Genomic DNA, 55,005 nt, shown 5'->3' with positions numbered 1-55,005 from the left:
GTCCGGAGACCGGGCCGCACGCCGCGAATCGACTGGATCCGTTCGGTCAGCGTCCGCCACCGCCGCCGTGGCCTCCGCCACCGCCGCCGTGGCCTCCGCCACCGCCGCCGTGGCCTCCGCCACCGCCGCCGTGGTCACCGCCACCGCCGTGGTCGCCGCCACCGCCGTGGTCGCCACCGCCGCCGTGGTCACCGCCACCGCCGTGGTCGCCACCGCCGCCGAAGTCGCCGCCGTGGTCGCCGCCACGTCCGCCGAAGTCGCCGCCGTGGTCGCCACCGCGTCCACCATGGTCGCCGTAGCCGCCGCCGTCGTTGTCCCACCAACCGTGGTCCGAGAAGTCGCGGCTGTAACCGGAGTGGTCGTGGGAGTTGTAGTTCGAGTCATGGGCCGATGCGGTCCCGGCCGCCCCGATCGCGGCGCCGCCGGCCATCATGATGCCGGCCGCGGACACGGCGAAGAGGCGCTTGACGCGCTGTGCTCGCATGGGTTGTACCTTTCCTTCCATCGTCTCGCGCATGGGGACCGCGCGAGAATGATGGCCGCGCCCGCCTGAAGAAGATGTGCGGCGCGGTCGTCGGCGTCACAGCCGGATGCGACACGTCCGACGGGCCCCGCGGTGGAGACCTCGCCGGAGGGGCGTGCCTCCGGTTGCGGCTCTCATGGGTAGACGCTAGTCGCCCGCTCGGGTGATGGCATCTTGAGCGGCGGTGGCGGGGCCGGAAGAGACGGGAAGGAGGAAGGCGGGGCGCCCGCGCGAATAACACGGCGGATGCCGGGCACGCGGAGCAGTGCCCAAGGGGGTGCATCACATGTCCACGGGAACACTTCTCGCCATCATCATTCCGATCATCGTCGTGCTGGCCCTGATCGCCGTTGCGGTCTCCCTGCTGAACCGCCGCCGCCACCTGCGCGAGCGCTTCGGCCCCGAGTACGAGCGGACCGTCGAGGGCGCCGAGAGCCGCAGGGCGGGCGAGCGCGAACTCAAGGCCCGTGAAAAGCGGCACGACTCGCTGGACATCAAGCCGCTGCCCGCCGTCTCACGCGACCGCTACACGCGCGAGTGGAGCAGCGTCCAGCAGGAGTTCGTGGACCGGCCCGAGGACGCGGTGCACGACGCGGACCGGCTGGTGACCTCGCTGATGCACGAGCGGGGCTACCCGACCGGCGGGTTCGAGCAGCAGGCCGCGGACCTCTCCGTCGAACACGGCAGGACGCTCGAGCACTACCGGGCCGCCCACGAGGTCGAAGCGCTCAGCACCAGCAGCAAGGCCACCACCGAGCAGTTGCGCGGCGCCATGGTGCACTACCGGGCGCTCTTCGACGAACTGCTCTCCGACGGCGGCCGGGCCCAACCCGCCCGGTCCTGACCCGGTCCGCCACCCCGGCCGGCGCCTGTGACGGTGCCGCCCGGCAGGGAGGAACACCATGCACAGAGACAAAGACCAGCCGAGCCGCTTCAGCGGCGGCCTGTCCACCGAGGACCTGGCACAGCAGCCCTCCGGTGCACCGGCGCCCACCGACGCCGAACAAGGGACGGCCGCCCGCAGGCCCCCCGTCTTCCCCGGTGAGAGCACCGGCGGGACGACCGGGGAGCAGGCCCCGGGCAGGCGCCCCGGCACCACCGGCACGCCGACGGCGGACCGCGGTGACACGGCGGCGGACACGGCCGGAACACCCGACACGGTCCGAGCGCCCGACACGGCCACGACACCGGACATGCCGGGGACTTCGGACCCGGTCAGGGCTTCGGACATGTCCGGGACCGCCGACACGGCGGCGCCTGCCGGTACGGGGGGAACTCCACAAGCGGCCGGGACCCGGGGAACGCCCACCACGTCCACCGACGACGCCGAGGGCGCCCCGCGGCTGCTGAGCGAGGAGGACGAGCAGGGGTTCCGCGAGCGCTGGGGCGAGACCCAGAGCCAGTTCGTCGACGACCCCCGGGAGGCCGTGCACACCGCCGACACCCTCGTCGCCGACGTCATGCAGACCCTGGCCGCGACCTTCGCCCGGCACAAGCAGGAGCTGGAAGGCCAGTGGAGCCAGGGCGAACAGGTGGACACGGAGGAACTGCGCAAGGCGCTGCGCCGCTACCGGTCCTTCTTCAACCGTCTCCTCAGCACCTGACAGCCCGCCCGTCCACAGGTGTCCTCCGCCGCCGCCGGGGTACCGGCGTGTCGTGCGGAGGACACCTGTGGCTGAGGGACGATGGGCCTGCCCGGACGGTCAGGAGGGCGGGCTGGGAACGGAGGGGCTGCGGTGGACCAGCGGGTCGCGGGGCAGCGGGAGCGGGACGGCTCCCCGGCGCGAGCGCCCGGCGACGGCGCCCCCGGCACCGATCGGAACAGGCCGGCGGGGGACGCCCGGCGGCGCATCCCGCGCACCGACGCCGTCCTGCGGGACCCACGACTGCTCCGGGCGGCGCGGCGGCTCGGCCCGGGCCCCGTCAAGGCGGCCGTGCGGCAGGCGCAGGAACAGGCACGCCACGGCAGCCTCGCGCCCGAGGACGTGGTGGACACGGCCCTCGCGCTGCTGCCGCCCACGGCCGGGGGACTGCGCCCGGTGATCAACGCCACCGGCGTCCTCCTGCACACCAACCTCGGCCGGGCGCCGCTGTCGGCGGCTGCCCGGCAGGCGGTGCGGGACGCCGCCGGCCCCACCGACGTCGAACTGGACCTCGCCACCGGCGTCCGGGCCCGCCGCGGCCGCAGCGCCCTGGCGGCCCTGCGCGCCCGGGTCCCGGTCGCGCCCGCAGCGCACGTCGTCAACAACGGCGCCGCCGCCCTGGTCCTCGCCGCGACCGCGCTCGCCGCCGGCCGGGAGATCGTCATCAGCCGCGGGGAGATGGTGGAGATCGGCGACGGATTCCGCCTGCCCGACCTGCTGGTCTCCACCGGCGCCCGGCTCCGCGAGGTCGGCACCACCAACCGTACGGACGTCACGGACTACGCCGGGGCCGTCGGCCCGCGGACCGGCTTCGTCCTGAAGGTCCACCCGTCCAACTTCCGCGTCACCGGCTTCACCCGCGCCGCCGCGACCCGCGACCTCGCGACACTGGGCGTGCCGGTCGTCGTCGACATCGGCTCCGGGCTGCTCGCCCCCCACCCGCTGCTGCCGGACGAGCCCGACGCCGAGACCGAACTGCGGGCCGGTGCCGCCCTGGTGACCGCCAGCGGGGACAAACTGCTCGGCGGGCCCCAGTGCGGACTCCTCCTCGGCGACGCCGAACTCGTCCACCGCCTCGCCAGGCACCCCCTGGCCCGCGCCCTGCGCGTCGACAAGCTCACCCTCGCCGCGCTGGAGGCGACCCTGACCGGCCCCGCGACCCCGACCGCCACCGCCCTGACCGCCGACCCCGGGGAGCTGACGCGCCGCGCCGAACGGCTCGCCGCCGCGCTCGGCGACGCCGGCATCGACGTACGGGCCGTGGGCTGCGCCGCCACGGTCGGCGGCGGAGGCGCACCCGGCGTGACGCTGCCCAGCGCGGCCCTGTCCCTCCCCGAACGGTACGCCGCGGCCCTGCGCACCGGACCGCTCCCCGTCGTCGGACGGGTCGAGGCCGGGCGGTGCCTGCTCGACCTGCGGGCGGTCCCGGCCGAGGACGACGAACGGCTGGCCGGGGCCGTGCGACGGGCCGCGGAAGGGTAGGCGGGCGCCATGCGGGTCCTGACCACCGCCGGCCACGTCGACCACGGCAAGTCCGCCCTGGTGCGGGCCCTGACCGGGATGGAGCCCGACCGCTACGAGGAGGAACGGCGCCGCGGGCTCACCCTGGACCTCGGCTTCGTGTGGACGCGGACCGAACCGGACGGCGAGTACCTCGCCTTCGTCGACGTGCCGGGGCACGAGAAGTTCGTCGCCACCATGCTGGCCGGGGCGGGCCCCGTGCCCGCGGTGCTGTTCGTGGTCGCCGCCGACCAGGGCTGGCAGCCGCAGTCGCAGGAGCACCTCGTGATCCTCGACGCGCTCGGCGTGCGCCACGCCGTGCTCGCCGTGACCCGCAGCGACCTCGCCGACCCCGAGCCGGTGCGCGCGGACGCGGTCAGGCGGCTGGCCGCCACCTCGCTGGGCACCGTGCCGTCCGTCGCGGTGAGCACCGTGACCGGCGCCGGCCTGGACGCGCTGCGCACCGAGCTGGCCCGCCTCGCCGACGCCCTGCCCGTACCGCCCGCCGACGCCGACGTACGGCTGTGGCTGGACCGCGCCTTCACGGTGCGCGGCCACGGCACCGTCGTGACCGGCACGCTCGGCGCGGGCACCCTCAGGGTCGGCGACCGGCTGGTGGCCTCCGACGGCACGACCGCGCTGCGGGTGCGGGCGCTGCAGAGCCTCCGGCGGGAGCGGACGGCCGTCAGCGGGGTGGCGCGCGTCGCGGTCAACGTGCACGGCTCCCTGGACGGAGCGCTGCGCCGCGGGGACGTGCTGCTGACCCCGGACCGCTGGCTGCTCACCGACCTGATCGACGTCCGTGTGGCCGGTGAACCGGCCGGTGAACTGCCGCGGACGGTACGCCTGCACCTCGGCACGGCCGCCGTCGCGGTGACCGTCCGACCGCTGGGCGAGGACACCGCCCGGCTCACCCTGAGCCGGGCGCTGCCGCTGCGCGTCGGGGACCGGGCGGTCCTGCGCGAACCGGGCGGCGGCCGCACGCCCTGCGCGGCGACCGTCCTCGACGTCCGTCCGCCGCGCCTGGACCGGCGGGGCGCGGGCCGGGCCCGCGCCGCGGAACTCGCCATGCTGACCGGCCGGCCCGACGGCGCCGCCGAACTGCGCCGCCGCCGGCTCGTCCGCCGTACGGAGCTGCTGGCCATGGGCGTGCCCGCGCCCGCCGAGCCGGTCACCGGCGACTGGCTCGCCGACGAGCACCACTGGGCCGGACTGCGGACGCGGCTGGCCGCCGAGGTCGAGCGGTACGCCGGGGAACACCCCATGGAGCCGGGCCTGCCCACCGAAGCCGCCCGGCGGCTGCTCGAGCTGCCCGACCGCGCTCTGGTGGACGCCCTCGCCCGCACCCCGGGCGCCACCGCGCTGCACAGCAGGGAAGGTCGGTTGTACGGCCCCGGCAGCGTCCGCCCCGCCCTGCCACCGTCCCTGCGGGCCGCCGTGGACGCCGTACGCCAGGAACTGGAGAAGACGCCCTTCCGGGCGCCCGAGGCCGACCGGCTCGCCGAACTCGGCCTGCACCGCAAGGCGTTGGCCGCCGCCGTCCGGGCGCGCGCGCTGCTGCGCGTGAGCGACACCGTCGTCCTGCTGCCGGGGGCGGACACCGAGGCCGCCGCGGTGCTGCGCCGGCTGCCGCAGCCCTTCACCCTGAGCGAGGCGCGCAGGGCCCTCGACACCACCCGCCGGGTCGCCGTGCCGCTCCTGGAGCTCCTCGACGCCCGCGGACACACCGAACGCGTCGACGACCTGCACCGGCGCTGCCGCCCGCAGGACCCTCGAAAGCCCCCGAACACGTGAAGCACGAGGGCGGCACGTGAAGCGGGCGACAGCTGAAGGGGGACGGAGGCGGACGGGAATCGAACCCGCCTGCCCGAGATCCTCGGGCACCTCGGTTTTGAAGACCGGGAGGGCCACCAGGCACCCACACGCCTCCACCGCCCGCCAGGCTACCGGAAGGACCCGGCATGACCGCCAGCCGCGAGACACCCGTACGGCTCACGCAGTTCGCCCACGGCGGGGGCTGCGCCTGCAAGATCCCGCCCGGTGAGCTGGAGGACCTGCTCGGCGGGCTGACGGCGCCGCTGCCGCCGCCGGCCGACGCCCCGATGCTGGTCGGCCCGGCCACCGGCGACGACGCGGCGGTCGTCGCCCTGCCCGCACCGCAGGGGACCGCCGCGCCGGCGCTCGTGTCCACCGCCGACTTCTTCACCCCGGTCGTCGACGACCCCTACGACTGGGGCCGCATCGCCGCGGCCAACGCCCTGTCCGACGTGTACGCCATGGGCGGCCGCCCGCTCCTCGCCGTGAACCTCCTGGCCTGGCCCCGCGAGGTACTGCCCTTCGAGCTGGCCCGCGAGGTGCTGCGCGGCGGCCTCGAGATCGCCGCCGAGGCCGGCTGCCACGTCGGCGGCGGGCACAGCGTGGACGATCCGGAACCCAAGTACGGCATGGCCGTCACCGGTGTCGCGGACCCGGCCCGGCTGCTGCGCAACGACGCCGGCCGCCCCGGCCTGCCGCTGTCCTTGACCAAACCGCTCGGCCTGGGCGTCCTGAACAACCGTCACAAGGCCACCGGGGAGCGGTTCGCGCAGGCGGTGGCCACGATGGTGGCCCTCAACCGGGACGCGGCAGCCGCCGCCCTCGCCGCGGGCGCCCGCTGCGCCACCGACGTGACGGGCTTCGGGCTCCTCGGCCACCTGCACAAACTGGCCCGAGCCTCGGGCGTCACCGCGGTGGTCGACACCGCCGCCGTGCCCTACCTGGAGGGCGCCCGCGAAGCCGTCCGCGCGGGGTACGTCAGCGGGGGCACGCGGCGCAACCTGGAGTGGGTGGCGCCGTTCACCGACTTCGGCGGCACCGACCCCGACACGCGGCTGCTGCTGGCCGACGCGCAGACCTCCGGCGGCCTGCTCGTCGCCGGGGAGGTCCCCGGGGCCCCCGTGATCGGCGAACTGGTCCCGCGCGGCCCGCACTCGCTCGTCCTCAGGTGAGACGACACGGACCGGCCGGGGGACGGGGCACCGCCCGCACGGACGCCCCTCACGGCTCCGTCCCGGTGCGGTCGTCGATGCCGGCCCGCCGCCGGTAGGAACGCACCAGCGCCGGGGCGGCCGGCCCGCGGGGGCGGCGCCCCGGGCGGATGTCGACGGCGAACGCCTTGGTCTCCTGGATGTGGGTGTTGGGGTCCAGGGACAGGTGCACCAGTTCGTTGGCCGCGTCGCCCGTGCTGCGGCCGTTCGGGCCCCAGTGGTACGGCAGCCCCACCTGGTGCAGGGTGCGGCCGTGCACCGTCAGCGGCGGCACGCGGTCGGTCACCAGGACCCGCGCCTCCACGACTCCCCGGGCGCTCACGATCGTCGCCCACCCGGTGTGCTCGAGTCCGCGCTCGGCGGCGAGATCGGGCGAGACCTCGCAGAAGAACTCCGGCTGCAACTCCGCCAGGTACGGCTGCCAGCGGGACATGCCGCCCGCGGTGTGGTGTTCGGTGAGCCGGTAGGTGGTGGCCACGTACGGGAACACCTCCGAGCCGGGCTCGTCACCGCTGGGCTGGTAGCGGTTGTCCGGGAGGGACGGCATGACCTGCCGCACCGGGTTGCGCTGCCTGCCGTAGAGCAGGTTCGGGAAGGGCGAGTCCTGCGGCTCGTAGTGGGTCGGCAGCGGGCCGTCGGTGAGCCCGGAGGGCACGTACAACCACGCCTTGCCGTCGGCCTGCATGACGAACGGGTCGATGCCCGAGAGCGCCTCGGGGCCGGTGGCGTCCGGCGGGGGCCGGTGACCGGGCGCCTTGTCCTTCTTGAAGTCGGGGATGTCGTGGCCGGTCCACTCGCCCTCCTCGGCGTCCCACCACACCAGGGCCTTGCGCTCGCTCCACGGCCTGCCCTCCGGGTCCGCCGACGCACGGTTGTACAGGATGCGGCGGTTGGCGGGCCACGCCCAGCCCCACTGGGACGCCACCCAGTCCTGTTCCGTACCGGGCTTGCGCCGCGCGGCCTGGTTCACCCCGTCGGCGTACACCCCGCAGTAGATCCAGCAGCCGCAGACGGTGGAGCCGTCGGCCGCGAGCTGCTCGTAGGAGGCCAGGGGACGGCCCTCGGCGTCGCGCCCGTTGATCTCCGCGAGGACCTCTTCCGCGTCCGGCTCGGCCCGCCCGCCCTTGGTCCCGTAGTCCCACGTCAGGTCCAGCACCGGCCGGTCCATCGGATCGGCCGACCCGGCCAGCTTCTCGCGGATGATCCGCCCGAGGTGGTAGGTGAACCACAGGTCGCTGCGCGCCTCGCCGGCCGGCTCCACGGCCTGGTGGTGCCACTGGAGCAGCCGCTGCGTGTTGGTGAAGCTGCCGTCCTTCTCGGTGTGCGCGGCGGCCGGCAGGAAGAACACCTCCGTGCCGATGTCCTCCGTACGCAGCTCGCCCGTCTCGATCTCCGGGCCGTCCTTCCACCAGGTGGCCGACTCGATCAGCGAGAAGTCCCGCACGACCAGCCAGTCCAGGTTGGCCATGCCCAGCCGCTGGAGCTTGGCGTTCGCAGAACCCACCGCCGGGTTCTCACCCATGAGGAAGTAGCCCTTGCAGACACCCTCCAGCTGGGCCGTCACCGTCTCGTACGTGGAGTGCGAGCCGGTCAGGCGCGGCAGGTAGTCGAAGCAGAAGTCGTTGTCCTCCGTGGCCGCGTCGCCCCAGTACGCCTTGAGCAGGCTGACCGTGTAGGCGCGCATGTTGCCCCAGTAGCCCTTGCGGGCGGCCTCGCCGCGCACGAAGGCGTCCAGGTCCTCGTCGCGGTGGGCGTGCGGCATCGGGATGTACCCGGGCAGCAGGTTGAACAGGGTCGGGATGTCCGTGGACCCCTGGATGGAGGCGTGTCCGCGCAGCGCCATGATGCCGCCGCCCGGACGGCCGATGTTGCCGAGCAGGCTCTGCAGCACGGCCGCGGCCCGGATGTACTGCACCCCCACCGTGTGCTGGGTCCAGCCCACCGCGTACGCGAAGGCGGTGGTCCGCTCGCGCCCGGAGTTCTCCGTGACCAGCTCGCACACCTGCCGGAACTGGTCCTGCGGCACCCCGCAGATCCGTTCCACCAGCTCGGGTGTGTAGCGGGCGTAGTGCCGCTTGAGCACCTGGAACACGCAGCGCGGGTGGCTGAGTGTCTCGTCCCGTTCGGGCTCGCCCTCGCCGACGTCGGGGCCGCCCGAGCCGTGGGACTCGCCTCCCGCCGCCTCGGTCACCGAACGGCCGCCACCGGTGCGCTTGCCGTACTCCTCGTCGCGCTGCCCGGAGGCCGCCTGCATCTCCGTCCCCTCGTACTGCCAGCTGCTGTTGTCGTAGCTGCGGCCGTCGGCGTCCAGCCCGGAGAACACCCCGTCCAGGTCCTCGGTGTCGCGGAAGTCCTCCCGCAGCACCACCGGCGCGTTGGTGTAGGCCACGACGTAGTCACGGAAGTACGCGTCCGTGCTCAGCACGTGGTTGATGATGCCGCCGAGGAAGGCGATGTCCGACCCCGCGCGCAGCGGCACGTGCAGGTCCGCGAGCGCACTGGTGCGGGTGAACCGCGGGTCCACGTGGACCACCTTCGCGCCGCGCGCCTTGGCCTCCATCACCCACTGGAACCCGACAGGATGGCACTCGGCCATGTTCGAGCCCTGGATGACGATGCAGTCGGCGTTCTGCAGGTCCTGCTGGAAGGTGGTCGCGCCGCCGCGCCCGAACGAGGTTCCCAGACCGGGAACGGTGGAGGAGTGTCAAACACGCGCCTGGTTCTCGATCTGAATCGCTCCGAGCGCCGTGAAGAGCTTCTTGATCAGGTAGTTCTCTTCGTTGTCCAGCGTCGCGCCACCCAGACTGGCCACGCCGAGCGTGCGCCGGGTGCGCGTGCCGTCGACCTCCCACTGCCAGCCCGCGCGCCGCGCCTCGATCATCCGGTCGGCGATCATGTCCATCGCCGTGTCCAGGTCCAGGCGCTCCCACTCGGCGCCGTGCGGACGCCGGTACAGGACGTAGTGCTCGCGGGCGCTCCCGGTGGTCAGCTGGAGACTCGCCGAGCCCTTCGGGCACAGCCGGCCGCGGGAGATCGGGGAGTCGGGGTCGCCCTCGATCTGCGTGACCCGCTCGTCCTCGACGTACACGTTCTGGCCGCAGCCCACGGCGCAGTAGGGGCAGATGGACTTCACCACCCGGTCGGCCGAGGCGACCCGGGGCGTGAGCCGCGCGCTCGGCCCGCTCTTGGCGGCGGCGCCGCGGCCCAGGGGGTCGGTGCCCTTGAGCTGGCGGTAGACCGGCCAGGAGTCGATCCAGGTGCGTACACCCATGACGTCGTCCTCCTTCCGGCACCGCGCTCCGCGGCGCGGTTGCTGCGGAGTACCCCGGACGCGCCCGGCGAAACCGGGCCCGGCCCGGCCGCGGGCACCCGGCCGGTCAGCCGACGCAGCCGTTCGCGCTGGGGTACGGCCGGTCAGCCGGCGCGGGCCCGCAGCCGTTCGCGCTGGGGTACGACCGTGTAGCGCGGATCCTCGGCGGAGGCCACGCCCGCGTGGAAGACGCCGAAGCGCAGCGCCGCCGACCCCGTCAGCAGCGCCGCCCCCGCCACCACCCCCAGCGCCCGGCCGCGTCCCCCGCGTCCCGCGCCCGCGCACGCCGCCAGCGCGGCACCGCCCGCGGTCAGCACCTCCGCGGCCCGCAGCAGCCGGTGCGGCCGGCCCTGCTCGAACGGCTCGGCCGCCAGCCCCATACCCCGCTTCATCAGACGGAAGGCGCCCAGCTCCAGCGCGGCGCCCAGCACCGCCGTCCGGCGTGCCGGACCCGTCTGCCGGGGCGGCGCGCAGGCCAGCGCCAGACCGGCCGCCGCGCTCGCCCCGGACCCCGCGAAGACGAACGGCAGCGCGCGGTAGCCCTCGTGCCAGGCGGGCACCGCCGTGTCGGAGAGCAGGACGGCGGTGTACGTGACGACGGCCGGCCCCAGGACGGCCGCCGCGGCGGTGGCGCCCGCGCCGACGAGCCGCCACCGGCCCGTGACGTCGGCGGCAGCGGCGGCCAGGGTCAGCGGCGCGTACCCGGCCAGCAGCCACGAGCCGGTGTTCATCGGCGAGGTGGGCTTGAACACGCGGAGCATGTTGAGGAAGCGGGCGGGCCGGCCCAGATCGTGCACCAGCGCGCCCAGCGACAGGGTGATGGCACCGGCCGCGCCCAGCTTCGCCACCCGCGTCAGCGCGGGCCGCCCGGTGACCTGCCCGCCGGCCGCCAGCACGGACGACCCGCCGGCCAGCCCGCCGAGGTAGAGGTACCCGGCGATGTCGACCGGCTTCCACGTGGGTTTGTTCAGGACCGGTTCGCCGTAGTACGAGGAGAACGAGGCGTCGGGGACCATCGGCTGCTCCCGGCGTCCGCGCCGACCGCGACCGCGACCGTGCCGGCCGGCGGGCCCGGGCGCCGGTGCGTCCCGGCCGGGCCGCGCGCCCCGCACACCCTCGCGTGTGACGTCCGATCCGCCGCCCGACGTCCCGCCCGCTCCCGGGTTCGCCGCTCCGCCCGCGCCGTCCGCTGCGCCGTCCGGTCCGTTCACCGGGGCCTCCTGAGGAAACCGGCGACACCCAGTGCGGCGAGCGACGCGGCGGCCATCGCCGCGTGTCTCCACATCGAGGGCAGGTCCCGGGTGGTGACCACCGGGTCGGGCGGCAGGCCGTAGACCTCGGGCTCGTCGAGCAGCAGGAAGAAGGCGCCGTCGCCGCCGACCCCGTCCTCCGGGTTCTCCCCGTAGAGCCGGGCCCCGGTGACGCTCGCCGCGTGCAATCCCGTCACCCGGGCGGCGGCCCGCTCCCGCAGTTCCTCCAGTGGGCCGAACTGGATGGACTCGGTCGGGCACGCCTTCGCGCACGCCGGTTCCATCCCGACGCCGAGCCGGTCGTAGCACAGCGTGCACTTCCAGACCCGGCCGTCCCCCTCGCGCTGGTCGATGACACCGTAGGGGCAGGCCGGCACGCAGTACCCGCAGCCGTTGCACACGTCCTCCTGGACCACGACGGTGCCGAACTCGGTGCGGAACAGCGCTCCGGTGGGGCAGACGTCCAGGCACGCCGCGTGCGTGCAGTGCTTGCACACGTCGGAGGACATCAGCCAGCGCAGCTCGGTGCGCCCGTCGGGCGTGGGCGGGGCGGCCGGTGCGGCCGGTGCGGTGGGGGCGGCCTTCGGGTCGGCGAGGCCGCGAGCAGCCTCGAACACGTCGAACCCGCCGGGACCGGTCCCGGGTTCCGGCCCGGCGGCCGGCCCGGTCTGTTCGATGAAGGCGACGTGCCGCCAGGTGTTCGCGCCCAGGCCGCGCGTGTTGTCGTAGGACATGCCGGTCAGCTCCAGCCCGTCCGCGGGCACGGAGTTCCACTCCTTGCACGCCACCTCGCACGCCTTGCAGCCGATGCAGACGGAGGTGTCGGTGAAGAAGCCCATGCGCGGCGGGGCGTCGGGGTAACCGGCGGCCTCGGCCACGTTCGGCTGCGGCCCGTACAGCAGGTTGCGGGAAGCGGACGGGGGCCTGCCGTCCGCCCGGCCCGCCGCCGTGTCGCCCTCGCTCATGCTCCGGCCTCCTCGTTCGGCTCCCGCCCGGCACGCGGCGCCGCCCGGGCAGGAGCGCGTGCAAGAGCCCGGCACGGGTTCCCTCGGGGGGCCTGGGCGAAACCGCGCCGGACGGGGAGGGGTCAGGGCCCGGTGTCCGGCGGCAGGTGCGCGTTGTGCCAGGCGATGGCCCGGCGGATCTCCGGTTCGTGCAGGCCCGTGCGGCAGCCGAGCTGCACCAGCGTGAGCACCGGTGTGCCGCCGCTCAGGGCACGGTCGATCTTCGCCGCCCAGAGTTCCTCCTGGACGAAGGGGCGGTGCCGGTACTGCTCCTGTACCACCGCGAAATGGGCCTCGCCGCACGCGGTGACGAGGCGCATCCCGTCGCACCAGTCCTGGGTGGGATGGACGGCGGAGGAGTCGGGCACGTACCCGCTCACCGCCTCGTCCGCGGGGAACGCCAGGGCGCACAGGTCGCACAGCTCCAGCGGTACGGGTGCGACGGGCCGTACGCGCTTCCTGCGCTTCCACATGGCGACTCCCGGGGGTGCAGCGCGCTCGACACAAGGAGTTGCCCGTCGGGCGGACTCCGAAACGCGAAACGCCCCGGTGGCGCGGCCGAACGCCCGCCCCCGGGGCTCACGCTCCCCGGCTCTCGCCGGGGCTCACGCGGCCCTCACGCTCCACGGCCGGCCCGGCGGGGCGGACGGGACGGGCCCGGGCCGCGCCACGGGTCTCGGCGGCCAGGGAAGCGACGGCGGCCGCAGGCCCGCCGTGCTCGGCCGCGCGCCGCAGCCGCCGTGCCGCGCTGCCCTCGGCCAGGGCCCTCTCCAGCAGCTCGCCCACGGTGTCCCGGTCGCCGGTCGCCTCCAGTGCCGGGCGGAGCCGGCCCACCATGCCGAGCAGGACCGTACGCGCGGCGGCGGCCCGGCGCGTGACCGGATCGACCAGGGGGCCTTCCAGGCCCGAGCGCGCCGCCTGCCATGTGGCCGCCCGCAGCCATTCGTGGTGGCCGTCGCACCCGGGGTGCTCCCGCCGGGCGAGCCGGACGCAGGCGTCGTGGACGAGCGCCCGGAAGAGCCCGGCCACCAGCACCACCGTCGTCACGCGCGGGCAGGCGTCGCAGATGCGCAGCTCCAGTGTGCGCTGGTGCGCGGAGGGCCGGACGTCGTAGTAGATCATGCCCGCGTCACTGATCACCCCCGAGCGGACCAGGTCGCTGAGCAGGGCGTCGTAGGAGGCGGCACCGGAGTGGCAGCCGGCCGGTCCGGCGGTGGGCCAGCGCTGCCACAGCATCGTCCGCCAGCTCGCGTAGCCGGTGTCGGCGCCCAGCCAGAACGGGGAGCTGGCGGAGAGCGCGAGCAGCGGTGGGAGCCAGGGCGCGACCAGGCACATGGCGCGCACGGCGGTGTCCCGGTCGGGGACGTCCACGTGGATCTGGGCGCTGCAGATCAGCTGTTCGTCGGCGACCCGCCGGTACTGCTCGGCCATGCGGCGGTAGCGCGGGTCGTCGGTGACATCACCCGGGGTGAGGGCGGCCAGGGGCACGGTCCCTGCGGCCACCACCGCGACTCCGAGCGAGGAGGCCGCCCCGGCGAGGCGCTGCCGGGACGCGACCAGGTCGGCGAAGAGGCCGTCGAGGGTGTCGTGCACCCCGCTGTTCCTCTCCACGACCGACCGCTGCAGCTCGGGCGCGAACCCGGGCTCCGCCAGCCGTCCCAGCACCGCGGCGGCCCGGGGCACCAGCCGGCCGCTCTCCGCCTCCACGAGGTGGAACTCCTCCTCGGCCCCGATGCGCAACGTCACGGTGCATCCCCGCTCTCGTGGGCCGGGTGCCGCCCGGCGTCGCCGCCGTGCCGGTCAGCGCATGGCCCGGTACGCCGCCGCGGTCGTCAGGCCGTACACCAGGTGCGGTACGGCGTCGGACACCCAGGACGCCAGGTCCCAGGAGGCGGGGTCGGTCAGCCGCAGGGTGATCGAGGGCGCGTTGGCGCCCACCATCACGGCGGCGCCCAGCAGCGGTCCGGCCGCCCAGTCGTTCAGGGGCGGGCGGCGGTGCCGGAGCAGACCGTAGACCACCCCTGCGCCCACACCCGTGGCGTACCCCATGAGCGCGCCGGCCGCCTGGGTGCGGTTCTCCTTCTCCTCACCGTCCCCGAGCGGTATCCGGGCGCGGTCCGCGAGACGCTTTGCGACCTGCGCCGGGATACCGCTGGACGGCCGCCCGCGCAGCAGCATGTCGCCGTAGGTGACCATGTCCAGGGCCAGCGTGCCCGCGGCACCCGCCAGCAGGCCTTTGGTGATCGCGTGCATACCGGGCTCCCTCTCCCTCGACCGGAACCGGGTCAGTTCCACAGGGAGTAGGTCACCACGCGCTCGTACCCGTCCGGCCGGTGGCCGGGGAAGGCGAGGCTGAGCCGGGTGAAGTGCTGGACCTGCGGGTGCTTCTTCCACGGCTGTGCGCGGTCGAGCCGCACGACGACCGGGTACGAGTGGAAGGTGCCCGCCGCGCAGTACGGCTTGCAGTCGTTGACGAGGTTGACGCCCTCGGCCACCGCCGACCGGCCGTTCCACTTCGTCCAGTGCAGCGAGGACAGGCGGCTGTTCGCGTCGCCGCACGCCAGGATGAACGCGTCGGGACGCGTCTGCGGCTTCCAGAAGCAGTCGACGAAGACGGGCTGCCGATGCGTCGTGTGCGAGGCCGCTGTCGGTGACGCCTGCGCCGCGGATGCGGCGGAGGCCGTTCCCAGGCCCGCGGTGAGCATCACGGCTGCACCGAGTGTGACCGCTGTCCTCACTGTGTGTTCGCCCATGTCCGCTCCCGGCCGACGACGTCAGAAACTCTTCCACGACGCTACGACGGGGCCGGAGGTTGCACCACTCGGACGGAGCAGCGACGGCCCGCCCCGAGGGAGCCGGTGGAGGCGGTGCAGCCTCAGCCGGGGGGCTGCCCGCGTGCGGGCACGCCGAGCGGTGGGTCGCCGTCGTCCGGACCCGGCTGACACGTCTCGCACAGTTCGTGCTGCCCGTCATGGGTGACGACGGTTCCCCAGCCCAGGCAGTGCTCGCAGTCGCGGGCGAGACCCAGGTCGGGGTGCGGAGGCGGGGTGGGGCTGTGGTGGGCTCCGTACGCCATGCGGGGGCGGCTCCTCGAAGTCGCGATGCGGATGCGCACCATTTTGTCTGATTTTTCTGTCTTGTCCAGAAGTATTTTCCGGTCGGCCGGCCGGGGCGGGGGCCGGCGGACAATCGCTCCGGCCGGTGCGGCCCGACCGGCGGGACCACGTCCGGCCGGACCACGTTCAGGTCAGCACACCGTCGACCGCGATGTTCAGATGGCGCGGTCCGCGCAGCACCGCGTTCTGCCGGTAGGGCGGGGGGTCCTCGACGAGCCGGGGGTTGTCCAGGCGCCGGGCCAGCTCGGTGAGCGCGATCTGTGTCTCCAGCCGGGCCAGCGGCGCGCCGAAGCAGACGTGCACACCGCTGCCGAACCCGAGGTGCTGGATGTCCCCCCGGTCCGGGTCGAACCGGTCGGGGTCCGCGAAGCGCTCCGGATCCCGGTTGCCCGCGCCCAGCACCAGCCAGATCCGCGACCCCTTGGGGATCGTCACCCCGCGCACCTCGATGTCCGTGATGCAGGTGCGCGAGGGCACGAGCTGGACCGGGGGCTCGTACCGCAGCAGCTCCTCGACGATGTCGACGCAGAACCCGGGGTCCTCGCGCAGCCGCCGCAGGTACTCCGGGTGGCGCAGCAGGGTGAGCATGCCGTTGGTGATGAGGTTGACCGTCGTCTCGTGTCCCGCGATCAGCAGCAGTACCGCCGTGCTGAGCACCTCCATCGTCGACATGGAGCCGTCGGGCCCGTGACCGGCCGTCAGGTCGGACAGCATGTCGTCGCGGGGCTCCTTGGACCGCTGCTCCACCAGCCCCGCCAGGTACATGCCGAGCTGGATCCGCGCCTCCTGCGCGGCGCGCTGGACCGGGGCCTCGGGGTTGTCGCGCGAGTCCGGGTCCAGGCCGGCGACGATCGGGTCCACCCAGGAACGGAAGCGCGGCTCGTCCTCGCGGGGCACCCCGAGGAGCCGGCAGATCACGGTCACCGGGAAGGGGTACGCGAACTGGTCGACGAGGTCGATCTGCCCGGCGTCACCGAGCCCGTCGAGGAGTTCGGCGACGATGCGGCCGAGTTCGTCGCGCATCGAGTCGATCCGGTGGGGCCGGTGCGGCGGCCCGAACGAGCTGTTGGCGATCCGGCGCAGCCGGTCGTGCTCGGGCGGGTCGAGCCGGATGAAGCTCGGCGGCAGGCCCGTCGCCTCCGGCTCGGACAGCTCGTCGGCGCCCGGTGCGCTGAGGTTGCGGGCGTCCGAGCTGATCCGGGGATCGTGCAGCAGGGCCTGGATGTCGTAGTAGGAGCTGATGACGTACGGGCCGCCCTCCTCCTCGTGCAGCACCGGTGTTTTGCGGAGTTCCGCGTAGAGCGGGTACGGGTCGGCGCGGCTGGAGAAGTCGGTGATCCGGCGCATGAGCGACGGTTGCGTCATGGGGAGGTCCTCTGGTGGGGGAGGGGCGGGGCGCCGGCCGGGCGGCGCGGCGGTCAGTGGCGGGCCGGGGTGAAGACCATGCGCCGGTCGGCGGGCGAGTATCCGCTGAGGGTCACCGTCGGGCCGTGCGTCGGCAGGGACGGGTCGGGGAAGTCGGCCGGGACCGGCTTGCGGCCCTCCGGCCGCCGGTCCACCGTCGGGTACTCCACCGGGAACGGCGCGCCGCTCTCGATCTGCCGCTCGTAGAACTCGAGCCACCGCGTGTTGTCGAAGCTCACGGCCGCGATGACCCGGCCCTGGTAGCCGTAGACCCCGACGAAGCGGCGCTCGGCGAGCGAGCCCTGAGTGATCATGATCTCCTCGCCCATGGACGGCACGCCCACGGACTTGATGTTCACGCCGAACTGCGAAGACCAGAAGGCCGGGACCCACATGTGCGGGCGCCGCTCGGAACTGGCGCTGATCATGTTGTGCGCGGCCACCTCCGCCTGCGCCACGGCATTGCCCCAGTGCTCCAGGGAGAGGAACTGGTAGCCGAACAGCGGGTGCGGGGAGCGGGCCACGTCACCGGCCACGTACACGTCGTCGGTGACGATGCCCCGGAAGTCGAACGCCCGGCAGCCCGCGTCGCAGGCGATGCCGCGCGGTCCCGCGCCGAGCCCGGAACCGGCCAGCCAGTCGGTGTTGCGGGTCGCGCCCAGGCACACCACCACGACGTCCGTCTCCACGACGCTGCCGTCGGACAGGTGGGCGGCCCGCACCCGGCCGACCGAGTTGCCCTCCAGCCCGGTGACCATGACACCGGTGCGCAGGTCGACCCCGTTGTCGTGGTGCAGGTCGGCGGCGACCGCACCGACCACCCCGCCGAGCGCGCCCACCAGCGGAGCGTCGGCCCGCTCGGCCACGGTGACGGCGATGCCCCGGTCGCGGCAGGCGGAGGCGATCTCCGACCCGGTGAACCCGGCTCCGATCACGAACACCCGGCGCGGCGCGGCCTTCAGCCGCCGGTGCAGCCGTACGGCGTCGTCCCGGGTACGCAGCACGAAGACCCCGTCGAGCTGAGCCTCCTCCGCCTTCGGCCAGGGCCGGGCGCGGACCCCGGTCGCGATCAGCAACCGGTCGTAGGGCACCTCGTCGCCGTCGGCGAGCAGCACCCGCTGTCCCGCGAGGTCGAGACCGGTCGCGGCCACGCCCAGGCGCCACGTCGCGTCTATCTCGCGGCGCCGGGGAAGGTCCGTGCGGTCCGGCGCCGCCTTGTCGAGCAGGACCGCCTTGGACAACGGCGGCCGGTCGTACGGCCGGTGGGGCTCGTCCCCGATCATGGTCAGTGATCCGGCGAAACCCTCCGCGCGCAGGGTCTCGGCGGCGCGCAGCCCGGCCAGCGAGGCACCGACGACGACGATGCGGCCCTCGCGGCGCAGCCACTCGTGGAACTGCTCAGCGGGCATCGAAGGCCCCCTGCCCGGCCGCGGCGGAGCGCTCGTCCCTCTCGCGCAGACCGTCCGCCGTGATCGCCCCCACCGGGCAGGCGGCCACGGCGCGGGCCACCTTCTCCCGCTGCTCGCTGTCGGCCCACGGGCTGTACACGAGTGACTCCTCACCGTGCATCGTGAACACGTCCGGTGCGAGGAAGGCGCACTGGGCATAGCCCTGGCACTTGTTGAGATCGACGACAAGCCTCATTGGCGACCCGCCCTTCCGGCGGCCTGGTCTTCGGGATCCACCCTCTCGGCGGGCGCCCTCGGACGGCGGTCATCTCCCCCACGACAGGATCCACAGCGCACGGGGCACGTCGCGCGCCGGAGCCCGCCGTCGGAGTGACGGGACAACGGGCCAGCGGGACAGCGCGAGAACGGCAGATAGTCGGAACGGGACGAAAGGAGAAGAGGCGAAGGGGCGCTGGGCCACAGGGGGCGGAAGAGGGGAGACGGGGAGCGAGCGGGAGCGGCCTCCGCCGCTCTCAGGTCGCCGGGCCGGCCGTGCCGGGGCGAACGCCGCGGCCTGGCACGGTGAGGATGTGCACGCTCAGGAGCAGCGCCCAGCCCGGGAAGGCCAGCTCGGCCCAGGGCACGTTGGAGGCGACGAACAGCAGCGTCAGCGTGGCGAGCAGCCCCAGCACGGTCAGCCACCGCGGCAGGATCCGCAGCCGGTGCCCCATCACGGACAGCGAGCAGGTGAAGACGGCAGCCATCCGCATGGCGTACCCGGTCATCAGCTCGTACGCCAGGTGGCGGCCGAAGTCCCAGGCCACGGGGGAGGGCGCGGGCCCGGAGGGGCGCGCGGTGGCGAGTACGGCGGCGGCCGCGGCGGCCGCCCCGAACATCGTGGCCACGAAGACCAGTCCGCTGCCCAGGAAGACGGTCGCCAGGAACTTGTCCTCGGCCGCCCCCACGTGGTTGCGGATCACGCCGACGAACCACAGGAAGAAGATCCCGGCCAGCGGCACGAGACCGAGCGCGGCACGGACCGCCTCACGCCGCGTGGAGTCGGTGAGGCCCGGGGCGGGGACCGCGGCCGCGCCCTCGGGGATGGCCAGCCGGATCAGCACGACGGCCGCCGCGAGCAGCAGCGCGAACAGGACCCCCGCCAGCCCCGCCGCCCGCGGGGTGCGCAGCGCCTGCCGGGCAGGTGCGGCCGGGGCGGTTGTCACTTACGGTAACCGAGGATGGTCATCATGCCGGACTCGGAGTGGTACTGGTTGTGGCAGTGCAGCATCCACAGGCCCGGGTTGTCCGCGTAGAAGTCGGCGACCAGCTTGCGGTGCGGCAGCACGATCGCCGTGTCCTTGCGCGTGCCGACGTCGTTGATGCCGGTCAGCGCGAACGTGTGGCCGTGCAGGTGCAACGGGTGCCACATGTCGGTGGCGTTGATCAGGGTGAGCCGGACCCGCTCGTCCTGGCGGATGGGATGGCGGTGCTCGGTGGTGTACGGCCGGTGGTCGAAGGCCCAGTCGTAGTTCTTCATGCTGCCGGTCAGCCGGATCCGGATATGCCGGTCCGGTTCCCCGTCGCGGAAGGCCACCGACTCCTGCGGCCGCAGGCTCCGGGCCGGCAGGATGCGGCCGTCCAGCTCGTCCGGGTGGACGGAGGCCGTGGGGAGCCCCTTGCCCTGGTCGGTGCGCAGCACGGCCAGCGCCCTGGCCTTGCTGCCCTTGCCCTCGGCCAGTGCGACCAGCGGGAACATGCCGTCCTTGACGGTGACGACCACGTCGTAGCGCTCGGCCATGCCGATGAGCAGCGCGTCCGTGTCCTGGGGCTCGACCGGGTAGCCGTCGGTGTGCGTCACCGTCATCCGGTGACCGCCCAGGGCGACCCGGAAGGCCGTGTCGGCGCCCGCGTTGATCAGCCGCAGCCGGACCCGGTCCCCGGGCTTGGCCCTGAACACCTGGGCGGACCGCGGCAGATGGCCGTTGATCAGGTAGTACGGGAAGTCGACGTTGCCGCCCATGCCGTCCAGGAGGCGGCTGTGGGAGTGCCGCAGGAGGCGGGAGGGCCCGCCGGCCGAGGGGTGGTACGGCGCGCTCCGCCCGGCGGAGGCGTGCGAGGCGGCGGAACCTTCCTGCTCGCCCCCTCCCCCCGTTTCTTCCATGTCCATGCTCATCGGCGAGCGCTTGCCCTTGTGCAACTGCGCCAGTACGCCGTCCGGGGTGGAGCCGTCCACCCCGTCCACCCAGTCGTCCAGGACGACGACCCACTCCTTGTCGTAGGAGAGCGGTTCCTCGGGGTCGTCCACGATCAGCGGCGCGTACAGGCCCCGGTCGAGCTGCATGCCCTCGTGGGAGTGGAGGAGGTAGGTGCCCGGGTAGGCCACGGCGAAGCGGTAGCGGAACTCATCACCCGGTTTGATCCCCTTCTGGGTGAGCCCCGGCACACCGTCCATGTCGCAGCGCAGGCGCACCCCGTGCGAGTGCAGCGTCGTCGCCACCGGCAGGCGGTTGGCCAGCGTGAGGTCCAGGATGTCGCCCCTGGTCACCCGGATCACCCCGCCGGGCACGGCGTTGCTGTACGCCCACGTCCTGACGGAGCGTCCGCCCAGGTCGAACGTGGTCTCGGCGGCGGTCAGCCGGAAGGTGCGCACCGGCCCCGTGCCGCGCTCGCGTTCGGCGGCCAGCACCTCGGGGTCGGACGGGTTCACGTACCCCTTGGGCCCCTTGGGGACGAAGGGCCGGCGTCCGCCGTCCGCGTCGCCGGAGCCCGGTGCGGATCCCGAACCCCGCTCGGTTCCCGGGTGCGGGCCCGCCTTTGAGGGGGTTCCGGACCCGGAACAGGCTCCCAGGAGACCCGAGCCGGCAGCCAAGATCGAGGCACTGAGCAGGGTGCGCCGCGTAGGTGTGTGCATGAATGAATAACACACGTTTTATGGCGATATGTGGGAGAACTGGGGCGGCGCGTCCGGTGATCCTGGCGGTCAATTTCCGTGCGGCCGCGCCCGGCAGCCGGGGAGGGTCACCCGGTCGGCCGAAGCGGGGGCGGGCGACCGGACCGTACCCCTCGGGATCTGCCGGACCGCACGGTTCAGGGCCTGCCGGACCGTGCCGTTCCGGGTGCGCCCGACCGTGCCGTTCCGCGTGCTCCTCGTGCTCCGGTTACCAGGTGCGGCGGCGTCCGGCGGCGCCGTCGAGGCGATCCGGCATCGGCCGGGCCGGCCGGAGCGGAAGGAACACGCCTGCACGCAGCGCGACTTGGCCGAAACTCGCCCTCTCGCGCGCCGGACGGGCGCAACAAAACGGCGGCAGGCGCCGGGATTCCGGTTCCTGCCGCCGTCTGTCGCCGTGTGCCGCTGGGTCAGTTGGCCCGGGCCGCCGCCCTCCGGGCGTTGTTGTACAGGCGCATCAGGTGCTTGGCCACGGCGCACGGCACGCCGTCCGCATGGCACTGGCGGCACGTCCGCAGGTGCTGTTGGTGTTCAGAATGCGCTTGCTGCAGAGCATCGCCCTGGGACGGCATGAGGATCCTCGCACGGGGTCGGACGGAGAAGAGCGCTCAACTTGGTTGTACGGAGCACCTGAAGCCAAAGTTGATCACGTTACTCCCGGTAGTGGAAAGCGGCATCCGGCCACGCTGAGCCACTGACCGTCCCGGCCCGTTCCGTCACGCAGAGTCATGCGTCCCAGGTCATCCGGCCTGTCGTCCGGAATATGCCCACCAGCGGCCCTCGTGCCGGTTCACGGCGATCGGCCTGCCGAAGCAGGAGGTCAGCCCGGGGCCGGTCAGCACCTCCGCCACGGGCCCGCCGGCCAGGACCCTGCCCTCGCGCAGCAGCAGGGCGTGGCTGACGGCAGGGGACAGCTCTTCCAGGTGGTGGGTGACCGTCACGGTCGCGAGCCGCGGGCGCCCCTGCGCCAGCCGGTGCATGGCCTCCACGAGGTCCTCGCGGGAGGGCAGGTCGAGGGCGTTGAACGGCTCGTCCAGGAGGAGCAGCGCGGGCTCGGCCATCAGTGCCCGGGCGATGAGGACGCGGGCTCGCTGTCCGCCGGAGCAGACGCCGTACGGCCGGTTCACCAGGTCTTTGATCTCCAGTTCGGCGAGGAGTTCGTGAGCGCGCTCGCGCACCTCGTCGTCGTAGGAGCGCCACAGCGGCTGCACCGTGCCGCTGTGACCGGTCAGCACGACCGTGTGCGCGTCGAGGTCCTGGGGGACACGCTGCGCGGAGGTGACGTGCCCGATGAGGGCCCGCAGTTCGCGCACGTCGACCCGGCCGAGGCGGGCGCCCAGCACCTCGACGGTGCCGGTCGTGGGGTGCATCAGCGCGCCGAGCAGCCGCAGCAGTGTGGTCTTGCCCGCACCGTTGGCGCCGAGCAGCGCCCAGTGCTCCCCGGGCCGGATCGTCCAGTCGATGCCGTCGAGGATCACCTGGTCGGTCGTGAACCGGCGCACGCCCACCTCCCGGAGCGCCACGACTGCTCCCGGATCCGCGGGTCCGCGGTCCTCCGCGGGCCTGCCTTCCGTTGTCTCCTCGGCCATCCCAGGGCTCCCCTCGACGCGTTCGGCCCCCGTCTCATCGGCACGGCAGACGTTAGATGCATCCGGCACCTTGTCGTCGGCCCGTCCGGTTCGTGGACGCCGCAGGGGGCGTGGCCGGCCGCTGCCGGGCGCGCCGGGTGCGCGCCGGGTCAGGCCGCGAGGTCGCGGGAGTCCCCCATGACGACGACCGGGTGCAGGCGCGGGTCGAGCGTGCGCAGCAGGTAGCGCATGTCCTCCTCGGACTGGCTCACGCACGCGGACGTACCGCTGCCGTGGTCCATGTGCAGCCAGACGCTGCCGCCCTTGTGCTCTCCCTGGGGCCTGGTGGGGTCATTGGGTGAGGTGCCCCGGACGCGGTTGTAGTCGATCGCGACGACGTAGTCGAAGTCGTGCCAGGAGTTCTTGTTCCAGTAGTGGGGCGCCTGGAACGAGGCCGACCGGGTGTACGGCAGCCGGGTCCCGGGGTCGGCCAGCACACCGCCCGCGTCGCTCAGGGTGAACACGCCCACGGGAGTGCGCTGGTCGCCTTCGTGGTGGTCGGACGTCCAGCCCTTCCTGCCGTTGTGCGCTGCCCAGGAACGCAGTTGCTTCCAGGAGGAGCCGCTCTTGGTGAAGACCCGTACCGTCGAGTCGGGGGAGTCGGGGCCCGCGCCGTAGACGGCGACCACCTGGCGGGTGCCGGCCGGGACACGCCGCCACAGCCGGTCGCCGATGCCGGGCACGCGGGTCGGCGCCGTACCGGGCGGCGCACCGGCGCCGGTTCCGGCCGTCTCTCCGTCCGGTCCGCCCGTACCTCCGTCCGCGCTCGCGTGGCCCGAACTGCCGCAGGCGGTCAGGGACATCGCCAGCGCTCCGCAGGCCGCCACCGCGACCATCGTCCGTATCGCACCGCCTTGTCGCAGGGCACCGCCGTTTCGCATGGCGCCCATGATTCCATCGGGGCCGCGCGGTTCGGGCCCCGCCCACAGGTGGTGTCCGTCACCCGAATGGCCCTCCGTGGCAGCGCCCCCAGGGCTGATCGGGTGTCTCCTGAGGTGAGAGAGGCGTCCATCAAGGGAGCCGATCATGTATGAGATGTGTGCAGGAGCCGAGAAGGCGGGCGGCGCGCTGGTGTGGCATGTCATGGCCAAGAACACGGTGACCACGCTCTGCGGCAGGCGGCTCGGCCGGCGCGTCGACGGGGCGAGCGCGCAGCGGGCCGGTCACTGTTCCACGTGCATGGCCTTGTTCGGGAAGCTGATGACCGCTCCACCGGCCGTCAGCTCTCCCGCCGGCACGGAGCAGTAGCCGGTCCGTGCGGCAGGGGCCTGTTCGACGGGAGGTCTTCCCGTCGGCCAGGCCCCTGCCGTTGCGCGGCGGTTGAGGCTGCCGGCCCCGGACACCCTCGGCTGGTGCTGGTGCTGGTGCTGGTGCTGGTGCCGGTGCCGGTGCGGAGCCTGCTGTGGGGCGCGACGCGCCGGTCGGGGGTCCGCGAAGCCGCCGCGCACGGCGGACCGTGCCGTCCGGGCAGTCCCGCGCTCACTTGCCTAAGGAATTTAGGAAAGTGCACAATCCCTTCAGGAAAGGGAGGGGATCACTGTGCCACGCGCTGGACTCACCACCGAACGCCTGGTCCGGGCCGGAGCGGAGCTGGCCGACGAGGTCGGATTCGAACAGGTGACCGTCTCGGCGCTCGCCAGACGGTTCGACGTGAAGGTCGCGAGCCTGTACTCCCACCTGAAGAACTCGCAGGACCTCAAGACCCGGATCGCCCTGCTGGCCCTGGAGGAGCTGGCCGACCGGGCGGCCGACGCCCTGGCCGGCCGGGCCGGCAAGGAGGCGCTGGCCGCCTACGCCGACGTGCAGCGCACCTACGCCCGTGAGCACCCCGGCCGCTACGCCGCCGCCCGGCTCCCCCTCGACGCGCAGACGGCGGCCGCCAGTGCGGGAGTGCGGCACGCGCAGATGACCCGGGCGATCCTGCGCGGCTACGACCTGGCGGAACCGGACGAGACCCACGCTGTCCGGCTGCTCGGCAGCGTCTTCCACGGTTACGTGAGCCTGGAGCTGGCCGGCGGCTTCAGCCACAGCGCCCCCGACTCCGAGGAGACCTGGGCCTGGGTCCTCGACCGCCTCGACGCCCTGCTGCGCGACCCCGCCGTGCTCTCCGGCGCGTCTCACGGAGCGGTATCCGGCAAGGATCATGCGCCCAAGTCGTGACGACTTGGGTGGGTCGATGCTAGAAAGGCCGGATGGCAGACCGTTTTGCCCGTCTTCGACGTATATCGGGGCGGTCGCTGGTGGGAAAGAGCCCACGAAGCGTTGCCGGACAGGTGTTCGTCCTGCAGGCGGCCCTCGTGGTACTGCTGGTGATCGGCGCCGTCGTCGCCCTCGTCCTGCAGTCCGAGCGGGACACCAGTGCCGAGGCCGAACGCCGGTCCGTGGCCGTCGCCCAGACCTTCGCCCACGCCCCGGGCATCCTCGCCGCGCTGCGCGCACCCGCACCCTCGCCCGTGCTCCAGCCCCTGACGGAGGTCGGACGCACCGCGGCGGGCGTCGACTTCATCGTCGTCATGGACACCCACGGCATCCGGTACACCCACCCCCTGCCCGACCGCATCGGCAAGCGCTTCGTCGGCAGTATCGGCCCCTCCCTGGCGGGGAAGGTCCGCACGGAGAGCGTGCACGGACCGCTCGGGCACGAGGTGCAGGCCACCGTCCCCGTCGAGGACCGCGCGGGCCACGTGGTCGCCCTGGTCTCCGCCGGGCTGAAGGTCAAGAACGTCACCGGGCAGGTGTACCGGCAGATCCCGATCATCCTCACCGCCGGAGCCGTGGCACTCGGCCTGGCCACCGCAGTGACGGCGCTGGTGGGCCGGCGGCTGCGCCGCCAGACGCACAGCCTCGGCCCCGCCGAGATGACCCGCATGTACGACCACCACGACGCCGTCCTGCACTCCGTGCGCGAAGGAGTGCTCATCGTCGGCGGTGACGGGCGGTTGCTGCTCGCCAACGACGAGGCCCGAAGGCTCCTCGACCTTCCGCCGGACGTCGAGGGCAGACACGTGACACACCTGCCCAAACTCCAGCCCGAGACCGTCGCACTGCTCGCGTCCGGCCGGGAGGCCACGGACGAGGTCCACCTCGCCGGGGGACTGCTGCTCGCCGTCAACCAGCGGCCCACCGACCGTGACGGGGGACCCGCCGGCACCGTCGTCACGCTGCGCGACTCCACCGAACTGCAGGCACTGTCCGGCCGTGCCGAGGCCGCCCGGGAACGGCTCGAACTCCTCTACGACGCCGGCCTGGGCATCGGCACCACCCTCGACGTCGCCCGCACCGCCGACGAACTCGCCCAGGTCACCGTCGGCCGCTTCGCCGACTTCGTCACCGTGGACCTCGACGACGCCGTACTGCGTGGCGAGGAACCGGACCCCGCGGCCACCGGGATGCGCCGCGTCGCCGTGCGCGGCGTACGGGACGACCACCCGCTCTACGAGAAGGGCCGGCTGATCGGCTTCCTGCCCTCCACGCCCCAGGCCCGCGGCCACGGCAGCGGCCGGCCCGAACTGGTGCCCGACCTGTCGTCGGCCGCCGACTGGCAGGCACAGGACCCCGAACGCGCCGGGCAGATCGTCGACTACGGCATCAACTCGCTTCTCACGGCCCCGATCCGGGCCCGCGGCGCCGTCCTCGGCGTGGCCAACTTCTGGCGCTCCAAGGAGCACGGCCCCTTCGAGGAGGAGGAACTGTCCCTGGCCGAGGAACTCGTGGCCCGCGCCGCCGTCAGCATCGACAACGCCCGCCGCTTCGCCCGCGAGCACGCCCTGGCCGTCACCCTCCAGCGCAGTCTGCTGCCCCGGGCGCTCCCGGACCACAGCGCCGTCGACGCCGGATACCGCTACCTGCCCGCCCAGTCCGGCGTCAGCGGAGACTGGTTCGACGTGATCCCCCTGCCGGGCGGCCGGGTGGCACTCGTCGTCGGAGACGTGGTCGGCCACGGTCTGCACGCCGCCGCCACCATGGGCCGCCTGCGCACAGCGGTGCACAACTTCGCCACGCTCGACCTGCCCCCCGACGAACTGCTGAGCCACCTCGACGACCTGGTCGGCCGCATCGACCAGGACGAGGCCTGCCCGGAGACCGCCGCGGACATCGTCGGCGCCACCTGCCTGTACGCGATCTACGACCCCGTCGGCCGCCGCTGCGCCATGGCGCGCGCCGGCCACCTCGCCCCCGCGCTGGTCCGCCCCGACGGCAGCGTCGACTTCCCCGACCTGCCGTCCGGGCCGCCGCTCGGGCTGGGCGGCATGCCCTTCCGCAGGGCCGAACTGGACCTGGAGGAGGGCACCCAGATCGTCCTGTACACCGACGGTCTCATCGAGGATCGTCGCCGCGACCTCGACGAGGGCATGGAACTGCTGCGCGAAGCCCTCGCAGGCCACCCGGAGCGGACGCCGGAACAGAGCTGTCAGGCCGCGCTGGAGGCGCTGCTGCCCGCCCGGCCCAAGGACGACGTCGCCCTGCTCGTCGCCCGCACCCGCGCTCTGCCGGCCGCGCGGATCGCCGACTGGGACGTGCCGCCCGACCCGGCCGCCGTAGCCAAGACCCGCGTCGCCGCCTGCGCCAAGCTGGACGAATGGGGCCTCGCCGAGCTGGGTTTCGGCCTGGAACTCGTCCTCAGCGAACTCGTCACCAACGCCATCCGCTACGGTTCCGCGCCGATCCACGTCCGCCTGATCCACGACCGCACCCTGATCTGCGAGGTCTCCGACGGCACCAGCGCCTCCCCGCACCTGCGCCACGCGGCGACCACCGAGGAGGGCGGCCGGGGCCTGTTCCTCGTGGCACGGACGACCGAACGCTGGGGCACCCGGTACACCCCGGGGGGCAAGGTGATCTGGGCGGAACTGGCCCTGCCGGACCGGCCGCCGGAGCCGTGGAACACTCAGGCCCCCTGAGAACGCGCCACCGAGACGATCACCTCCCGCAACTGCTCGACGTACAACCGCATGTTCTTGTACGCGACGTCGGTGTCCGGATAGCGGCTCGCGAACTGCAGCCCCTCGTGCAGCCGGTTGACCCACGCGCACACCTGGTCCCCGTAGGACACCCTGATCAGACCGTAGGCCTTCAGCTCGGCCCAGCGTTCGGACCCCGGGATGCCCCGGGCGTCGACGAACGAGACGATCGAATAGAGATCGGGGGAGGTCGGGCGGAAGTCGGCCCCGAGCAGCCGCAGCACCCGGGCCAGGGGCATGCGGGCCAGGGACCTGCCGGCGCGCAGCCGCGTGCTCACCATCCGCAGCAGGGCGGGGAAGTCAGCCGCCAGGGCCGTGTCGATCTCGATCGGCGCGCCGCCGACGTACCAGCCCACGGAGTCCATCCACTGCGACTTCCTCCTCGTGTGGAAGGGGACGACGGTCCGGTAGACCGGCTGACCGCCGATCTCGTGGACGATGAGACTCGTTGCCGCGAGGACACCGACCAGGCTCCCGCCGAAGGGACGGCAGTACGCCTCGAAACCGGCCGCGTCGTCGGCGTCCACGAGCATCTCGCGCATGAGTCTCTGGCGGGGCAGCGGGCCGCCGGGATCCAGGCCGAGATCGAGGGGGAAGTTCGGCAGCCGGCCGTCGCACCGGCCGATGAACTCCCGCCAGCGCTCCACGACGGCGTCGGCGCGGTCCAGTTGGTCCGCGCCGGCCCGTTCGGTCCGGCAGAAGTCGACATAGCTGCTGACCGGACGCGGCTGCGGACGGTCGCCCGCGACGCCCGCCGAGTACAGCTCATGGATCTCTGCGGGGATGCGCTGGACCGAGTAGGAGTCCACGTTGCTGTGGTCGAACGCCATGTACACACTCGCGCCGTCGTCCCTGACGACCGCCGAGAAGAGGAAGTTCGGCCAGCGCAACGCGTCCGCCGTCACGTCGAAACGGTCCTGCAGGTGCCCCGCCAGCGCGTCCGCGTCGGAGAAGTCACCGACCGTCTCGCGCCGCAGCGCCACGTCCCCGGCATCGAGAGTGAACCGCCGCATGTCGTCACCGGACCAGCGGAACCCGCTGCGCAGCGTCTCGTGCCGGAGCATCCAGCCGCGCAGGGCCTCACCGAGGGCGTCCAGATCGACGCTGCCGGGGACGTCGAACGCGGTGCCCAGCCAGGTCGGCACGAACAGCCCGCCCTCGCGGACGGACCGGGCCGTCCTGATGTGCGACTCCTGGATGTACGCCGGCGGACGGGAGTCGTCCGGCAGAGCGGACGCGGCCTCGACGGCCGCCGGATCGAGTGTCCACTCGACCAGCCGTCCCGGCCGGACCTCGCAGCGCTGGATGTCGGTCATACGCAAGGCAAGCCTCCGTTGCAGAGGGGGTACAGGGAAGCAACTGCGTACGGGCACGAGGGGTTGCGGGTCGCCGGGCGCCGTTCGATCTCCGGCGCCACTCGTTCGGGGACGTCTCAGCGGGCGGGCAACCGGTCGTAGGTCCGGAACGTGTAGGTCGCGTCGTAGCTCATCAGGTTGCCGCTCGGCGCCGGCAGACCGAGCCGCCGGTCGAGGGCCCTCGTCAGCGGACCGCAGTGCTCGGCGGCCGGGGCGGCGAAGGTGTCGTCGTACGCCGAGAACTTGATCACGGGCGGGTTGGTCGACACCCATTCCGAGGGGCTGGGCCGCTTCAGGGCGAAGTCGACCGGCTCCGCCGAGCCGATCACGCAGGCCCGGGGCAGCAGCGGACTCACCAGCCGGAAGCGGAGGCTGAACCGTCCCGTGTAGAAGTCGGACCGGCCGCCGTACTCGGGGTGTATCGCGAGGCCGAGCAGTGGCGGCTGTCCGGCTGCCGCGGTGCCGGTGAGCCCGCCGGGCACCGGGGTCGCCGCGGTGTGCATCGCACCCCACACCTGTCCCTGCGATCCGTCGGGCATCGGTCCCTCCGCGTGGGTCATCGTGATCGGCGCGAGCGTCACGGTGACGTTCCCCATCGTCAACCGGGGCGCGGCGGAGTGCACTTCGCACCGCCAGCTGCCCGGGTTCACGCCGGCCGGGAGAGCGGGGCAGTCGGCGAAGTCCGGCAGGGCCTCGGCGGCGCTCGCGGCAGGCGCGCCCGCCAGGCCCGTCAGGGCGATCGCACCGGCCAGGGCCGCTCCGGTCACGGCCGGAGCGAGGCGGCGGGCGCGTCGGACAGGGCGCCCGGGGCGGCCGGACCGCAAGAGGCCGGCCGTTTTGGTGCGCGGGGGGCGGGGGGCGTGTGCAGTGGTCTTCGGCATGACCCCAGACTGCCGAGCCGCACCGGGCCGCCACCATCCGTGACATCCCCGGCCTGCCCCTGACCGCACCCTGACGCCAAGTCAGGGACCGGCCCCCAGACTTTTCACCCGGTGCTCGCCCTGGCGCGGTGCCGCGGACCGAGGCGAGGCGGAAGCCCGTCACGCAGGCGTCAGGTGGCCGGCGGCTGGAAGATTCCCTTTCCGGACCGCCGCTGCGGAGTCGATCGGTGTGAGGGAGCCCGCCCACCGTCCGGCCGCTCGACGTGGACGACGCGGAGCGGCAACCGCGCCGCGGCGGCCTCGGCCGGCCCGGCGCCGGAGGGCACCGGGCGGACGGCCCGACGGAGTGGGCCGAGGCGTGGGCCGACCGGGTGCATTCCGGCCGGTATTGGGCCATCCCGGCGACGGCAGAAGACGCTTCGCGCTCTCCAGGGCGCCAGGATTGTGAAGAGCCCTGCGGACAGTCCCGCGGAACTCACGCATCCATGTCTTGAGAGAAAGCGTGTTACGGGCCGCATGACAGACGTTCAGCACATCACACCGGAAACCACCGGTCCCCGTCGTCGCCTGCGACCCGGAGCCGTGGTGGTGAAGTGGGTGACGACGACCGATCACAAGACGATCGGATCGCTGTACCTGATCACCTCGTTCGCCTTCTTCCTGTTCGGCGGCATCCTGGCGCTGGTGATGCGCGCCGAGCTGGCCCGCCCGGGCCTGCAGATCGTCTCCACCGAGCAGTTCAACCAGGCCTTCACGATGCACGGCACGGTCATGCTGCTGATGTTCGCGACGCCGCTGTTCGCCGGCTTCACGAACTGGATCATGCCGTTGCAGATCGGTGCCCCGGACGTGGCGTTCCCGCGGCTGAACATGTTCGCCTACTGGCTGTACCTGTTCGGCTCGCTGATCGCGGTGGGCGGGTTCCTCACCCCGAACGGCGCGGCCGACTTCGGCTGGTTCGCCTACTCCCCGCTGACCGACGCGGTGCACTCGCCGGGTATCGGGGGTGATCTCTGGATCATGGGCCTGGCCTTCTCGGGCTTCGGCACGATCCTCGGCTCGGTCAACTTCATCACCACGATCGTCTGCATGCGCGCGCCCGGCATGACCATGTTCCGCATGCCGATCTTCGTGTGGAACGTGCTGCTGACCGCGGTGCTGGTCCTGCTGGCCTTCCCCGTCCTGGCGGGCGCGCTGCTCGCACTGGAGGCGGACCGCAAGTTCGGTGCCCACGTCTTCGACCCCGCTAACGGCGGAGCCCTGCTGTGGCAGCACCTCTTCTGGTTCTTCGGCCATCCGGAGGTGTACATCATCGCGCTGCCGTTCTTCGGCATCGTCACCGAGATCATCCCGGTCTTCGCCCGCAAGCCGATCTTCGGGTACATGGGCCTGGTCGGCGCGACCATCTCGATCGCCGGTCTGTCCGTGACGGTGTGGGCCCACCACATGTACGTCACCGGTGGTGTGCTGCTGCCGTTCTTCTCCTTCATGACCTTCCTGATCGCGGTGCCGACCGGAGTGAAGTTCTTCAACTGGATCGGCACCATGTGGAAGGGCTCGCTGTCGTTCGAGACCCCTATGCTGTGGGCGGCCGGCTTCCTGATCACCTTCCTCTTCGGCGGCCTGACCGGCGTCGTCCTGGCCTCCCCGCCGCTGGATTTCCACGTCTCCGACAGCTACTTCGTGGTCGCGCACTTCCACTACGTCGTCTTCGGCACGGTCGTCTTCGCGATGTTCGCCGGGTTCCACTTCTGGTGGCCGAAGTGGACCGGCAAGATGCTCGACGAGCGGCTGGGCAAGATGACCTTCTGGATGCTCTTCATCGGCTTTCACACGACGTTCCTGGTGCAGCACTGGCTGGGCGCGGAGGGCATGCCCCGCCGCTACGCCGACTACCTGGCGGCCGACGGCTTCACCGGGCTGAACATGGTCTCCACCATCGGCTCCTTCCTGCTGGGCCTGTCGATGCTGCCGTTCCTCTACAACATCTGGAAGACGGCCAAGTACGGCCGGAAGGTCGGGATCGACGACCCGTGGGGCTTCGGCCGCTCGCTGGAGTGGGCGACGTCATGCCCGCCGCCGCGGCACAACTTCGTCACCCTGCCCATGATCCGCAGCGAGTCCCCGGCGTTCGACCTGAACCACCCGGAGGTGTCGCTGGCGGACCGGCAGGAGAACCTGGGCCTGCCGGCATGACGGACGCGGCGGGACGCACCGGCGAGGAGCCGTTCACCTCCGCCCACCTGGCCGACCAGGTGGAGGGCTACCTGCTGTGGCAGGCCCGCGTCGCCGAGGCGGAGGAACGGGCCCGCGCCTTCACCCAGCCGCTGCAGTGGCTGACCACCGCGCAGCGGGAGGAGATCGAGGACCACTACGTCCGCGACTGCCTGATCCGGGCCCGGGCGGATCTGCAACGCGTCGCCGACCGCTGCCGGGCGCTGCGCGGCGAGTACGAGGAGCGCTACCGGCGGCTGCGCGCCCGCTGCCTCGCCTTCTGGATCGCCGCTCTGACCGTGCTCGCCGCCGCCATGCTCGTGGTGGTGGCCGTCACCCGGAGCTGACCGCACCGGCCCCGCGGCCCCGGCCCCGCGGCCCCGGCCTCCGGCGTGCTCACAACTGCCCGCGGACGCCGGGTTCGCGCGGCGGCCTGTCCCCGTCCGCGTCCTCCTCCATGGCACGCCGGGCCGCGCCGCGTCGCCGGATCGGCAGAACCGTACGCCGGTGCAGATCCTCCAGGAGGAAGGCGGTGCCGGCGTAGAGGGCGAGCGCCACCAGAAGCAGCGCCGCGGCGGCGTCGGCGAGTTCCACCGCGCGCGGCGCGCCGAGCTGGTAGGCCGCCGCCAGCGCGGCACGCAGCGCCGACACGGTGAGGACGGCGCCGAGCAGCGTCTTGCCCAGGAAGCCGGTCACGGCCAGCGGCATGAGCATGAGGGCGAACGCGCTCAGGTACATGCCGACGGTGACGGATCTGTCCTGCGCCGGCGCGACGACGTGCAGCACCCCCAGCGCGGCCCACGAGGTGGCGAACAGGCCGAGCGCCGCCGCGGCGGCGGTGTCACGGCTCAGGAAGGCCATCACCGCGGCCAGGAACTCCAGCGGGAAGACGAACACCGCGAGCAGGATGCCCGCCGGCCGCACCTGGTCGCCGGTGACCAGCCCCAGGCCGATCCCGGCGAGCAGGACCATGCCGATGCCGAAGGCGAAGAAGCCGAGCGGCAGGGGATTGCCGTACGGCCGGACGGTGACGGTGGCGGACCGCTCGGCGTCCGCGTCGGTGCCGGTCACCTCCGCCGCGTACCCGAGGGCTCTCCGAGGAAACGCCGGGGCGGCGACGGCGTCAGGGCTGCGTCAAAGCCGAGGTGGGCGCCGTAAGAGAGACGTCAACGGGGGGCGGGATCCGGCCGGAATGGGGATTTCCTCTACTCGTCCGAAGCATCCGAACTCGTTCCAGGAGCTCACGATGGCCGATCTGGCCTTCGTCGTCACCACACTCGCGGTCTTCGCGCTGGTGGCCCTCGTCGCCAAGGGGGTGACGAAGCTGTGACCGCCGAGAACATCGTCGGCCTGGTCGTGGCCGTCGCCCTGCTGGGATACCTCGTCCTCGCCCTGATCTTCCCGGAGAGGTTCTGAGCCCCGCCATGAGTCCCGTACTTGCCGGTGTGCTCCAGTTGCTCGCCCTGGTGGCCGCACTGGCGCTCGCCCACGTTCCCCTCGGCTCCTACATGGCCCGGGTCTACTCCTCCGGCCGGCACTGGCGCGTGGAGCGGTGGATCTACCGGGGGATCGGCGCCGACCCGGACACGCAGATGCGCTGGCCCGCGTATCTGCGCGCCGTCCTCGCCTTCTCCGCGGCCGGTGTCCTCTTCCTGTACCTGCTCCAGCGCGTCCAGGGCGTGCTGCCGCTCTCCCTCGGCTTCCGGTCCGTCGAGCCCGCCCAGGCGTTCGACACGGCGGCGTCCTTCGTCACCAACACCAACTGGCAGTCCTACGCCGGCGAGCAGACGATGGGGCACCTCGTCCAGACCGCCGGTCTGGCCGTGCAGAACTTCGTCTCGGCCGCGGTGGGCATCGCGGTGGCCGTCGCGCTGGTCCGCGGCTTCGCCCGGTCCCGCACCGGTGAACTGGGCAACTTCTGGGCCGACCTGGTGCGCGGCACCGTCCGCGTCCTCGTGCCGGTCGCCGCCCTCGCCGCCGTCGTCCTGGTCGCGTCCGGCGCGATCCAGAACTTCTCCGGGATCCACGAGGTGGGCCGGTTCCTGGGCGGCTCGCAGCAGTGGAACGGCGGTGCGGTCGCCTCCCAGGAGGCCATCAAGGAGCTGGGCACCAACGGCGGCGGCTACTTCAACGCCAACAGCGCCCACCCCTTCGAGAACCCGACGCCGTTCACCAACCTCTTCGAGATCTTCCTGATCCTGGTCATCCCGTTCGCGCTGACCCGCACGTTCGGCCTGATGGTCGGCTCGGTGCGTCAGGGCCACGCCGTCCTGGCGGCCATGGTCACGGTCTGGCTCGGCTTCACGGCCCTGATGATGTGGACCGAGTTCGCCCACCACGAGGGAGCCCTGCAGCTCGCGGGCGGGGCCATGGAGGGCAAGGAGAACAGGTTCGGGGTCGGCGCCTCCTCGATCTTCGCCGTGGCCACGACGCTCACCTCGACCGGCGCGGTGGACTCCTTCCACTCCTCCTTCACCGGGCTCGGCGGCGGCATCACCCTGCTGGGCATGATGCTCGGCGAGATCGCGCCCGGCGGCACCGGCTCCGGCCTCTACGGCATGCTGATCATGGCTGTGATCGCGGTGTTCATCGCGGGCCTCATGGTCGGCCGCACCCCCGAGTACCTGGGCCGGAAGATCGGCTCCCGGGAGATCAAGCTCGCGGCCTGCTACATCCTCGTCACCCCGGCCCTCGTCCTGGTCTTCACCGCCCTGTCGACGGCGCTGCCGACCCCGCCGCACTCCGCCCTCAACCCCGGGGCGCACGGCTTCTCCGAGATCCTCTACGCCTACACGTCCGCCGCGAACAACAACGGCTCGGCGTTCGCCGGCCTGAACGCGAACACGGACTGGTTCAACACCACCACCGGGCTCGCCATGCTGCTCGGCCGGTTCCTGCCGATGGTGTTCGTCCTGGCGCTGGCCGGCTCGCTGGCCGAGCAGCGGCCGGTGCCGGTGAGCGCCGGCACCCTGCGCACCGAGAAGCCCCTGTTCGCCGGGCTGCTCGTGGGCGCGATCCTGATCATCACCGGTCTGACCTACTTCCCGGCGCTGGCGCTGGGCCCGCTCGCCGAAGGGCTGGCGTGATGACGACCCGTACCGAGAGCCAAGAGGACTCCATGTCCACAGCAACCCCCACCCGGGCGCCGCACCGCGACGCACCCACCGGGCATCACGAGGCCACGGGCCGCGTCGGCGCGGGCCTGTTCGACCCCGCGCAACTGCTCAGGTCGCTGCCGGACGCCCTGCGCAAACTCGACCCGCGGGTGCAGGCCAAGTCGCCGGTCATGTTCGTGGTCTGGATCGGCTCGGTGCTGACCACCGTCTTCTCCTGCACCGACCCCGGTGACTGGTTCGGCTGGACGATCAGCGCCTGGCTGTGGCTGACGGTCCTCTTCGCGGGCCTCGCCGAGGCCGTCGCCGAGGGGCGGGGCAAGGCCCAGGCCGACACGCTGCGCCAGGCCAAGACGGGCACCGTGGCCCGCCGGCTGGCCGCCGGGGGAGAGGAGCGGGTCCCCGGGACCGAACTGCGGATCGGTGACCTGGTGGTCTGCGAGGCCGGGGACGTCATCCCCGGCGACGGTGACGTCGTCGAGGGCGTGGCGAGCGTCGACGAGTCGGCGATCACCGGCGAGTCCGCACCGGTCATCCGGGAGTCCGGCGGCGACCGCTGCGCGGTGACGGGCGGCACCAAGGTCCTCTCCGACCGCGTCGTCGTCAAGATCACCACCAGGCCGGGCGAGACCTTCATCGACCGGATGATCAACCTGGTGGAGGGCGCCGCACGGCAGAAGACGCCCAACGAGATCGCGCTGAACATCCTGCTGGCCTCCCTGACCATCGTGTTCCTGCTGGCCTGCGCCACCCTGCCGCCCTTCGCCGGTCACGCCGGCACGCACCTGACGCTGGTCGTGCTGGTGGCGCTCCTCGTCTGCCTCATCCCGACCACGATCGGCGCGCTCCTGTCGGCCATCGGCATCGCGGGCATGGACCGGCTGGTGCAGCGCAACGTGCTCGCCATGTCCGGACGGGCCGTGGAGGCCGCCGGGGACGTCTCCACGCTGCTGCTGGACAAGACCGGCACCATCACCCTGGGCAACCGGCAGGCCGGCGAGTTCGTGCCCGTGCGCGGCACCACCGCGGCCGAACTCGCCGACGCCGCCCAGCTCTCCTCGCTGGCCGACGAGACACCCGAGGGCCGCTCGGTCGTCGTCCTGGCGAAGGAGGCGTACGGGCTCAGGGAACGGCACCAGGGGGAACTGGCCGGCGCCGAGTGGATCACGTTCACCGCCCAGACCCGGATGTCCGGCGTGGACGTCGACGGCCGACGGATCCGCAAGGGAGCGGCCGGATCGGTCGTCGCCTGGGTCGAGGAGCGCGGCGGCACGGTCGGAGCGGACGCCGGGGCCCTCGTGGACGGCATCTCGGCGGCCGGGGGCACCCCCCTGCTGGTCGCCGTCGAGGACGGGCACGGCGCCCGCGTGCTCGGCGTCATCCACCTCAAGGACGTCGTCAAGGACGGCATGCGCGAACGGTTCGCCGAACTGCGCCGCATGGGCATCAGGACCGTCATGATCACCGGCGACAACCCGCTCACGGCCAAGGCGATCGCCGAGGAGGCAGGCGTCGACGACTTCCTCGCCGAGGCCACCCCCGAGGACAAGATGGCCCTCATCAAGCGGGAGCAGGCAGGCGGCAAGCTGGTCGCGATGACGGGTGACGGCACCAACGACGCACCCGCCCTCGCCCAGGCGGACGTCGGCGTGGCGATGAACACGGGCACGTCGGCCGCCAAGGAGGCCGGCAACATGGTCGACCTCGACTCCAACCCCACCAAGCTCATCGAGATCGTCGAGATCGGCAAGCAGCTCCTCATCACCCGGGGCGCGCTCACCACGTTCTCCATCGCCAACGACGTCGCCAAGTACTTCGCGATCATCCCGGCGCTGTTCGCCGCGGTCTACCCGGGCCTGGACAAGCTCAACATCATGCACCTGTCCTCGCCCAGCTCGGCGATCCTGTCCGCCGTCGTCTTCAACGCGCTGATCATCGTCGCGCTGGTGCCGCTCGCCCTGAAGGGCGTGCGCTACCGGCCCATGAGCGCGGACCGGATGCTCCGCCGCAACCTCGGCATCTACGGCATCGGCGGCCTGATCGCCCCCTTCCTCGGCATCAAGCTGATCGACCTGCTCCTGTCCCTCATACCCGGAATCGGCTGACCGCCATGAACAACTCCTTCACGAACACCGCCCGGTTGCTCGGGGCGGGCCTGCGCGCCCTGCTCGTCCTGACCCTGCTGACCGGCGTCGTCTACCCGCTCGTCGTCACCGGCATCGCCCAGGGCCTGTTCCCCGGCAAGGCCGACGGCTCCGAGGTCAGGGCGGACGGCAGGGTCGTCGGCTCCGCGCTCATCGGGCAGTCCTACGACCTTCCTCCGAAGAAGGGGCAGCAGACCCCGCAGGCCGACCTGAAGTGGTTCCAGGGGCGCCCCGCGAACGGCCTGGCCACCAACAGCGTCAACACCCGGTACCACCTGCTCGTCTCCGGTGCCACCAACCTGGCCGCCGACAACAAGGAGCTGGCCGCGCAGGTCCGGGACGCGCGGGCGGCCGTCGTCAGGGACAACTCGGTGCCCGGCTACAGGGTCGATCCCTCCGACGTCCCGGCCGACGCGGTGACCTCCTCCGGCTCCGGCCTGGATCCCGACATCTCCCCGCAGTACGCGCGGCTCCAGGCCCACCGGGTCGCCGTACGCAACGCACTGCCCCTCGCGCCGGTCGAGCGGCTGGTGGCGGACCACACCGAGGGCCGCACCCTGGGCTTCATGGGCGAGCCCCGGGTGAACGTGCTGCGGCTCAACATCGCCCTCGCGGACCTCGTGGCCGCGCGGCACTGAGCGTGGCCCGGTGCCGTGCTCCCGGGCGCCGTGGTCACCCCCGGCCCGGCACTCTCATACGGTCAGTGTCCGGTCCGACGGGTGCTGGAGGCGGGCGGCCGCGGCGGCGCGGGCCGCCTCCAGCACGCCGAGGAGGACCTGCTTGCCGGAGGCGCGGTCGCGCACGTCGCACAGGACGACCGGCGTGGCCGGATCGAGGTCGAGGGCCGCCCGGACCTGCTCGGCCGTGCAGTCGCGCCGCCCGTGGAAGCAGTTGATGCCCACGGCGAACGGGATCCCGCGCTCCTCGAAGAAGTCGATCGAGGCGAACGAGGCCTCCAGCCGGCGCGTGTCGGCGAGGACGACCGCACCCAGCGCGCCCGTGGCCAGGTCGTCCCACATGAACCAGAACCGGTCCTGGCCGGGCGTGCCGAACAGGTACAGCACCAGTTCGGGACCGATCGTGATGCGGCCGAAGTCCATCGCCACCGTCGTCGAGGCCTTGCCCTCCACCCCGGACAGGTCGTCGACGCCGAGGCTCGCCTCGGTCATCCGCTCCTCCGTCTCCAGCGGAGGGACCTCGCTCACCGCGGCCACCATCGTGGTCTTGCCCACGCCGAAACCGCCCGCGACGAGTATCTTCAGCGCGGTGGGCATGACGGGGTCAGAGCTGACGGATACCATCCATCACCCTTTCGATGAGTTCCACGCTCGGCCGGCTCTCCCGCCCCGGTGGCGACTGCACCAGGATCAGCGAGGCGTCGAGCAGATCGCCGCACAGCACCTTCACCACGCTCACCGGCAGGTCCAGCAGGGCGGCGATCTCGGCCACCGCCAGCGCACGGTCGCGGCACACATCCAGGATGTGGGCCGCCTCCGGCTCCAGCTGGGCCGCGCCCGACTCCCGCGCGGACCGCGCGACGACCAGCGTGATCAGGGTGAACGCGTGCTGGCTGTGCTGGGTACGGCCACCGGTGATGGCGTACGGCCGTAAGTAGCGCCCGGCCTCCCCTTCGTCGTGCCGGCGCTGTTCAGGCATTCTGGACGGAGCCGCCGGCCGGGGACTGCACGCGCGGGGCGGCCGTGAGGTACTGGCCCACCTGCTTGACGAGCGTTCCCATCTCGTACGCCATCATGCCGACATCCACTTCCTCCGAGGCCAGCGCGGCCAGCCGCGCCCCCTTGCCCGCGGCCGTCACGAAAAGGAACGCCTTGTCCATCTGAATGACCGTCTGCTGCACCCGTCCGCTGTGGAAGTGACGGGCGGCGCCCCGCGCGAGACTGTGCACGCCCGAGGCCACCGCCGACAGGTGCTCGGCGTCGTCACGGAGCATGTCCTTGGACTTGCCGATGAGAAGGCCGTCCCCGGAGAGCACGATGGCGCAGCGGATCTCCGGAATCCGGTCCACCAGGCCGTCCAGGAGCCAGTCCAGCTGACGTCCGTTCTGTACCTGCTCAGTCATAGCCTGTCCTCACAGTTCATGGGCAGGGGGGCCTGCCGCATCGCTCTGCCGCCCGGGCGCGCCGTGCGGCGTGTCGTCGTCCTCGGACATCCAGGCCCGCTTGAGCCCCTGGTGGATGGCGCTCATCGCGCGGGCCGACGCGTCCGGCGAGATCGCGTCGTCCTCGCCCCCGCCTGCGGGTTCGTCCTCGGCCTGCGAGGCCTCCCTGCGCAACTGCTGCGCCAGGCTGGCCCCTCTGACGCGGTGCGGCAGTACCGAGGGGGTCGTCAGGGGACGGGAGGCGTCCGGCACGCCGTCCGCGGCGGCGGGAGGGGCCGGCGCCGTCGGTGCCCCGGCCGGTCCCGAGGGATCCGCGGCGGCCACGGGCCGCTCCTGGCGCGGCACCGCGCCGCGCCGTGCGGGTGCACCGGCGGCCGGCGGCGCGGAGGGGGGCTGGGGCGTGTACGGGTCCGGGACCGTGTACGGGTCCGCGGGCAGGTACGAGGCGGGGGGCGCGGAAGGGGCCGGCGGAGCAGGCTGCCCGGCCGGGGGACGGGCCCCGGCCGGGGCGTGGCCCGGCATCGCGCCGGGCGGGTCCGCGGGCGTAGCCGCGGGAGGGCCGAAGTCCGGTGCCGGCGCGGGATGTTCCGCTGCGGCGGGGGGCAACAGGCCCGCACCTCCGTACTCGGGAAAGCCGTTGTGGTCGGGGAGCGGCGCGTGGACGAGCACCTCGTCGGCCCCGGCCGGGCCGAGTGGGCCCGCCCCGGTCAGGATCTCCCGGCCGGTGCCGGTCTCCTGGCCGCCGCTCGTCAACCGGGCGTCGGCAGGGCTCTCCACGGCCCGCCCCGCGGCGACGGCCGCCGACTGCAACTGGTCGACGACCGGGGAGGCCACGTCCTCCAGCAGCGCGGCGGGCAGCATCACCAGGGCGAGCGTGCCGCCGTAGTCGGACTCGCGCAGCACCACCTTGATGCCGTGCCGCTCGGCCAGCCGGGCCACCACGAAGTGTCCCAGGCGGGGGTCCTCGCCGAACACCGTCATGTCCACCCGGGGCGGCCGGGCGAGCAGTTCGTTGGCGCGCTCCAGCAGCTGTGCGGGCATGCCGAGCCCCTGGTCCTCGACGTGCACGGCCAGACCCTTGGCCACCCGGGTCGTGCCGACCGTGACCTCGGTGTCCGGCGGGGAGAAACTGGTGCCGTTCTCGATGAGTTCGGCCAGCAGGTGCGTGACGTCGGCGACCGCCCGGCCGGCCAGCGCCACCCGCCGGTCCGCCGGTGTGTTGCGCACCCTGACCCGGGTGTAGTGCTCCGTCTCCGCCACCGCGCCGCGCATCACGTCGGTGATCGCCACCGGCCTGGACATGCGGCGGCTCGGCGGGGCACCGCTGAGGATCATCAGGTTCTCCGCGTGCCGCCGCACCCGGGTGGCCAGGTGGTCGATGCGGAAGATGTCCTTGAGCAGGTCCGAGTCCTCGTGCTTGCGCTCCAGGTCGTCGAGGAGCGCGATCAGCCGGTGGATCAGCACCTGGGCGCGCCGGATGAGCTGGCCGACGACCTTGTCCGAGCCCTCCCGGCCCTGCGACTGGCGCAGCACGGAGTCCGCGGCGACCCGCGCCAGCTGGTCGACCGCCGAGGACAGCCGGCCGACCTCGTCGCCCGCCTGCTGCCGCTGCGGTGCGAGGGCGGCCGGATCGACGCGTTCGCCCTTCTCCAGCCGGGCCAGCAGTTCGGGAAGCCGGAACGCCGCCAGCTGCTCGGTGCCCGACCGCAGCGCGGCCAGCTCCTCGGACAGCCGCTCGAACTCGGCGAGCCGCCCGAGCGCCGAACGCCGGGTGCGCAGGGCCAGGACGGCCGCGGCGGCCACGGCGGCCAGGGTGGCCGCACTGCCGAGCAGCGTGACCAGCAGCAACTCATCGGCCCGGTCGGTGGCATGCGAGGACAGCGCGCCCAGGGATGCGGTGGACAGGGCCTGGAACTGGCCGACGACGCCTTCGGCGGCGGCCGGCCACGCGGTGGCGCCCTGCGGCAGCGCGGTGCCCTGACCGCCACTGACGGCCCGCTCGACCGAACCCACCGTGCGCCACTGGGCCCCGGAGGTGATCCGATCGTAGGCGGCGGCCGTGCCACCGGGCAGGTCCGTGGCGGTCAGTCCCTCCCGGGCGGCCTCCTGGACGGCGGCGTACCGACCGAACCCGGCGCGGTCGGCGGCCGGTATGCGCTGCCCGGGCAGGGCCCCGGAGAGCAGGGCGTCCTCACGCGAGAGCAGCTCGGTGATCCGGGTCACCGCCACCGTCGCGGAGCCGGCGCGCGCCGACCCCGCGTCGTCGCCGCGCACGGCCGCGCCGAGCAGGGCCAGTCCCTGCGTGGCGGCGTCGGTGAAGTACGCGAAGGCGTCCGCGGCGGACAGCTTGCGCACGTCGATCGCCGCCCGGCGCTCCGTCAGCGACTTCAGCGCGCCCTCGTAGGCCCCCGCCCGGCGCCGCAGTGCCGCCGTGTCCGCGGCCGAGACGTGCCGCCCGTACTCGGCGAGGGCGGTGTCGGTCCTGGCGCGGGCCGTGTCGAGCCGGGCGCGGGTGGCGTCCGTGCGGCTCGCCTGCCACACGGCGGTGAGTCGGCGCTCGTCCTGCAGCCGCGCGAGCAGTTCCTGCGCGGGCCGGGCGAGGGAGGAGACGCGGTCGGCGTCGGTGTGCAACCCGACCTGGTCGCCCACCAGCCCGGTGGCCGTGTACCCCCACAGGCCGCTGACGCAGACCGCGGGGATGACGAAGGGGAGGACGAACGAGGATCGCAGTGATCTCGGGGTACCGGCGCGGTGACGTGTCCGCCGGTCGCGGGTGCCTGGCATCTGATTCCTCGTACTGCAACGGTTCAGCGGCGCGGGTAGGGGAACGCGACGTCCGACGTCCCCGCCCTGTGGCCCGGTGGCTCACCGTGATCGAAGTCGCGCGAGCTGCACCGTATCAGGATCATCGCGCAGCGTCATGTGTGGTCCACGGCAACTGGCCAGCGCTGTCACACCAGTTGGGGCACCGCCGGTCAGCCCCGGGGCCGGTCGCGGGCGGGCGGTTCGGGTGCGGCCGCACAGGGGTCACAGGAGCGCCAGCAGCCGCGGTGTGTACAGCGCCCCGGCCGAGGCGATGCCGGCGACCATGTCGAGGTAGATCGCGGTCAGTTCGGGGTCCGACTGCACGGCCCGCAGCAGGGAGAGCCGCTGCTCGTGCGGGTCGAGCCGGGCGACGCCGAGCGTGGCCTCGTACCCGGGGGCCAGCTGCGCCGCGCAGTCCCCGGCGTAGCGGTCCAGTGCGGCGTCGAGCCGGAGCGGATCGCCCTCCAGCGTGCCCGACACCGCCTCCACGAGACGCTCGACCTGCCGGAAGGCGTCACTGATGCCGCGGGCCGTGATGGAGTCCTTGTGGTGGGCGGCGTCTCCGACGAGGACCCAGCCGGGCCCGGCCGCCCGCCGGAAGAAGTTCTGCTGGTCGCCGCTGCCGTGCAGCCGCTCCACCGGCTCCCGGCCGGCCAGCCGTTCGTGCAGCGCGGGCGCGGTGGCGCGGATCTGCTCCCGGTAGGCGCTGTACGCGTCCGCGCGGACCTCCTCGAACCGGGACTGCGGGAAGTAGGCGAGGACGAGGGTCGCCGCGTCGTGGGTGGGCACCGCGGCCACCCAGCCGCCCGGCCGCTCGAACAGCTCCAGGTCGGCGGGGACGTCCGGCCAGTAGGTGTAGTAGGCGCAGGACAGCCGGGTGTCCCGCACGGTGTACGGGGCCGCCACCAGCCGGGCCACGGTGGAGCGCATCCCGTCCGCGCCGATCACCAGGCGGGCCCGCTCGGTGAAGTCCCGGCCGCCACGGCTGCCCTCGACACCGACGACCCGGCCCAGACCGTCGCGCAGCAGACCCGTCACCCGGCAGCGGTCGCGGAACTCGGCGCCGGCCGCGCAGGCCGCGTCGACCAGGATCGCGTCGAGCACGTGGCGGCGCGGGGCGAACCCGGCGCGCTGGCCGTCCACTCCCCGGGCCCGGCCCTCGATGTGGACGTCGGCGACTTCGTAGACCGTGCGGTCCAGCGGCGGGCAGCCCGAGGCACGGACCCGGTCGAGCACGTCCCAGCGGGCGAGGGCGGCCACGCCGGGCTGGTGGACGAGGTGCGTGGACAGGGTGTCGGTGCCGTACGCCGCCTTGTCGAGCAGGAGGACGCGGTAGCCCGCGCGGGCCAGCAGCAGGGCGGCGGGGGCGCCGGCGCAGCGCGCTCCCACCACGATGGCGTCGTACATGCGGATGCCTCACAACGGGCGTCGGGGACGGGGGAACAAGGGGGAAGGGGCCCCGGTCAGCGGGAGCGGTCGAGTTCGCCGCGCACGGCGCGGCGGTCGATCTTGCCGTTCGGGTTGAGCGGCAGCTGGTCGAGGACGGTGATCCGGCTGGGCATCATGTACGGCGGCAGGCGCTCGCCCAGCGCCGCGTACAACCGGTCGGGGACGCAGCCGGGGCCGCTGACCGCCGCCCGCAGTTCCGGTTCGCCGTCGGCGGCGGGCAGGGTGACCACGATCGCGTCGCGCACCGCGGGCTGGGCGCGCAGCGCGGCCTCGACCTCGCCGAGTTCGATGCGGTGCCCGCGGATCTTGACCTGGTGGTCGGTCCGTCCGAGGTGGACGAGCACGCCGTCCCGCAGGGTGACGCGGTCGCCCGTGCGGTACCAGTGCCCGGGACCGGGCGGCGATCCCCCGGCCGGCCGCAGGTCCTCGGTGAGGAAGCGGCCCGCGTCGTGGCGCGGGTCCAGGTAGCCGGCGAAGCGGAGCGGGCCGCGCACGCACAGCTCGCCGGTCCGGCCGGGCCTGCCGTCCTCGTCGAGCAGCAGGAGGTCCACGTCGGGGTGGCCGGTCCCGATCGGGGCGGTGCCGTTGGGGGTGTCCGGCCAGTCGGCCGTCTCGTCGGGGAACCGGTAGGCGGTGCACGAGATGGTCAGCTCGGTGGGCCCGTAGAGGACTTCGAGGCGGCCGGCCGGGGCGGCGGCGCGCCACTCGCGGGCGGCTTGCAGCGACAGCGGCTCGCCGCCGAAGACGCTCCACCGCAGCGTCGGCATGCTGCCCGGGACCAGGGCGCCCAGGCGGGCGGCGAAGGTGATCAGCGACGGCACCGAGAACCAGTGGGTCAGACGCAGGCTGTTGACGGTCTTCACCGGGTTGAGGAGCTGACCGCGCGACGGTACGACGAGGGTGCCGCCGCCCGCCCAGGCGACGAACAGGTCGTGCACGGAGCCGTCGAAGGTCAGCTCGAAGCTCTGCGAGAGCCGGCTGCCCGGGCCGATGCCGTACCGGCCGGCCACCCGCTCCAGATAGGCGCAGATGTTGCGGTGCCGCACGGGCACACCCTTGGGCGCGCCGGTGGAGCCGGAGGTGAAGATGACGTACGCGAGGTCCTCGGGGCCCGCCTGCCGGAAGGGGGCGTCGAGGCGGGCCGGGTCCGGGTCGGCTTGGTCCGGGCTGGTCGGGGCCGTGACGGCCGGGTCCGTGTCGGCCGGGTCCGGGCTGGTCGGGTCCGCGTCGGCCGGGTCCGTGTCGGCCGGGTCCGCGGGCTGCGTGTCGCCCGGGGCGGCGACGTGGACCGGTGCGCCGAGGCCTGCGGCGGCGGGTGCGTCGTCGGGCCCGGTCAGGACCAGGTCCAGGCCGGCCGCGGCGGCGACGGCGGCGGTGCGGGCGGCCGGGTGCTCGGGGTTGAGCGGTACGACGGCGGCGCCGGACCGCAGAATGGCCAGGTACCCGGCGTAGGCGGTCACCGAGCGGGTCGCGAGCAGGCCGACGCGCCGTGGCGGGGTGCCGCCGGCCGCCGTGACCAGCCGGGCGGCGAGGCGTTCGGCGGCCTCGCGCAGCTCCCGGTAGGTCAGGCGGGCCCCGGCGACCTCCAGGGCGGGCGCGTCGGGATGTGCGGCGGCCGTGCGGGCGAACCAGTCGTAGAGGGTGGGCGCGGGGGTCACCGGCCGGCCGCCTCGAGCGTCAGCGTCCACTGCCGCAGCTCACCGACCGTGCGCAGCCCACCGAGTTCCTCGGGGTCGATCTCATGCCCGCACCGCTGGGCCAGTTCCACGACGATCCGCAGCTTGGCCAGCGAGTCGATGCCGATGTCGGTGAGGGTGGAGGCGTCGTCGAAACCGGTGCGGGCGTGCTCGCGCAGCACCCGGTCCGCGAGGTCCCCGGCGCCGGGCCCGTCCTGCGGTGCGTGGTCCTCGTGGCGCGCCTCGCCCGCCCGGTACCGCCGGGTCTGCCAGGGGTAGGCGGGCAGCGGTACGCAGCGTCCCGGAGCGCCGGACATCGTTGCCGTGTCCAGGTCGCCGCCCGCGGCATAGCGGTCGGCGGCGGCCGTCAGCGGGTGGTCCGCGGCCGGTGCCGCCACCGGGGTGCCGGTGAGTGCCGCGGCCAGTTCCTCGTGGGTGCGGCCGGTGACGGCGAGGCGGTGCGCGTGGTGGCGGCGCCGGGTGGCCGCGCTGTGGCAGATGTCGCGCAGCGCGTACGAGGCGCCGGCGCCGCCCGGTCGCAGGTAGCGCGCGTACGCCGCGGTCAGCGCCCTGAGCGCGTCGGCGCTGTGGGCGGACAGGGCGAGGAGGTGGGGGGTCCCGTCCGGCTCGGGGGCGGCGGGCGGCAGCTCTCGCGGGCCGGCCTGGGCGAGGACGACGTGGGCGTTGAGGGCCGAGGAGCCCTGGCCGCCGACTCCGGCGACGGCGGGCCGGCCGTGGACGGGTAGGTCCTGCAGCTTGTCGGGCAGGCTCAGTGGCAGCGCGTCCCAGTCGACGCCCGGATGCGGGGTGTCGAGGTGGAGGGTCGCCGGTATCTGGCCGTGCTCCAGGCACAGGACCGTCTTGATGAGGCCGGCCAGTCCCCCTGCGGCCTCCGCGTGACCGATGTTGGTCTTGACCGAGCCGACCAGCAGCGGCCGGCCGGCGGGCCGCCCGGCGCCGAGCACCTCGCCGAGCGCCCGCAGTTCCAGCGGGTCCAGGGCGGGGGAGCCCGCGCCGTGGGCCTCGACGTAGTCGACGTCGGCGGGATCGACGCCCGCGTCCTCGTACGCCCAGCGCAGCACGTCCAACTGTCCCTGGAGGGAGGGGTTGAGCACCGAGTCGCTGGTGCGGCCGTCGTTGCCGACGGCGCTTCCCCGGATGACGGCGCGGACCCGGTCGCCGTCGGCCAGCGCGTCGGTGAGCCGCTTGAGGACGACGACGGCCACCGCGTCGCTGGGCGAGTAGCCGTCCGCGCCCGCGTCGCCGAACTTGCAGCGCCCGTCCCCGGCCATCGCGCCCGCGTGGGAGAGGACGAGGCCCTCGTCCGGGCGGAGCGGCACGTTCACGCCGGCCGCCAGGGCCAGCGGGGTCTCCCCGGAGCGCAGGCTCTGCACGGCCTGGTGGACGGCCACGAGCGAGGAGGAGCAGGCGGTGTCCACCACGACGCTGGGGCCGCGGAGGTCGAGGAAGTGGGACAGCCGGGCCGGCAGCAGGGACCGGAAGTTGTGGAGCTGAGCGGCCGTCACCGACTCGGGGCCGCGGCGCAGGGCGAGTTCCAGGTGGTCGGCGCGGGTGTTGCCGACGAAGACGCCGGAGCGGCTTCCCGCCAGCCGGTCGGGGTTCTGGCCGGCGTCCTCCAGCGCCTCCCAGGCCGTCATCAGCAGCAGCCGCTGCTGCGGGTCGAGTTCGGTGGCCTCGGTGGCCGACATGCCGAAGAACCCGGCGTCGAACTCGGCGACCCCGTCGACGTAGCCGCCGCGCCGGGCGGCTATTCGTCCCCGTCCGGGCTCGGGGGAGTACAGGGCGTCCACGTCGTAGCGATCCGGGGGTGTCTCGCTCGTGGCGTCCACGGCGTCCCGCAGCAGGGCCCACAGCTCGTCGGGCGCGGACGCACCGGGCAGCCGGCAGGCCATGCCGATCACCGCGACCGACCGAGGATCCACGTCGGACCTGTTCATGAGAGAACTCCGTTCATACGTCGCACGGTCCCCGCGCCGCGGCGCAGTGGACCTTGCCCCATCGCAACTTGCCCCATCGCCACTTCTCCCACGCGCACGGCACGTGCCCGGCGGCGCCCCGCGCACCGTCCGGGGGTGTGGACGGCGCGGAGCGGCCGGGGACGGCTGGGCGTGGGGCTCGCGGCGCGTGCGGGCCCGCCGGTACTTGCCGTGTGGGGGGCGGCGCTGTGTTCAGTCAGGCGGGCGACCGCCTCGCTGGGACGGTTCGGTCACCGCGGACGGCGCGGGTCGTGGGGTAAGACCCGCCGCGGGGAGAGGGGCCGGCGGTCTCGACCTTCCCGTGCCTCGGGTACGGACCGGGGACCGCGCACCCGCCTCACCTTCCCAATTCCGAACGAACATTCGAATATCTGTGTCAGATGTCGTACCGGACCGAATGCGCCAGTCTCGACCGCGGGTCCATCGCACGATTGTCAGGCGTGAAATCGTTTCGGAACGACGGGGGTCCAAGAATGACGGGAAGTGATCGCTTGATGTTGAAACATTGAAAAGTCTGGACAGACTCCCCGGATGGCCACCTGACGCCCGCCACCGGGCCCGGCGCCCGCTCCCCGTTCCGTGGCGGGGGGTCGAGAGCCGGACAAGTCCGTTGCTCCGGACAGCCGTTGACGGTGGGACGGCTGAGGCCGGAATGACCTGGAGCGGTGATCCACGGCGGCCGGATCTCTGCTTTGATCTGAACCCATGGAATCCCTGTCACCCGAACAGCACCGTGCCGCAGGCGAGCAGCGGACGAACCGGCTGAGGATTCTCGGCCTCAACACGGTCGAGGCGGAAGCCACGTTCGACCGCATCGCGCGGCTCGCGGCCACGTTCACCCAGGCCCCGCTCGCCATGGTCAACTTCATCAACGACGAGCGCCAGATGTTCCGCGGCATGTACGTGCCCGCGGGTACCCCGGAGGACCCGGTGGACGTCTCGGGCGGCGGCATCCCGTTCGACCTCAGCAACCTCGCCCGCGAGGCGCCCGGCGACTACGGCTTCTGCCCGCACGTGGTCGCCCAGCGCTCCCAGCTCGCCCTCGACGACGTCTTCGACTACCCGCGTTTCAAGGGCAATCCCCTCGTCAACGACCTCGGCGTGCGCTCCTACCTGGGCACGCCGCTGCGCGACAACACGGGCGTCGTCCTCGGCACCGTGTGCGTGGCGGACTTCAAGCCACGCGCCTGGGACCGCCAGCTCAAGCTGGCCATGCAGGAGCTGTCCGAGACCCTGCTGTCCGAGTTCAAGCTGCGCGACAGCCTCCTCGCCCAGCAGCAGGAGCTGTTCGCGGTCTTCGACGGCGCGCCCTTCCCGATCATGCTCACCGAGGGCCCCGACCACCTGCTGCGCTACGCCAACGGCAAGCAGGGGCAGGCCTTCGGCCTGGTCCCCCAGTTCAGCCTGGGCCGGAACGTGCTGCCCGGCCTGGACCGGATCGGCGTCTTCGCCGCGATGGACGAGGCCCTGCGCACCGGCCGGCCCACCACGGTGCCCCGGGCGTCGCTGCGCACCTACGACTCCGCCGCCCCGCAGGACTTCGACTTCCTGTGCACGCCGATCCGAACCTCTCCCAGCGCGCCCTTCAAGGGCGTCCTCACGGTGGCGATGAACACCACCGGGCAGGGCTACGGCGGCGCCGAGTCGCAGGCCTTCGCCGCCAATGTCCAGCAGCGCTTCGAGCAACTGGGCGGCGCCGCACTGTCGGACAGCGTGCCCGGACGGTGAACCGGGGCGGGCAGCCGATGCGACGGGGGTGACGGGCGACCGGGGCGGCCGGGTGACGCGGGAGGCACGGCGGCCGGACGACGGGGTGACGGGGTGACGGCGTCCGCGGCCCGGCCGCCCTCGCCCGCCCGTGGCGAGCTTCGCCTCCCCGGCCCGGATGCCGGTACGCCGCGCGTTCACGCGCGGGGGAAGATGGAGATCGCGAGCGGACACAGGACCGAAGACGAGGAGTGGGTGTCATGCAGCAGGAACGAGCGGGCAAGCCGGCCCGGCCGGAGGAGCTGATCGACGTGGCCCGGCTGGTGACCGCGTACTACGCCCTGCACCCTGATCCGGCCGAACCCGGACAGCGCGTCGCCTTCGGGACCTCCGGGCACCGCGGCTCGTCCCTGGCGGCGGCCTTCAACGAGGACCACATCGCCGCGACCAGCCAGGCCATCTGCGAGTACCGCGCCGGACAGGGCACCGACGGCCCGCTCTTCCTCGGCGCGGACACCCACGCCCTGTCCGAGCCCGCCCGGGTCACCGCGCTGGAGGTGTTCGCGGCCAACGGAGTCACCGTCCTCATCGACGCGGCCGACGGCTACACGCCCACCCCCGCGGTCTCGCACGCCGTCCTCACCCACAACCGCGGGCGGACCTCCGGCCTCGCCGACGGCGTCGTCGTCACCCCCTCGCACAACCCGCCCGCCGACGGCGGCTTCAAGTACAACCCGCCGAGCGGCGGCCCGGCAGGCTCGGACGCCACCTCCTGGATCCAGGACCGCGCCAACGAGATCATCGCCGCCGGCCTGAAGGACGTACGGCGCATCCCGTACACCCGCGCGCTCGCCGCCGACACCACCGCACGCCACGACTTCCTCGGCGCCTACGTGTCCGATCTGCCCGGTGTGCTGGACCTGGACGCGATCCGCGGCGCGGGCGTGCGCATCGGCGCCGACCCGCTGGGCGGCGCGTCGGTCGCCTACTGGGGGCGCATCGCCGAACAGCACCGGCTCGACCTGACCGTGGTCAACCCGCTCACCGACCCCACCTGGCGCTTCATGACGCTGGACTGGGACGGCAAGATCCGCATGGACTGCTCCTCGCCGTACGCCATGGCCTCGCTCATCGAGCAGCGCGACCGGTTCCAGATCGCCACGGGCAACGACGCCGACGCCGACCGGCACGGCATCGTCACCCCGGACGCCGGGCTGATGAACCCCAACCACTACCTCGCCACGGCCATCTCCTACCTGTACGCACACCGGACCGAGTGGCCCGCCGCGGCGGCGGTGGGCAAGACCCTGGTGTCCTCCGGCATGATCGACCGGGTCGCCGCAGACCTGGGCCGGCGGCTCGTCGAAGTCCCGGTCGGCTTCAAGTGGTTCGTGGACGGACTGGTCGACGGCTCGCTCGGCTTCGGCGGCGAGGAGTCCGCCGGAGCCTCGTTCCTGCGCCGGGACGGCTCGGTGTGGACCACCGACAAGGACGGCATCATCCTGGCCCTGCTCGCCTCCGAGATCACGGCCGTCACCGGCAAGACGCCCTCCCAGCACTACGCGGCCCTCACCGAGCGCTTCGGCGAGCCCGCCTACGCCCGCATCGACGCGCCCGCCTCCCGCGACGAGAAGGCCCGCCTCGCCAAGCTGTCCCCGGCCCAGGTCACCGCCGACACCCTCGCCGGGGAGCAGGTCACCGCCGTGCTCACCGAGGCGCCCGGCAACGGCGCCTCCATCGGCGGCATCAAGGTGGCCACCGAGAACGCCTGGTTCGCGGCCCGCCCCTCCGGCACCGAGGACGTCTACAAGATCTACGCGGAGTCCTTCCGCGGCCCCGACCACCTCAGCCAGGTGCAGGAAGAGGCCAAGCAGGTGGTCCTGGCGGCGCTCGGCGGCTGAACCGGGGCGCCGGCCCCGCCGGGCTCCCCTCCCCGCCCCGAGCGGCTTCGCTCCGCCGTGCCCGGTCCCGGCCGGCGCCCCCGCGCCGGCCGGGGCGCCGGCCGCGGCCGGTGACCCGCTGTGGCAATCTACAGTGCTGTAGAAGATCAGCACGGGTCCCGCGGGCACCCACGCGTGAAGGGGCAAGGGCGCCACATGCCGCAGCAGCACCCCCGGGAGTCCGGCAGTCCACCAGGCGCGACCGCCACCCGCGCGGTACTGGCGCACCGCTGCCGCGCCGTCACCGAGGCCCGCTGGTTCGCCCTCGCGGTCTTCGCCGTGATCCTCGTCAACGCCGCACTGCTGGGCGTGGAGACCTATCCCGGACTCGTCGACCGGTGGCACGACTGGTTACGGCCGGCCGAACACGCCTGCCTGGCCGTGTTCACCGTCGAGATCGTGCTGCGCCTGGCCGCGCACGCCGACCGCCCGCGGGGCTTTTTCAAGGACCCGTGGAACCTCTTCGACCTCGCCGTGGTGCTGTGCGCCTATCTGCCGCTCGTCCGGGAGAACGCCACCGTGCTGCGGTTGCTGCGCCTGGCGCGCGTGCTGCGCACGGCCCGCTTCCTGCCCCAGCTGCGCATCGTGCTGGTGGCGGTGGCCCGCAGCCTGCCCGGCACCCTGAGCTTCCTGCTCGTCGGCGGGCTCCTGCTGTACCTGTACGCGATGGTCGGCTGGGTGTTCTTCGGCCGCGCAGACCCCCAGCACTACGGCTCCATCGGCCGCGCCGTGCTGACCCTCTTCCTGCTGATGACCCTGGACGGCATCGGCGACGCGGTGCACAGCGGCCTCGAAGTGTCCCGCTGGAGCCTGCTCTACTACTCCTCCTACGTCCTGCTGGCCTCGTTCGTGCTGGTCAACGTCCTCATCGGGGTGGTCCTCACCTCCCTCGACGAAGCGCGCGAGACGGAGCGGACCGCGCCCGCCGGGCCCCTTGCGCCACCGCCGGACGAGGACCGCCGGGACCTGCTCGAACGGATCAGGGCGGTCCGCCACGCCCTGGACGACCTGGAACAGGGCCTTACTCAGCCCGCCGCGCCGCCCGCCGGTGGCGGCCGTCGCACCCGTCCCGCGCCTCCCGCCCCATCCGTACCAGACTTTGACCGTTCGTTTTCTTGAACGATTCGTGTTTGCGGCGGTAGGTTCGGCGCCATGACGGCAGCCCGGCCCCCGACGACCGCCGAGGAGCTGCGCGGTGCGGGCCTGCGGGTGACGGCCGCCCGCGTAGCCCTCCTGGAGACCGTCCGCGCCGGCGACCACCTCGGCGTGGAGGCCATCGCGGCACAGGTGCGCGCCCGGCTGGGCCACATCTCCCTCCAGGCCGTGTACGAGGCCCTGCACGCACTCACCGCCGCGGGCCTCCTGCGGCGGATCGAACCGGCGGGCAGCCCCGCCCGGTTCGAGGGGCGCGTCGGGGACAACCACCACCACGTCGTGTGCCGGTCGTGCGGTGCCGTCGCCGACGTGGACTGCGCGACCGGCGAGGCACCCTGCCTGACCGCGTCCGCCGACCACGGCTTCTCCATCGAGGAGGCCGAGGTCACCTACTGGGGCCTGTGCCCCGGCTGTTCCACCGTCCGCAGCACGTGAGCACCGTGATCCGCCCAGTCCGGAAGGATTCCCATGTCCGAGAACCACGAGGCCATCGTCACCGATCCGAAGACTGAGGAGGCGGGCGGCGGCTGCCCGGTCGCGCACGGACGCGCACCGCACCCCACGCAGGGCGGCGGAAACCGCCAGTGGTGGCCGGAGCGGCTGAACCTCAAGATCCTCGCCAAGAACCCCGCGGTGGCCAACCCCTTCGGCGCGGACTTCGACTACGCCGAGGCGTTCCGGAGCCTCGACCTGCCGGCCGTGAAGCGGGACATCGCCGAGGTGCTGACCACCTCCCAGGACTGGTGGCCCGCCGACTTCGGGCACTACGGCCCGCTCGTCATCCGGATGGCCTGGCACAGCGCGGGCACGTACCGCATCAGTGACGGCCGCGGCGGCGCGGGCGCCGGACAGCAGCGCTTCGCCCCGCTCAACAGCTGGCCGGACAACGCCAACCTCGACAAGGCCCGCCGCCTGCTGTGGCCGGTCAAGAAGAAGTACGGCCGCAACCTGTCCTGGGCCGACCTGCTGATCCTCGCCGGGAACGTCGCCCTGGAGTCCATGGGCTTCACGACCTTCGGCTACGCGGGCGGGCGCGAGGACGTCTGGGAGGCCGAGGAGGACGTCTACTGGGGTCCCGAGACCAACTGGCTCGGCGACGAGCGCTACACCGGCGACCGCGAGCTGGAGAACCCGCTCGGCGCGGTCCAGATGGGCCTCATCTACGTCAACCCCGAGGGCCCCAACGGCAACCCCGACCCGATCGCCGCGGCCCGCGACATCCGTGAGACGTTCCGCCGCATGGCGATGAACGACGAGGAGACCGTCGCCCTCATCGCGGGCGGCCACACCTTCGGCAAGACCCACGGCGCGGGCCCGGCGGACAACGTCGGCCCCGACCCCGAGGCCGCCGGCCTGGAGCAGCAGGGCCTGGGCTGGAAGAACACCTTCGGTACCGGCAAGGGCGGCGACACCATCACCAGCGGTCTGGAGGTGACCTGGACGCCGACCCCCACCCAGTGGGACAACTCCTTCTTCGAGATCCTCTTCGGCTACGAGTGGGAACTGTTCAAGTCCCCCGCCGGCGCGAACCAGTGGCGGCCCAAGGACGGCGCGGGCGCCGGTACGGTCCCCGACGCGCACGACCCGTCCAAGCGGCACCAGCCGACGATGCTCACCACCGACCTCTCGCTCCGCTTCGACCCGGTCTACGAGCCGATCTCGCGGCGCTTCCTGGAGAACCCCGGCGAGTTCGCGGACGCGTTCGCGCGGGCGTGGTTCAAGCTGACCCACCGCGACATGGGCCCGGTCTCCCGCTACCTCGGCCCCGAGGTCCCCACCGAGACCCTGCTGTGGCAGGACCCGCTGCCGGAGCGGACGTACGACCTCCTCGACGCCGAGGACGTCGCCGTCCTCAAGGAGAAGATCCTCGCCACCGACCTCTCGGTGGCCGAACTGGTCTCCACCGCATGGGCGTCGGCCTCCTCCTTCCGCGGCAGCGACAAGCGCGGCGGCGCCGACGGCGCCCGTGTCCGCCTGGAGCCCCAGCGCGGCTGGGAGGTCAACGACCCCGACCGGCTCGCGGCCGTCCTGCGCACCCTGGAGGGCGTCCGGGAGTCCTTCAACGCCGGGCTCAGCGGCGGCAAGGGCGTCTCCCTCGCCGACCTGATCGTCCTCGCGGGCGGGGTGGGCGTCGAACGGGCCGCCAAGGAGGCCGGGTTCGAGATCGAGGTGCCCTTCACGCCGGGCCGCGTGGACGCCTCGCAGGAGCAGACGGACGTAGAATCGTTCTCCGCGCTGGAACCGGCCGCCGACGGTTTCCGCAACTACCTGGGCAAGGGCAACCGGCTCCCGGCCGAGTTCCTGCTGCTGGACCGGGCCAACCTGCTGACGCTCAGCGCGCCCGAGATGACCGTCCTGGTGGGCGGCCTGCGCGTGCTGGGGGCCAACCACCAGCAGTCGCAGCTCGGCGTGCTCACCACGACGCCCGGCGTGCTCACCAACGACTTCTTCGTCAACCTGCTCGACCTCGGCACACAGTGGCGGGCGACCTCCGCCGACGCGACCACCTTCGAGGGCTTCGACCCGGCCACCGGCGAGGTCAAGTGGGCGGGGAGCCGGGCCGACCTGGTCTTCGGCTCCAACTCCGAGCTGCGCGCCGTCGCCGAGGTCTACGCCGGCGACGACGCCAAGGAGAAGTTCGTGACGGACTTCGTCGCGGCCTGGACCAAGGTCATGGACCTCGACCGGTTCGACCTGGCCTGATCTGACCGCCAGGACTCCGGGCGCCGCCGCCCCGCTCAGGCCTTGAC

At 73.2% G+C, this 55,005-nt stretch carries 46 protein-coding genes and 1 tRNA gene; 20 read left to right on the top strand and 27 right to left on the bottom strand.

Annotated elements, in window-relative coordinates; all coding sequences use genetic code 11:
• Positions 1–46 precede the first annotated feature (46 nt).
• Positions 47–484 (bottom strand): hypothetical protein, encoded by a 438-nt coding sequence (locus ACFC02_RS19550; RefSeq protein ID WP_376358414.1) that lies wholly within the window; start codon positions 482–484, stop codon positions 47–49.
• A gap of 325 nt (positions 485–809) precedes the next feature.
• Here ACFC02_RS19550 and ACFC02_RS19545 point away from each other — a divergent pair, with 325 nt between their 5' ends.
• From ACFC02_RS19545 to ACFC02_RS19530, 4 genes are all read left to right on the top strand, one after another.
• Complete coding sequence (locus ACFC02_RS19545) at positions 810–1,367, top strand: hypothetical protein (protein WP_376358411.1); 558 nt, start codon at positions 810–812, stop codon at positions 1,365–1,367.
• Positions 1,368–1,425: 58 nt separating this feature from the next.
• Positions 1,426–2,127, top strand: coding sequence for a hypothetical protein (locus tag ACFC02_RS19540; RefSeq protein WP_376358408.1), 702 nt, complete (start codon positions 1,426–1,428; stop codon positions 2,125–2,127).
• A gap of 132 nt (positions 2,128–2,259) precedes the next feature.
• On the top strand, positions 2,260–3,648 hold the full coding sequence (selA, locus tag ACFC02_RS19535) for an L-seryl-tRNA(Sec) selenium transferase (protein ID WP_376358405.1): 1,389 nt from the start codon (positions 2,260–2,262) through the stop codon (positions 3,646–3,648).
• Between the two features lie 9 nt (positions 3,649–3,657).
• The gene (locus ACFC02_RS19530) at positions 3,658–5,460 is read left to right on the top strand and encodes a SelB C-terminal domain-containing protein (RefSeq protein WP_376358402.1); all 1,803 of its coding nucleotides are present in this window, start codon (positions 3,658–3,660) and stop codon (positions 5,458–5,460) included.
• 43 nt (positions 5,461–5,503) lie between these two features.
• Here the strand turns inward: ACFC02_RS19530 and ACFC02_RS19525 are convergent.
• Positions 5,504–5,596, bottom strand: a tRNA-Sec gene (locus ACFC02_RS19525).
• A 31-nt stretch (positions 5,597–5,627) separates the two neighbouring features.
• Between ACFC02_RS19525 and selD the strand changes: the two genes are divergently transcribed.
• Positions 5,628–6,653 (top strand): selenide, water dikinase SelD, encoded by a 1,026-nt coding sequence (selD, locus tag ACFC02_RS19520; RefSeq protein ID WP_376358399.1) that lies wholly within the window; start codon positions 5,628–5,630, stop codon positions 6,651–6,653.
• Positions 6,654–6,702: 49 nt separating this feature from the next.
• On the opposite strand, the gene fdh is transcribed toward selD, so the two are convergent.
• The 15 genes from fdh to ACFC02_RS19445 form a co-directional block, all read right to left on the bottom strand.
• Complete coding sequence (gene fdh, locus ACFC02_RS19515) at positions 6,703–9,963, bottom strand: formate dehydrogenase (protein WP_376358396.1); 3,261 nt, start codon at positions 9,961–9,963, stop codon at positions 6,703–6,705.
• A 143-nt stretch (positions 9,964–10,106) separates the two neighbouring features.
• A complete protein-coding gene (gene nrfD, locus ACFC02_RS19510) occupies positions 10,107–11,018 on the bottom strand; it encodes an NrfD/PsrC family molybdoenzyme membrane anchor subunit (RefSeq protein WP_376358393.1) in 912 nt (303 codons plus the stop codon).
• A gap of 191 nt (positions 11,019–11,209) precedes the next feature.
• Complete coding sequence (locus ACFC02_RS19505; RefSeq protein ID WP_376358390.1) at positions 11,210–12,217, bottom strand: 4Fe-4S dicluster domain-containing protein; 1,008 nt, start codon at positions 12,215–12,217, stop codon at positions 11,210–11,212.
• A 122-nt stretch (positions 12,218–12,339) separates the two neighbouring features.
• Positions 12,340–12,729 (bottom strand): hypothetical protein, encoded by a 390-nt coding sequence (locus ACFC02_RS19500; RefSeq protein ID WP_376358387.1) that lies wholly within the window; start codon positions 12,727–12,729, stop codon positions 12,340–12,342.
• A gap of 106 nt (positions 12,730–12,835) precedes the next feature.
• Positions 12,836–14,002 carry a glutamate--cysteine ligase gene (locus tag ACFC02_RS19495; protein ID WP_376358384.1) on the bottom strand — a complete coding sequence of 389 codons (1,167 nt, stop codon included), beginning with the start codon at positions 14,000–14,002 and terminating at the stop codon, positions 12,836–12,838.
• Positions 14,003–14,056: 54 nt separating this feature from the next.
• On the bottom strand, positions 14,057–14,509 hold the full coding sequence (locus ACFC02_RS19490) for a hypothetical protein (protein WP_376358382.1): 453 nt from the start codon (positions 14,507–14,509) through the stop codon (positions 14,057–14,059).
• Positions 14,510–14,541: 32 nt separating this feature from the next.
• On the bottom strand, positions 14,542–15,009 hold the full coding sequence (locus ACFC02_RS19485) for a hypothetical protein (protein ID WP_376358379.1): 468 nt from the start codon (positions 15,007–15,009) through the stop codon (positions 14,542–14,544).
• Between the two features lie 122 nt (positions 15,010–15,131).
• Positions 15,132–15,332, bottom strand: coding sequence for a hypothetical protein (locus tag ACFC02_RS19480; RefSeq protein WP_360972884.1), 201 nt, complete (start codon positions 15,330–15,332; stop codon positions 15,132–15,134).
• Positions 15,333–15,498: 166 nt separating this feature from the next.
• The gene (locus ACFC02_RS19475) at positions 15,499–16,737 is read right to left on the bottom strand and encodes a cytochrome P450 (protein ID WP_376358375.1); all 1,239 of its coding nucleotides are present in this window, start codon (positions 16,735–16,737) and stop codon (positions 15,499–15,501) included.
• Between the two features lie 53 nt (positions 16,738–16,790).
• Positions 16,791–18,185, bottom strand: coding sequence for an NAD(P)/FAD-dependent oxidoreductase (locus ACFC02_RS19470; protein ID WP_376358372.1), 1,395 nt, complete (start codon positions 18,183–18,185; stop codon positions 16,791–16,793).
• The gene (locus ACFC02_RS19465) at positions 18,175–18,420 is read right to left on the bottom strand and encodes a ferredoxin (protein ID WP_360972889.1); all 246 of its coding nucleotides are present in this window, start codon (positions 18,418–18,420) and stop codon (positions 18,175–18,177) included. Before ACFC02_RS19465 ends, ACFC02_RS19470 begins: the two co-directional genes overlap by 11 nt.
• 277 nt (positions 18,421–18,697) lie before the next feature.
• A complete protein-coding gene (locus ACFC02_RS19460) occupies positions 18,698–19,387 on the bottom strand; it encodes a hypothetical protein (RefSeq protein WP_376358368.1) in 690 nt (229 codons plus the stop codon).
• Complete coding sequence (locus ACFC02_RS19455; RefSeq protein WP_376358365.1) at positions 19,384–21,075, bottom strand: multicopper oxidase family protein; 1,692 nt, start codon at positions 21,073–21,075, stop codon at positions 19,384–19,386. The genes ACFC02_RS19460 and ACFC02_RS19455 overlap by 4 nt, the downstream gene beginning before the upstream one ends.
• Before the next feature lie 776 nt (positions 21,076–21,851).
• The gene (locus ACFC02_RS19450; RefSeq protein WP_376358362.1) at positions 21,852–22,700 is read right to left on the bottom strand and encodes an ABC transporter ATP-binding protein; all 849 of its coding nucleotides are present in this window, start codon (positions 22,698–22,700) and stop codon (positions 21,852–21,854) included.
• A 149-nt stretch (positions 22,701–22,849) separates the two neighbouring features.
• Complete coding sequence (locus ACFC02_RS19445; RefSeq protein ID WP_376358417.1) at positions 22,850–23,620, bottom strand: L,D-transpeptidase family protein; 771 nt, start codon at positions 23,618–23,620, stop codon at positions 22,850–22,852.
• Between the two features lie 145 nt (positions 23,621–23,765).
• Here ACFC02_RS19445 and ACFC02_RS19440 point away from each other — a divergent pair, with 145 nt between their 5' ends.
• The 3 genes from ACFC02_RS19440 (at position 23,766) to ACFC02_RS19430 (ending at position 27,640) form a co-directional block, all read left to right on the top strand.
• Positions 23,766–23,987 carry a hypothetical protein gene (locus ACFC02_RS19440; protein ID WP_376358359.1) on the top strand — a complete coding sequence of 74 codons (222 nt, stop codon included), beginning with the start codon at positions 23,766–23,768 and terminating at the stop codon, positions 23,985–23,987.
• Between the two features lie 291 nt (positions 23,988–24,278).
• Positions 24,279–24,899: a TetR/AcrR family transcriptional regulator gene (locus ACFC02_RS19435; RefSeq protein WP_376358356.1), complete on the top strand. Its 621-nt coding sequence runs from the start codon at positions 24,279–24,281 to the stop codon at positions 24,897–24,899.
• A 32-nt stretch (positions 24,900–24,931) separates the two neighbouring features.
• Positions 24,932–27,640, top strand: a complete 2,709-nt coding sequence (locus ACFC02_RS19430; RefSeq protein ID WP_376358353.1) for a SpoIIE family protein phosphatase — start codon at positions 24,932–24,934, stop codon at positions 27,638–27,640.
• Here ACFC02_RS19430 and ACFC02_RS19425 read toward each other — a convergent pair.
• Positions 27,628–29,016 carry a condensation domain-containing protein gene (locus ACFC02_RS19425; RefSeq protein ID WP_376358350.1) on the bottom strand — a complete coding sequence of 463 codons (1,389 nt, stop codon included), beginning with the start codon at positions 29,014–29,016 and terminating at the stop codon, positions 27,628–27,630. The two genes, ACFC02_RS19430 and ACFC02_RS19425, sit on opposite strands and share 13 nt — an antisense overlap.
• A 116-nt stretch (positions 29,017–29,132) precedes the next feature.
• Positions 29,133–29,822: a hypothetical protein gene (locus ACFC02_RS19420; protein WP_376358347.1), complete on the bottom strand. Its 690-nt coding sequence runs from the start codon at positions 29,820–29,822 to the stop codon at positions 29,133–29,135.
• A 630-nt stretch (positions 29,823–30,452) separates the two neighbouring features.
• Here ACFC02_RS19420 and ctaD point away from each other — a divergent pair.
• Together ctaD and ACFC02_RS19410 are read left to right on the top strand one after the other, a co-directional pair.
• Positions 30,453–32,132 (top strand): cytochrome c oxidase subunit I, encoded by a 1,680-nt coding sequence (ctaD, locus tag ACFC02_RS19415; RefSeq protein ID WP_376358344.1) that lies wholly within the window; start codon positions 30,453–30,455, stop codon positions 32,130–32,132.
• On the top strand, positions 32,129–32,497 hold the full coding sequence (locus ACFC02_RS19410) for a cytochrome C oxidase subunit I (RefSeq protein ID WP_376358341.1): 369 nt from the start codon (positions 32,129–32,131) through the stop codon (positions 32,495–32,497). The genes ctaD and ACFC02_RS19410 overlap by 4 nt, the downstream gene beginning before the upstream one ends.
• A gap of 49 nt (positions 32,498–32,546) precedes the next feature.
• On the opposite strand, the gene ACFC02_RS19405 is transcribed toward ACFC02_RS19410, so the two are convergent.
• Positions 32,547–33,221, bottom strand: a complete 675-nt coding sequence (locus ACFC02_RS19405) for a hypothetical protein (RefSeq protein ID WP_376358338.1) — start codon at positions 33,219–33,221, stop codon at positions 32,547–32,549.
• 121 nt (positions 33,222–33,342) lie between these two features.
• Here ACFC02_RS19405 and ACFC02_RS19400 point away from each other — a divergent pair, with 121 nt between their 5' ends.
• Genes ACFC02_RS19400 through ACFC02_RS19380 form a run of 5 tightly spaced genes read left to right on the top strand, consistent with a single transcriptional unit; the run spans position 33,343 to position 38,045 of the window.
• Positions 33,343–33,480, top strand: a complete 138-nt coding sequence (locus ACFC02_RS19400; RefSeq protein WP_376358335.1) for a hypothetical protein — start codon at positions 33,343–33,345, stop codon at positions 33,478–33,480.
• On the top strand, positions 33,477–33,566 hold the full coding sequence (gene kdpF, locus ACFC02_RS19395; protein ID WP_016434100.1) for a K(+)-transporting ATPase subunit F: 90 nt from the start codon (positions 33,477–33,479) through the stop codon (positions 33,564–33,566). Before ACFC02_RS19400 ends, kdpF begins: the two co-directional genes overlap by 4 nt.
• A gap of 8 nt (positions 33,567–33,574) precedes the next feature.
• Positions 33,575–35,236: a potassium-transporting ATPase subunit KdpA gene (kdpA, locus tag ACFC02_RS19390; protein ID WP_376358330.1), complete on the top strand. Its 1,662-nt coding sequence runs from the start codon at positions 33,575–33,577 to the stop codon at positions 35,234–35,236.
• 32 nt (positions 35,237–35,268) lie between these two features.
• Positions 35,269–37,368: a potassium-transporting ATPase subunit KdpB gene (kdpB, locus tag ACFC02_RS19385; RefSeq protein ID WP_376358327.1), complete on the top strand. Its 2,100-nt coding sequence runs from the start codon at positions 35,269–35,271 to the stop codon at positions 37,366–37,368.
• Positions 37,369–37,373: 5 nt separating this feature from the next.
• Positions 37,374–38,045: a potassium-transporting ATPase subunit C gene (locus tag ACFC02_RS19380; protein WP_376358324.1), complete on the top strand. Its 672-nt coding sequence runs from the start codon at positions 37,374–37,376 to the stop codon at positions 38,043–38,045.
• A gap of 54 nt (positions 38,046–38,099) precedes the next feature.
• On the opposite strand, the gene ACFC02_RS19375 is transcribed toward ACFC02_RS19380, so the two are convergent.
• From ACFC02_RS19375 to ACFC02_RS19345, 7 genes are all read right to left on the bottom strand, one after another.
• A complete protein-coding gene (locus ACFC02_RS19375) occupies positions 38,100–38,708 on the bottom strand; it encodes an ATP/GTP-binding protein (RefSeq protein WP_376358321.1) in 609 nt (202 codons plus the stop codon).
• Positions 38,689–39,063: a DUF742 domain-containing protein gene (locus ACFC02_RS19370; RefSeq protein ID WP_376358318.1), complete on the bottom strand. Its 375-nt coding sequence runs from the start codon at positions 39,061–39,063 to the stop codon at positions 38,689–38,691. The genes ACFC02_RS19375 and ACFC02_RS19370 overlap by 20 nt, the downstream gene beginning before the upstream one ends.
• Positions 39,056–39,487, bottom strand: a complete 432-nt coding sequence (locus tag ACFC02_RS19365; protein ID WP_376358315.1) for a roadblock/LC7 domain-containing protein — start codon at positions 39,485–39,487, stop codon at positions 39,056–39,058. Before ACFC02_RS19365 ends, ACFC02_RS19370 begins: the two co-directional genes overlap by 8 nt.
• A 9-nt stretch (positions 39,488–39,496) precedes the next feature.
• Complete coding sequence (locus tag ACFC02_RS19360; RefSeq protein WP_376358312.1) at positions 39,497–42,310, bottom strand: nitrate- and nitrite sensing domain-containing protein; 2,814 nt, start codon at positions 42,308–42,310, stop codon at positions 39,497–39,499.
• Positions 42,311–42,553: 243 nt separating this feature from the next.
• Positions 42,554–43,738: an NAD(P)/FAD-dependent oxidoreductase gene (locus ACFC02_RS19355; RefSeq protein WP_376358309.1), complete on the bottom strand. Its 1,185-nt coding sequence runs from the start codon at positions 43,736–43,738 to the stop codon at positions 42,554–42,556.
• A 56-nt stretch (positions 43,739–43,794) separates the two neighbouring features.
• Entirely contained in the window at positions 43,795–45,438 is a 1,644-nt protein-coding gene (locus ACFC02_RS19350; protein ID WP_376358306.1) for an amino acid adenylation domain-containing protein, read from the bottom strand.
• Positions 45,435–47,414, bottom strand: coding sequence for a beta-ketoacyl synthase N-terminal-like domain-containing protein (locus tag ACFC02_RS19345; protein ID WP_376358303.1), 1,980 nt, complete (start codon positions 47,412–47,414; stop codon positions 45,435–45,437). The genes ACFC02_RS19350 and ACFC02_RS19345 overlap by 4 nt, the downstream gene beginning before the upstream one ends.
• A gap of 744 nt (positions 47,415–48,158) precedes the next feature.
• Between ACFC02_RS19345 and ACFC02_RS19340 the strand changes: the two genes are divergently transcribed.
• From ACFC02_RS19340 to katG, 5 genes are all read left to right on the top strand, one after another.
• The gene (locus tag ACFC02_RS19340; protein ID WP_376358300.1) at positions 48,159–49,181 is read left to right on the top strand and encodes a GAF domain-containing protein; all 1,023 of its coding nucleotides are present in this window, start codon (positions 48,159–48,161) and stop codon (positions 49,179–49,181) included.
• A 239-nt stretch (positions 49,182–49,420) separates the two neighbouring features.
• Positions 49,421–51,061 carry a phosphoglucomutase (alpha-D-glucose-1,6-bisphosphate-dependent) gene (gene pgm / locus ACFC02_RS19335; protein ID WP_376358297.1) on the top strand — a complete coding sequence of 547 codons (1,641 nt, stop codon included), beginning with the start codon at positions 49,421–49,423 and terminating at the stop codon, positions 51,059–51,061.
• Positions 51,062–51,256: 195 nt separating this feature from the next.
• Positions 51,257–52,219 carry an ion transporter gene (locus tag ACFC02_RS19330; protein ID WP_376358295.1) on the top strand — a complete coding sequence of 321 codons (963 nt, stop codon included), beginning with the start codon at positions 51,257–51,259 and terminating at the stop codon, positions 52,217–52,219.
• A gap of 33 nt (positions 52,220–52,252) precedes the next feature.
• Positions 52,253–52,690 (top strand): Fur family transcriptional regulator, encoded by a 438-nt coding sequence (locus ACFC02_RS19325; RefSeq protein WP_360972936.1) that lies wholly within the window; start codon positions 52,253–52,255, stop codon positions 52,688–52,690.
• Positions 52,691–52,723: 33 nt separating this feature from the next.
• Positions 52,724–54,958 carry a catalase/peroxidase HPI gene (gene katG / locus ACFC02_RS19320; protein WP_376358293.1) on the top strand — a complete coding sequence of 745 codons (2,235 nt, stop codon included), beginning with the start codon at positions 52,724–52,726 and terminating at the stop codon, positions 54,956–54,958.
• Positions 54,959–55,005 lie beyond the last annotated feature (47 nt).

Origin of the sequence: Streptomyces sp. NPDC056160, assembly GCF_042268205.1 — a bacterium.
In the GTDB taxonomy this organism is placed as follows: Bacteria; Actinomycetota; Actinomycetes; order Streptomycetales; family Streptomycetaceae; genus Streptomyces.
Note: the sequence above shows the minus strand (reverse complement) of the source record. Positions and strands in the feature narration are given on the sequence as shown.

What these genes read in the sequence shown, in the direction of transcription:
- ACFC02_RS19325 (WP_360972936.1), top strand. Translation starts at nt 52,253, where the DNA reads ATGACGGCAGCCCGGCCCCCGACGACCGCCGAGGAGCTGCGCGGTGCG.
- ACFC02_RS19530 (WP_376358402.1), top strand. Translation starts at nt 3,658, where the DNA reads ATGCGGGTCCTGACCACCGCCGGCCACGTCGACCACGGCAAGTCCGCC.
- kdpA (WP_376358330.1), top strand. Translation starts at nt 33,575, where the DNA reads ATGAGTCCCGTACTTGCCGGTGTGCTCCAGTTGCTCGCCCTGGTGGCC.
- ACFC02_RS19330 (WP_376358295.1), top strand. Translation starts at nt 51,257, where the DNA reads ATGCCGCAGCAGCACCCCCGGGAGTCCGGCAGTCCACCAGGCGCGACC.
- ACFC02_RS19455 (WP_376358365.1), bottom strand. Translation starts at nt 21,075, where the DNA reads ATGCACACACCTACGCGGCGCACCCTGCTCAGTGCCTCGATCTTGGCT.
- ACFC02_RS19550 (WP_376358414.1), bottom strand. Translation starts at nt 484, where the DNA reads ATGCGAGCACAGCGCGTCAAGCGCCTCTTCGCCGTGTCCGCGGCCGGC.
- pgm (WP_376358297.1), top strand. Translation starts at nt 49,421, where the DNA reads ATGCAGCAGGAACGAGCGGGCAAGCCGGCCCGGCCGGAGGAGCTGATC.
- ACFC02_RS19505 (WP_376358390.1), bottom strand. Translation starts at nt 12,217, where the DNA reads ATGAGCGAGGGCGACACGGCGGCGGGCCGGGCGGACGGCAGGCCCCCG.
- katG (WP_376358293.1), top strand. Translation starts at nt 52,724, where the DNA reads ATGTCCGAGAACCACGAGGCCATCGTCACCGATCCGAAGACTGAGGAG.
- ACFC02_RS19440 (WP_376358359.1), top strand. Translation starts at nt 23,766, where the DNA reads ATGTATGAGATGTGTGCAGGAGCCGAGAAGGCGGGCGGCGCGCTGGTG.
- ACFC02_RS19375 (WP_376358321.1), bottom strand. Translation starts at nt 38,708, where the DNA reads ATGGTATCCGTCAGCTCTGACCCCGTCATGCCCACCGCGCTGAAGATA.
- ACFC02_RS19430 (WP_376358353.1), top strand. Translation starts at nt 24,932, where the DNA reads ATGGCAGACCGTTTTGCCCGTCTTCGACGTATATCGGGGCGGTCGCTG.
- ACFC02_RS19345 (WP_376358303.1), bottom strand. Translation starts at nt 47,414, where the DNA reads ATGAACAGGTCCGACGTGGATCCTCGGTCGGTCGCGGTGATCGGCATG.
- ctaD (WP_376358344.1), top strand. Translation starts at nt 30,453, where the DNA reads ATGACAGACGTTCAGCACATCACACCGGAAACCACCGGTCCCCGTCGT.
- ACFC02_RS19425 (WP_376358350.1), bottom strand. Translation starts at nt 29,016, where the DNA reads ATGACCGACATCCAGCGCTGCGAGGTCCGGCCGGGACGGCTGGTCGAG.
- ACFC02_RS19365 (WP_376358315.1), bottom strand. Translation starts at nt 39,487, where the DNA reads ATGACTGAGCAGGTACAGAACGGACGTCAGCTGGACTGGCTCCTGGAC.
- ACFC02_RS19475 (WP_376358375.1), bottom strand. Translation starts at nt 16,737, where the DNA reads ATGACGCAACCGTCGCTCATGCGCCGGATCACCGACTTCTCCAGCCGC.
- ACFC02_RS19500 (WP_376358387.1), bottom strand. Translation starts at nt 12,729, where the DNA reads ATGTGGAAGCGCAGGAAGCGCGTACGGCCCGTCGCACCCGTACCGCTG.
- ACFC02_RS19445 (WP_376358417.1), bottom strand. Translation starts at nt 23,620, where the DNA reads ATGCGAAACGGCGGTGCCCTGCGACAAGGCGGTGCGATACGGACGATG.
- ACFC02_RS19360 (WP_376358312.1), bottom strand. Translation starts at nt 42,310, where the DNA reads ATGCCAGGCACCCGCGACCGGCGGACACGTCACCGCGCCGGTACCCCG.
- kdpB (WP_376358327.1), top strand. Translation starts at nt 35,269, where the DNA reads ATGTCCACAGCAACCCCCACCCGGGCGCCGCACCGCGACGCACCCACC.
- ACFC02_RS19340 (WP_376358300.1), top strand. Translation starts at nt 48,159, where the DNA reads ATGGAATCCCTGTCACCCGAACAGCACCGTGCCGCAGGCGAGCAGCGG.
- ACFC02_RS19545 (WP_376358411.1), top strand. Translation starts at nt 810, where the DNA reads ATGTCCACGGGAACACTTCTCGCCATCATCATTCCGATCATCGTCGTG.
- selD (WP_376358399.1), top strand. Translation starts at nt 5,628, where the DNA reads ATGACCGCCAGCCGCGAGACACCCGTACGGCTCACGCAGTTCGCCCAC.
- ACFC02_RS19480 (WP_360972884.1), bottom strand. Translation starts at nt 15,332, where the DNA reads ATGGCGTACGGAGCCCACCACAGCCCCACCCCGCCTCCGCACCCCGAC.
- ACFC02_RS19400 (WP_376358335.1), top strand. Translation starts at nt 33,343, where the DNA reads ATGGGGATTTCCTCTACTCGTCCGAAGCATCCGAACTCGTTCCAGGAG.
- ACFC02_RS19470 (WP_376358372.1), bottom strand. Translation starts at nt 18,185, where the DNA reads ATGCCCGCTGAGCAGTTCCACGAGTGGCTGCGCCGCGAGGGCCGCATC.
- ACFC02_RS19540 (WP_376358408.1), top strand. Translation starts at nt 1,426, where the DNA reads ATGCACAGAGACAAAGACCAGCCGAGCCGCTTCAGCGGCGGCCTGTCC.
- nrfD (WP_376358393.1), bottom strand. Translation starts at nt 11,018, where the DNA reads ATGGTCCCCGACGCCTCGTTCTCCTCGTACTACGGCGAACCGGTCCTG.
- ACFC02_RS19380 (WP_376358324.1), top strand. Translation starts at nt 37,374, where the DNA reads ATGAACAACTCCTTCACGAACACCGCCCGGTTGCTCGGGGCGGGCCTG.
- ACFC02_RS19355 (WP_376358309.1), bottom strand. Translation starts at nt 43,738, where the DNA reads ATGTACGACGCCATCGTGGTGGGAGCGCGCTGCGCCGGCGCCCCCGCC.
- ACFC02_RS19490 (WP_376358382.1), bottom strand. Translation starts at nt 14,509, where the DNA reads ATGCACGCGATCACCAAAGGCCTGCTGGCGGGTGCCGCGGGCACGCTG.
- ACFC02_RS19465 (WP_360972889.1), bottom strand. Translation starts at nt 18,420, where the DNA reads ATGAGGCTTGTCGTCGATCTCAACAAGTGCCAGGGCTATGCCCAGTGC.
- ACFC02_RS19410 (WP_376358341.1), top strand. Translation starts at nt 32,129, where the DNA reads ATGACGGACGCGGCGGGACGCACCGGCGAGGAGCCGTTCACCTCCGCC.
- ACFC02_RS19370 (WP_376358318.1), bottom strand. Translation starts at nt 39,063, where the DNA reads ATGCCTGAACAGCGCCGGCACGACGAAGGGGAGGCCGGGCGCTACTTA.
- ACFC02_RS19485 (WP_376358379.1), bottom strand. Translation starts at nt 15,009, where the DNA reads ATGGGCGAACACACAGTGAGGACAGCGGTCACACTCGGTGCAGCCGTG.
- ACFC02_RS19450 (WP_376358362.1), bottom strand. Translation starts at nt 22,700, where the DNA reads ATGGCCGAGGAGACAACGGAAGGCAGGCCCGCGGAGGACCGCGGACCC.